Raw genomic sequence first — 41,881 nt, 5'->3', positions numbered from 1 at the left:
CTTGCTGTCTTGCTGTCTTGGTGGGGAGGGCTCATCCGGGTCGTCACAGCCTGGCCAGCATCTCCTGGGTGACCAGCACTATGCCCTGCTCGGAGCGGTAGAAGCGGCGGGCATCCTCATCGGCATTTTCGCCCACCACCAGGCCTTCCGGCAGGGTGCAGCCCTTGTCGATCACCACCCGGCGCAACCGGCAGCCGGCCCCGATCTCGACCCCGGGGAAGATCACCGCCTGATCCAGGGTGCAGAAGGAGTCGATCCGCACGTTGGTGAACAGCACAGAGCTGACGATGAAGGAGCCGCTGACGATGGTGCCACCGGCGAACAGGGAGTTGATGGTCATGCCGTGCTGGCCGTTTTGATCCTGCACGAACTTGGCGGGGGCCGTCATCCTCTGACTGGTCCAGATGGGCCAGTCCTGATCGTAGATGTCGAGCTCGGGCGTCACCGAGGCGAGATCCATGTTCGCCTCCCAGAAGGAGTCCACCGTGCCCACGTCGCGCCAGTAGGGACGCTTCTGCGGGCAGCAGCCGACGCAGGAGAGGCTGAACGGATGGGCATAGGCGGTACCCTCCTTGACCACCCGCGGGATCACGTCCATGCCAAAGTCGTGGTGGGACTGCTCGTTGGCGAGATCCTCTTCCAGCAGTTGGTAGAGGTAGTCGGCGTCGAAGATGTAGACCCCCATGGAGGCCAGCGCGGTGTCGGGCTTGCCCGGCATGGCGGGCGGGTCGGCGGGTTTTTCGACGAAGGCGTTGATCTTGCGGCTCTCATCCACCGCCATCACGCCAAAGGCGCGGGCCTCGCGGCGCGGCACCTCGATGCAGGCCACGGTCACCCGGCTGCCCAGGTTGACGTGATCGAGCAGCATGGCGGCGTAATCCATCTTGTAGATGTGATCGCCCGCCAGCACCACCACGTATTTGGGGCCGTGCTCGCGAATGATGTCCATGTTCTGGTAGACCGCATCGGCGGTGCCGCGATACCAGCTGACTTCGTCAATGCGCTGCTGGGCCGGCAGCAGTTCGATGAATTCGTTCATCTGGTAGCGCAGGAAGGACCAGCCTGATTGCAGGTGACGCAGCAGACTGTGGGATTTGTACTGGGTGACCACGCCGATCCGGCGGATCCCTGAGTTGATGCAGTTGGAGAGGACGAAGTCGATGATGCGGAACTTGCCGCCAAAATGCACGGCCGGTTTTGCCCTGTTGTCCGTCAACTGCTGGAGCCGACTGCCTCGCCCCCCGGCTAACACCAACGCCATGGTCTCGTTCAATAACTGTCTGGACCTTGCTGTGTTGGCTGGTTGTAACAACATTGAATACCCCTTTATTGATATACCTCATCAATGGTGCCTCTTTTGAGGTCCGTTTGAAAGGGTTTTCAACCACATTGATGGCAGGGTTGGGGCTTAAGTTGATTTTTTTGTCATTTATGTGGCGAGCGTCATTGCTTCGGGGGGATGGCTCACCCTGTGGCCGGATGAAGGGCAAAGAGGTGAGTGCAGAGGAGAGGCATCGGCCGCGCGGTCATTGAGCACACAGCCGCGAGGGCGGCTGTGTGCTCAGCGGGGGAGGGGTCGCGCCTGACTAGAAGATATCGTTGTTCTCATCCTTGCTGGGCTCCAGGCTCCAGCCGCTGGCCTCCGCACTGTTGCCTATCTGCCCCTTTTCCTTCCACAGCTTGATCTTGAGGCGCAGGTTGTTCTGGGAATCGGCGTTCTTGACTGCCTCCTCTTCGTCGATCACCCCCTCCACCACCAGATCGAACAGGGTGCTGTCGAAGGTGACCATGCCAAGGGCCCTGGATTTCTCCATGATATCCTTGAGGCCGCCAAACTCGCCGCGCTTGATGAGATCGCGAATGGTGTGAGTGCCGATCATGACCTCCACCGCCGCCCGGCGGCCGCCCTCGGTGGTCTTCACCAGCCGCTGGGAGACGAAGGCCTTGAGGTTGTTGCCAAGATCGTTGAGCAGCTGGGGCCTGCGCTCCTCGGGGAAGAAGTTGATGATGCGGTCCAGCGCCTGGTTGGCGTTGTTGGCGTGCAGGGTGGAGATGGCCAGATGCCCGGTCTCCGAGAAGGCCAGCGCATGCTCCATGGTCTCCCGGTCACGGATCTCACCGATGAGGATGACGTCCGGTGCCTGGCGCAGGGTGTTCTTCAGGGCCGCATGGAAGCTGCGGGTGTCCACCCCCACCTCCCGCTGGTTGATGATGCTCTTGCGGTGGCGATGGACGAACTCCACCGGATCCTCGATGGTGATGATGTGACCACCGCTGTTGCGGTTGCGATGGTCGATGAGGGCCGCCAGCGAGGTGGACTTGCCCGAGCCGGTGCCGCCGACGAAGAGCACCAGGCCGCGCTTCTCCATGATGGTGTCGAGCAGCACCGGGGGGAGTTTGAGATCCTCGAAACGGGGTATCTCGGTCTTGATGTTGCGCGCCACCAGAGAGACTTCATTGCGCTGCTTGAAGATGTTGACCCGAAAACGGCCTATCTGGGGCAGGGAGATGGCGAGGTTCATCTCCAGCTCTTTCTCGAACTGCTGCTTCTGCTCCGAGTCCATGAGATCAGCGGCGATCCTGGCCACTTCGCCCGGCTCGAGCGGCATCTCGTTCAAGGGGCGCAGGGCGCCATTGAACTTGGCGCAGGGGGGGGCCCCGGTGGAGAGATAGAGGTCGGAGCCATCCTGCTTGGCCAGGATCTGTAGCATGTCTCGCAATTCCATGTGTTGCCTCGTCACTCAAAGGGATGGGGGATCAATGTGCTTTAGTGTACAGCCTCAGGCACCGGTCAGTTTCTCGCGAAACACAAAAAACACCGCGCCCAGGATGCACAGGCCCGCCCAGAGGTAGTCCCACTTCAGGTCTTCCTTCAGATAGAAGATGGAGAAGGGGACGAACACGGTGAGGGTGATCACCTCCTGCAGGATCTTGAGCTGACCGACTGTCAGCACGGTGTGGCCGATACGGTTGGCGGGCACCTGCAGCAGGTACTCGAACAGGGCGATACCCCAACTCACCAGGGCGGCGATGATCCAGGGCTTGTGGTTCATGCTCTTGAGATGGGCATACCAGGCGAAGGTCATGAAGACGTTGCTGCAGATCAGCAGACCGATACTGGTCATGATAGGGTTCATTAGGTTCTCCTTTGAAATCAATGCATTTTATCTCGACTTCCCGGGTTTCCATAAGTGGGGCTTGAGGGTATTTTTATGCCACAAGGATGTGGCAACAAAAGGTTGAAACTGGATGGGCAAGACAAGCTGGGGAGTGCTTGGTCTGTTGTTTGCCTGCTGGGTGCAAGGGGCGCCAACCCTGACGGTGGTAACTGATGTCTGGCCCCCGTTTCGCATGCTCGCACAAGACGACGAGTTTCATGGTCTGGATATCGACATTCTGCACCAGCTGCAGGCTCGCAGCGGCATCGCGCTCACCCTCAAGCGGGTGCCCTGGGGACGGGCACTCAAACAGATGCAGACCGGTCAGGCGGACTTGATGATAGGATTGGCCCATACGCGAGAGCGGGCGGCCTTCATCGATTACCTGCAACCACCCTATTACCAGTGCCGGCCGGCGTTCTACGGCAAGGCGGCGGCGGTGGCCCCCCTGAAAACCTACGCTGATCTGCGCGGCCGAGAGATAGGCTATGTGCTCAACTCCGCCTATTTCGCCCCCTTCGATGATGACAGCCAGCTCGACAAGCATGGGGTGCCGACCGAGGATCAGTTGCTGCGCATGGTGGAGCGGGGCCATCTGTCCCTGATGATAGGCACCGACTGCCAGGTGGATTACGCCCTGAGCCAGCGCAACGACGCCAGCCTCATGAAGGCGGACTACCGCCCGCCTCATCCCGTGGTGCTCTATCTGGGCATGAGCAAGCACTCACCCCATCATGCGCTCGGGCCTGTGCTGGCGCAGGCGTTGCAGGCCATGGTGGAGAGCGGCGAGGTCGCGACGCTGGCCAAGCCTTACCAGCCTTGACCTTGGGTGGTAACGCGCTGTTATCATGCAGCTTTCCTGCTGGCCCCGGGTCGGGGCGGCAGCTGTCTCATTTCGGGGATCCCGCGTGTATCTCGCTCTCATCCATCGTCAGCAGCGCTGGCAGCGCCGTTGGCTGATCGCCCTGTCGCTGCTCGTGCTGTCCCTGTTTCTGCTCTCCCTTGCCCTGGGGGAGTTCGTGCTGCTGCCCTGGCAGCCTCTGGGGGAGCTGGAGCTGCGCATCTTGCTGGAGCTGCGCCTGCCGCGCGCCCTGCTGGCCCTGCTGGCGGGGGCGGCGCTCGCCTGTGGTGGCGCCGTGTTGCAGGTGATGCTGCATAACCCTGTGGCCGAGCCCGGCCTGCTCGGCGTCTCGAGCGGGGCGGGTCTCGCCGCCATGGTGGCGATGGCGGTAGCCAAGTCCCTCGGCATCTACCTGCCGGGCTGGGGGTTGTCCCTGGCATCCTTCGGCGGCGCCCTGGTGGTCACCATGTTGCTCATCCACCTGGCACGCCGGGCCCGGCTCGGCCACACCCGGTTGCTGCTGTTCGGGGTGGCCATCGGCATTCTCACCAATGCGGCCATGACCTGGCTGATGTATTTTGCCGACGACGGCTCCCTGCGGGAATTCATGTTCTGGATGATGGGCAGCCTCTCCTATGGCAGCCAGCAGCTCGCCTGGTGGTGGCTGGTGCTGCCGCTGACCCTGGGCTGGCTCTGCTGGCAGGGCCGGGCACTGCAACAGCTGCTGTTGGGGGAGACCCAGGCCCGGCTGATGGGGATGAACGTGGACCGCATGCGGGTGCGGCTGGTGCTGGCGGTCTGCCTGCTCACCGGGGTCGCGGTGTCCCTGTGCGGTGTCATCGGCTTCGTCGGCCTGGTGGTGCCTCACCTGCTACGGCTGTGCGGCGGCAGCGATCAGCGCTTCCTGCTGCCCGCCTCGGCGCTCGGAGGCGGCGCCCTGCTGCTCGGTGCCGATCTGGTGGCGCGTTCGGCCCTTCAGGCCGGTGAGCTGCCCATCGGCGTCATCACCGCCTCGGTGGGAGCGCCGCTCTTTATCTACCTGCTGCTGAGGCAAGATGCCGATGTCTCCCGTTAAGTCCTCCCCCGATCCCCTCTGGCTGCTGGAGGCGCGGGCCCTCGGGATCCCCGCGCGGCTCTCCCCCCTGGATCTTGCCTGGGCGGGGGGCCAGCTGGTGGCGCTGCTCGGCCCCAACGGCAGCGGCAAGTCGACTCTGCTCGGCGCCCTGGCCGGCATTCTGCCCGCCGACGGCGCCGTGCTGCTGGGTGGCGAAGTGCTCACCGATCTGAGCTGGCCCGAGCTTGCCAGGCGCCGCGCCATGCTGCCCCAGCGCCAGCCCCAGCTGTTCCATATTCCGGTGTTCCAGGTGTTGAGTCTGGGACTGGATGAGGAGGGGTTGCCCGAGGCACAGGGGAGGGCGGTGGCCGAGATCTGCGCCGCGCTGGAGCTCGATGCCCTGCTGGCGCGGGACTTCAGCCGCCTCTCCGGCGGTGAGCAGCAGCGGGTGCTGATTGCCCGCACCCTGCTGCAACTTTGGCCAGGTCTCAACACCGATGGGCGGGTGCTGCTGCTGGACGAGCCCCTGGCGGGACTGGATCTGCACCATCAGCTGGCCCTGCTGCGGCTGCTCAAGCGCCTGGCCCGGCAAGGCCTGCTGGTGGTGATCGCCATCCACGACATCAACCTGGCCATCGACTGGGCGGATCGCATCCTCTGCCTGCAACAGGGTCGGGTGGTGAGCGAGGGGGGCGTCGATGTCATCGACGAAGCCTTGCTGGAGCGGGTGTTCCAGATCAAGACGGATCGCGTCGAGGCGGCTGGTCGGGTCTGGTTTATGCCGAGCCTGTGAGGCTGCCCCCTCATCCCCAGCCCTTCTTCCATTCTTTTAAACTAAGTGGGAGAAGGGAGCCGCTCCGTATACTACGGATACAGCATTGATAACCTGCAGAGGCTGAGTGAAGCCAAGGGGGCGGGTGAGTCACTGTGGAAATGAAAAGAGCTAGGCATCCGTGATGCCTAGCTCTTTAAATTGGTAGATAGAGCGTTGAGCGGTTGCTCAGGCTTTCTGCTTGTCCAGCCGCACCTGGGCCGCTTCGGCCAGCATGGCCAGCAGGGTCTCGGTGTCGGCCCACGACAGGCAGGCATCCGTGATGCTCTGGCCAAAGGTGACGGCGCAGCCGTTCTCCACGTCCTGCCGCCCTTCCACCAGGAAGCTCTCGGCCATGATGCCGGCGATGCCGGTGCGGCCGCGGCGCAGCTGATCACAGATATCCTGAGCCACCTGCAGCTGACGACGGTGATCCTTCATGCTGTTGCCGTGGCTGAAGTCCACCACCAGCCGCTCGGGCAGGCCCACGTCGGCCAGGGCCTCACAGGCCTCGTCTATGCTAGCGGTGTCGTAGTTGGGTCTGTGGCCGCCGCGCAGGATCACGTGGCCATAGGGGTTGCCGGCGGTGCGGTAGATGGTCATCTTGCCGTCCTTGTCCGGGGAATAGAAGATGTGGCTGTGGCGGGCGGCGCGCACCGCGTCGATGGCGATGCGGGTGTTGCCGTCGGTGCCGTTCTTGAAGCCCACCGGGCAGGAGAGGGCGGAGGCCATCTCGCGGTGCACCTGGGATTCTGTGGTGCGTGCGCCTATGGCGCCCCAGGTGATGAGGTCGCTGATGTACTGGCCGGTCACCATGTCGAGGAACTCTGTGGCGGTGGGCATGCCCATCTCGTTGATGTCCACCAGCAGCTGGCGGGCCAGCTTCAGCCCCTCGTTCACATCGAAACTGCCGTCGAGGCGCGGATCGTTGATGAGCCCCTTCCAGCCCACTATGGTGCGCGGCTTCTCGAAGTAGGTGCGCATCACTATGCACAGGCTCTCTTTGTATTGCTCGCGCAGGGTGTTCAGGCGCTGGGCGTATTCGCGGGCGGCGGCCGGGTCGTGGATGGAGCAGGGGCCGACGATGACCAGCAGACGCTGATCCTCACCGGCCAGAATGGCTTCTACATCGTGGCGGGCATCCAGCAGGTTCTGGGCGACGGTGTCGTTTAACGGGAAGGCGTGCGCCAGCTCGCTCGGAGTGATCAGGGACTCCAGGCGACGGGTGCGCAATTCATCGGTGTGAATGGACATACGACTCAATTCTCGAGTGAATAAGGGGGCGGGATGCCGAAATGCAAGGGAATAAAATAAAGCAAAACTCTCCCGATGGAAACCTTGGGCGGCTCTGATAGGATGTGAGCCTAAAAGCCATTTCAAATGAGGTAGTTATCGTGGCAAAGCCAGGCGCGACCGGGGTTACCCGCATCATCAACGCAACCGGTTACAGCATGAAGGGTCTCAAGTCGGCCTGGATTAACGAGGCGGCCTTCCGCCAGGAGCTGGTGCTCGTCTTGGCTCTGATGCCGCTGGCAGGCTGGCTCGGCAACTCCCTCAACGAAATCCTGCTGCTCATCTGCATCAGCTGGCTGGTGGTGATCGTCGAGGTGCTCAACTCCGCCATCGAGGCGGTGGTGGATCGCATCGGCTCCGAGCATCACGAGCTGTCGGGGCGCGCCAAGGATCTCGGCTCCGCCGCCGTCTTTATCGCCCTGGCCCTCAATGCCCTGGTGTGGGGCGCCCTGATTGGCCGCAATCTGCTGGGTTGGTGGTAGGTTGCGAGAGCAACCTTTCTCCTGACATAAAAAAGCCCGTCATCGAGACGGGCTTTTTGCTGGCCTGGCGCCTGGCGCCTGGCGCCGGGCTCAGGGCATCAGTGCAGGATCCGGGCACGTATGGTGCCGTTGATCTCCTTGAGACGGGAGAGCGCCTTCTCGCTGTGCTCGGTTTCCACGTCGATCACCACATAGCCGATCTCGCTGCTGGTCTGCAGGTATTGACCGGCGATGTTGATCCCCTCGTCGGCGAAGATCTGGTTGATCTGGTTCATCACGCCGGGCTGGTTGCGGTGGATGTGCAGCAGGCGGCTGGAGCCCTTGTGGCCCGGCAGGGAGACTTCCGGGAAGTTGACGGCGGAGAGGGTGGAGCCGTTGTCTGAATACTTGACCAGCTTGTTGGCCACTTCCAGACCTATGTTCTCCTGGGCTTCCTGGGTGGAACCGCCGATATGGGGGGTCAGGATGACGTTGTCCAGGCCGCGCAGCGGGGTCAGGAACTCCTCGTCGTTGGACTTGGGCTCGCTCGGGAAGACGTCGATGGCGGCGCCGGAGAGGTGACCGCTCTTGATGACGTCGGCCAGGGCATCGATGTCCACTACGGTACCGCGGGAGGCGTTGATGAAGATGGCGCCCGGTTTCATCATGCGCAGCTGCTCGGCGCCGATGAGATCCTTGGTGGAGGCGGTCTCCGGCACGTGCAGGCTGATGACGTCAGACATGTTGAGCAGCTCCACCAGGTTCGGCACCTGGATGGCGTTGCCCAGAGAGAGCTTGTTCTCGATGTCGTAGTAGTAGACCTTCATGCCGATCATCTCAGCGATGATGCCAAGCTGGGTACCGATGTGGCCGTAGCCTATGATGCCGAGCTTCTTGCCGCGAGCTTCGACGCTGCGGTTGGCGAGCTTCTCCCAGACGCCGCGATGGCACTTGGCGTTCTTCTCGGGGATGCCGCGCAGCAGCAGCAGTATCTCCCCGAGCACCAGTTCGGCCACGGAGCGGGTGTTGGAGAAGGGGGCGTTGAAGACGGGAATGCCGCGCACGTGGGCGGCATCCAGGGAGACCTGGTTGGTGCCGATGCAGAAGCAGCCGATGGCCACCAGCTTGCCGGCGGCATCCAGCACCTTCTCGGTGATCTGGGTGCGTGAACGCAGGCCCACGAAATGCACGTCACGAATACGTTCGACCAGCTCCTCTTCCGACAGGGAGGTCTTCAGATACTCAACATTGGTGTAGCCGGCTGCCCGAAAGGTCTCCACCGTGTTGGGATGCACTCCCTCCAGCAGCAGTACCTTGATCTTATCCTTGTCCAGCGAAAACTTGGCTGTCATGACGTTCCCTCTATTGTTTTGAAAAATGCGTTCAGGCTTGCGGTGTGAAGAAAACCGTAAAGTAGCAAAAACGTTTGGGAGAGGGAATATTTGTGACGAAAGTCAAATTCTTTGAAGTTATCAACGTTTTTTGCAGCGATGTTGCTACAAGCCATTGAGGGATAAATAGAAACGGCGCCATCAGGCGCCGTTGTCCATTCGCGGGGGCAATAATGGGGGTCTGGTGACCCCGCGAGCCCTCCCGCGGTCAGCCTTATTGCGTGACCACGCCCTCTGGCGTGCCAATCAATACCACGTCGGCGCCGCGATGGGCGAACAGGCCGTTGGTGACCACGCCCACGATGGCGTTGAGCTGCACTTCCAGCCCTTTGGCATCGGTGATGGCCATGCCCTTGACGTCCAGGATGATGTTGCCGTTGTCGGTCACCACACCCTCACGCCACACCGGGTTGCCACCAAGCTTCCTGATCTCGCGGGCCACGTATTCACGGGCCATGGGGATCACCTCCACCGGCAGCGGGAACTGGCCCAGCACCTCGACTGTCTTGGTGTTGTCGATGATGCAGATGAACTGGTCGGCCACGGCCGCGACTATCTTCTCGCGGGTCAGGGCGGCGCCGCCCCCCTTGATCATGTCGCGGGTTCCGTTGATCTCGTCGGCGCCATCCACGTAGACGGAGAGGGCATCGATGTCGTTGAGATCAAACACCGGGATGCCGAACCCCTTGAGGCGCTCGGTAGAGGCGATGGAGCTCGATACCGCGCCCTTGATCTCGTCCTTCATGGTCGCCAGTGCGTCGATGAAGTGATTGACGGTAGAGCCGGTGCCCACCCCGACTATGGTGCCGGGTACCACGTATTTGAGCGCAGCCCAACCGGCCGCCTTCTTCATTTCATCTTGAGTCATGATGGATCCTTATGGAAAAAGCGGGCGCATTATATCCAAGCATCCTGCCCAGAGCGACCATGGCGGTCACGTTCCGGGGCAAAAAGCCCCAAGATGTAAATCGTTTGCCTGTTTATTGAGCCAAGGGGAGGGGGAAGAGGGGTCAGCCCCCCGGCAGCAGGGCAAAACTTGCTAGGAGAAGCGCCAGCAGCGGGCGGGGGTGATGATCTGGGGAAGCGGCACGTCCCACTGCGCCTGGGGCACTGACTCCACCTGCTGGCAGTCGTGGGCAAGACCCAGCGGCCTTGGACCCAGCCCGTGCTCGTGCCAGCAGGCCAGGGTGCGATCGTAATAGCCGCCTCCCATGCCGAGCCGGTTGCCCTCGGCATCGAAGGCCACCAGCGGGGTGCAGATGAGATCCAGCATGCTGTGGGGTAGCACCTGCTGCACATCGAGCTCGGGCTCGGCGATGCCATAGCGGTTGCGGGTCATGGGGCTGGTGGCGGTGTAGCGCAAGAAGAGCAGGTGACCCGGGGTGAAGGGGTGCAGCACCGGCAGGTAGACCTCCTTGCGCTGGCTCCAGAGCCAGTGAATGGCGGGCAGGGGATCGAGCTCGCCGTCATTGGCCAGGTAGAGGGCGATGCGTCTGGCCCCCTGGATCTCGGGGTGTTCCTGGAAGCGCGTGACCAGTTGCTGGGCCGCCGCCTGCTGCTCGGCCTGACTCAGGCTCTTTCTGCGCTGGCGGATGAGCTGGCGCAGGCTTTGGCGTTCGGGCTGGGTATCGGACATGGGGGCTCCTGTGGTGGAACTAAAGGGCTGGGTTACCTTAACAAGGGGCCATCGGGATGAAAAGCGGGGAAGGGACGGTGCCGGGATCTGGCCGGGGACGACGGGATAGTCCCCGGCCAGCGAGGGCCCTGATTCAGCTCTGGGGAGAGGGCTCGGTCGCCGTGCGCAGTTGGTGCTTGACGAACGCCGCGACTATGGCGGCCAGCCCCAGGTCTGAGTGGTAGAAGGTGATGATCAGGCGACTTGTCGATGATCGGCGCCGCCGCGCACCTGATGCTTGATAAAGACGGCGACGAGGGCGGCCAGGGCCAGCGCCATGGGGTAGAAGCTCATGCTCACGACCGAGAGCGGCGAGAGGGCGAAGATGGAGCCGAGCAGCAGCGCCTGGGCACCCCAGGGGATGAGGCCTTGTACCACGCAGGAGAAGATGTCCAGCATCGAGGCGGCGCGGCGCGGGGTGACCCCGTGCTGCTCTGCCAGGTCCCGGGCCACCTTGCTCGCCACTATGATGGCAACCGTATTGTTGGCGGTACAGAGGTTGGTGAGCCCGACCACACCGGCGATGCCGAGCTCGGCCGCCTTCTCGTTTTGCTCACCGTCGTGGGCACGGGTGAAGCGGGCGATCAGGGCCGCGATGCGTGCGCTGATCCAGGCCAGCCCCCCCTGGCGCTCCATCAGGGCGCCGAGGCCGCCGATCAGCATGGAGAGCAGGAAGATCTCCTGCATGCTGGTGAAGCCCTGATAGATGTCCTTGCTGAACTGGCCGAGGGGATAGCCTCCGACAAGCCCAACGCCACCGGCGGCCAGGATGCCAAGGCCGAGCACCACGAAGACGTTCATGCCACCGAGCGCCAGCACCAGGATCAGCAGGTAGGGCATCACCTTGAGCAGGTCAGCGCTGGCGTTGGCGGCGGGGGCCTCACCGGTGGAGCCCAGCAGCAGGTAGAGCAGGATCACCAGCACGGCGGCGGGGGCGGCAATCTTGACGTTCTCGCGGAACTTGTCCTTCATCTCGCAGCCCTGGCTGCGGGTCGCCGCTATGGTGGTGTCCGAGATGATGGAGAGGTTGTCGCCGAACATGGCGCCGGAGAGAATGGTGCCCGCCATCAGTACGGGGTCTATGCCGGTGGCCTGGGCGACGCCGAGGGCTACGGGTGCCACTGCCCCTATGGTGCCCATGGAGGTGCCCATGGCGGTGGCAATGAAGGCGGAGATGAGGAAGAGCCCCGGCAGCAGGAACCAGCCCGGGATCAGGGAGAGGCCGAGGGCGACGGTGGCATCCACCCCGCCGGTGGCCTTGGCCACGGTGGCGAAGGCGCCCGCCAGCAGATAGATGAGGCACATGGCCATGATGTTGCTGTCACCCACCCCCTTGAAGAAGGTTTCAAGGTTCTTGTTGAAGCCCTCCTTGCCCAGCATCAGCGCCAGCATGACGGCGGGCAGGGCGGCCACGGGGGCGGGCAACTGGTAGAAGGCAAACTCGACCCCCTGCAGGGTCAGCCAGGTGCCGGTACCGATGAAGAGAGCAAGAAAGACCAGAAGGGGCAGCAGGGCTCTGGCACTGGGTTGGGTCTGGATCATGTGTTCCTCGAAACTTGAACAATGACCTCCTGTCGCAGCCTGTGTTGGCCCGGGTATGCTCGGACACAGGGTAGGCATCCTGCCGCTATGGGGGGCTCACAATAGTGAGTCGGGGGCATTCGGTCAAGATAGACGTCCAGATGGATAAGTCTTTTTCTTTTGTGATTCTGATGTGCTGATTAAATCCGTCAATTATTCGGACTTTTACGATATTTATTGTTGATATGGCGGCGCCGAGACGACGGCCACGGAGGGCTTTTCAAAGCCGGCGCGGGCTGGTAAAACGGTCTCTTTCCAAAATAAAGAGATGAGAGGGTGGAGATGGACAATCCGATCCGTGTGGCCGTGATGGGCTGTAATGGTCGTATGGGCAAGGTGCTGCTGGAGGCCATCACCAACGCCGAGGGCGTGGTGGTCGGTGCGGCGCTGGAGCGACCTGGCTCTGCCGTGATAGGCCTGGATGCGGGTGAACTCAATGGCCTGGGTCGGCTTGGGGTCGTCATCAGCGACAGCCTGGACAAGGTGCGCGATGAGTTTGATCTCATCATCGACTTTACCCGTCCCGAGGTGACCCTGGCCAACCTGGCCTTCGCCCTGGCCCACGGCAAGCAGATGGTGATAGGCACCACCGGCTTCGACGACGCAGGCAAGGCCGCGCTGCACGAGGCGGGCAAGCAGATCGGCATCGTGTTCGCGTCCAACTACTCGGTCGGCGTCAACCTGGTGTTCAAGCTGCTGGAACAGGCCGCCAAGGTGATGGGGGAGTACACCGACATCGAGATCATCGAGGGGCACCATAGACACAAGGTGGATGCGCCATCCGGCACCGCGCTCTCCATGGGGGAAGTGGTGGCGAAAACCCTGGGCCGGGATCTCAAAGAGTGCGCCGTCTATGGCCGCGAGGGGATCACCGGCGAGCGGGATCGCAACACCATCGGCTTTGCCACCATCCGCGCCGGAGATCTGGTGGGGGAGCACACCGTCATGTTTGCCGACATCGGCGAGCGGGTGGAGATAAGCCACAAGGCTTCGAGCCGCCTGACGTTTGCCAATGGCGCCGTGCGGGCAGGCAAGTGGCTCGGCCAGCAGGGGGCGGGTCTCTACGACATGCAGGACGTACTCGACCTCAAATAGGGTGTAGCGGGAGCCTGACCAGGGCTCTCCTCTCCTCACTCTGGTTGTCAGACCCCGGCTCGCCGGGGTCTTGTTTATGGTTTTTGTAAAAATGAGCATTAAGCACCGCTTTTGTGGTGAACCAGCCTAAATCTCCCCCTTCCTATTTCTGCGCCACACTCCTGCGACAAAAATGTCATCAGAGGGTAACGGGATTGGGTCTCAATTTTCCCTGCAGCCCGCTTTTTTCACATCCGGTCAAACAGACTAAAAATGCAATCAAAGAAAAACGTTTTCTATTTTTAGTAGTCAGTTTTCTATCGCCAAATGGCACTTTTTGGCTTGAGTTGTTTGTTTTTTAAATTCGTACTTGTCTGTTTATTAACGATAAAATATCGTTTTTTGTCTGCTGGGTGGCATGGGTGTGTGCTTTTGTTTCGGGTTTTGGCTTTTCTTTTTGGGGAGGGGGTTGCAAAGCACCTCAGTGCATAGATAATGGGTAATGTTGCTTGTTTATTGAATTTAGATGCATTTCAAACGAGAAAAGACGTTGAAATGAGATCGTTTTTAAGTAGAATGCGCCCAATTTGCCAGAAATCTGCCGGGTTTGAGCCCTGTTTCAAACAGCGTCCGGACCCGCAACACCCAGGTAAATTGCTGAATTTAAAGCTAAATAACTGGAGGTTGTCTTGAATCACACTGCATTGCTAGTGCTGGAAGATGGAACTGTGTTCAAAGGCGTGTCGATAGGCGCCGAGGGATGTTCCGTTGGTGAAGTGGTTTTCAATACGTCGATGACGGGCTATCAGGAAATCCTCACCGATCCCTCTTATTCCCGTCAGATAGTCACCCTCACTTACCCCCATATAGGCAACACCGGCACCAACAGCGAAGATGAAGAGTCCAGTCAAATCCACGCGCAGGGATTGATCATCCGGGACCTTCCGATACTTGCCTCCAATTTCCGCAATCAGCAATCCCTCTCCGATTACCTCAAGTCTCACAACATCGTTGGCATCGCCGACATCGACACCCGCAAACTGACCCGCATCCTGCGGGAGAAGGGTGCCCAGGCCGGTTGCATCCTGGCCGGCAAGCAGCTCGATGAAGCCCATGCACTGAGCCAGGCCCGCGCCTTCCCCGGTCTGAAGGGGATGGACCTGGCCAAGGAAGTGACCGTCAGCGAATCCTACAGCTGGACTGAAGGCAGCTGGCAGCTCGGCAAGGGGCACGTCACCCCGGCGGCCGATGAGCTCAAGTACCACGTGGTGGCCTACGACTTTGGCGTCAAGCGCAACATCCTGCGCATGCTGGTGGACCGCGGCTGCCGCCTGACAGTAGTGCCGGCCAAGACCCCGGCCGCCGAGGTGCTGGCGATGAACCCGGATGGCATCTTCCTCTCCAACGGCCCCGGTGACCCCGAGCCGTGCGACTACGCCATCGAGGCCATCAAGGCCTTCCTTGGGACCAACACCCCGGTGTTCGGCATCTGCCTGGGTCACCAGCTGCTGGGTCTGGCCTCCGGCGCCAAGACAGTCAAGATGAAGTTCGGTCACCACGGTGCCAACCACCCGGTGAAGAGCCTGGACGACAACACCGTCATGATCACCGCCCAGAACCACGGGTTTGCGGTGGACGAGAACAGCCTGCCGGAGTGCCTGCGTGCCACTCACGTCTCCCTGTTCGACGGCTCCCTGCAGGGCATACATCGCACCGATCGTCCAGCCTTCAGCTTCCAGGGTCACCCCGAAGCGAGCCCGGGCCCCCACGACTGTGCCGGTCTGTTCGACCACTTTATTGAATTGATTAAGCAGTATCGCGCCTAAGAGGATAAAGAGAGCCATGCCAAAACGTAACGACCTACAGAGCATCCTGATCCTCGGCGCCGGCCCCATCGTCATCGGTCAGGCCTGCGAATTCGACTACTCCGGCGCCCAGGCCTGCAAGGCTCTGCGCGAGGAGGGATACCGCGTCATCCTGGTGAACTCCAACCCGGCCACCATCATGACCGACCCCGAGATGGCGGACGCCACCTACATCGAGCCCATCACCTGGGAAGTGGTGCGCGAGATCATCAAGAAAGAGCGTCCGGATGCGGTGCTGCCCACCATGGGTGGCCAGACCGCGCTCAACTGCGCGCTGGATCTGGAGAAGCACGGCGTGCTGGCCGAGTTCGGTGTGGAGATGATAGGTGCCACCGCCGATGCCATCGACAAGGCGGAAGATCGTCGTCGCTTCGACATCGCCATGAAGAGCATCGGCCTGGAGTGCCCGCGCGCCGGCATCGCCCACAACATGGAAGAGGCGTGGAAGGTGCAGCAGATGGTCGGCTTCCCCTGCATCATCCGTCCCTCCTTCACCATGGGTGGCTCCGGTGGCGGCATCGCCTACAACACCGAAGAGTTCGTCGAGATCTGCGAGCGCGGCCTGGATCTCTCCCCGACCAAGGAGCTGCTCATCGATGAGTCCCTGATCGGCTGGAAAGAGTACGAGATGGAAGTGGTGCGGGATCGCAACGACAACTGCATCATCGTCTGCGCCATCGAAAACTTTGACCCCATGGGCATCCACACCGGTGACTCCATCACGGTCGCGCCAGCCCAGACGCTGACCGACAAGGAGTACCAGCTAATGCGCAACGCCTCCATGGCGGTGCTGCGCGAGATCGGCGTCGAGACCGGCGGCTCCAACGTCCAGTTCGGCATCAATCCCAAAGATGGCCGCATGGTCATCATCGAGATGAACCCGCGGGTGTCCCGCTCCTCCGCGCTCGCCTCCAAGGCGACCGGTTTCCCCATCGCCAAGATCGCCGCCAAGCTCGCCATCGGTTACACCCTGGACGAGCTGATGAACGACATCACCGGCGGTCGCACCCCGGCCTCCTTCGAGCCGGCGATTGACTACGTGGTCACCAAGATCCCGCGCTTCAACTTCGAGAAGTTTGCCGGTGCCAACGACCGTCTCACCACCCAGATGAAGTCCGTGGGTGAAGTGATGGCCATTGGCCGCAACTTCCAGGAGTCCCTGCACAAGGCCCTGCGCAGCCTCGAGACCGGCAAGACCGGCTTCGACCCCATGGTGGATCTCAATACCCCCGACTCTCTGACCCGCATCCGCCACGAGCTGCAGGATGCCGGTTGCGACCGGATCTGGTACATCGCCGATGCGTTCCGCGCCGGTCTCTCCATGGACGGCATCTTCAAGCTGACCAAGATTGACCCCTGGTTCCTGGTGCAGATTGAAGAGCTGGTGAAGCTGGAAGAGCAGGTGAAAGAGCGCGGCATGGCCGGCCTGGACGCCGACTTCCTGCGCACCCTGAAGCGCAAGGGCTTCGCCGACGCCCGTCTGGCCAAGATCCTCGGCGTGGCCGAGGGCGAGGTACGCAAGGCCCGTGCCCGCCACAACATCTTCCCGGTCTACAAGCGGGTCGATACCTGCGCCGCCGAGTTCGCCACCAACACCGCCTACATGTACTCCAGCTATGACGAGGAGTGCGAAGCGGCGCCGACCAATCGCGACAAGATCATGATCATCGGCGGCGGCCCGAACCGCATCGGTCAGGGCATCGAGTTCGACTACTGCTGTGTGCACGCGGCCCTGGCCCTGCGCGAAGACGGTTACGAGACCATCATGGTCAACTGCAACCCGGAGACCGTCTCCACCGATTACGACACCTCCGACCGTCTCTACTTCGAGCCGGTGACCCTGGAAGACGTGCTGGAAATCGTGCGCGTCGAAAACCCGAAAGGCGTCATCGTCCAGTACGGCGGTCAGACTCCGCTCAAGCTTGCCCGTGCCCTGGAAGCGAACGGCGTGCCTGTCATCGGCACCAGCCCGGATGCCATCGACCGTGCCGAAGACCGCGAGCGCTTCCAGTCCGCCGTCGAGCGCCTTGGCCTCAAGCAGCCGGAAAATGGCACCGTCACTGCGCTGGAGCAGGCTGTGCAGGTCGCCGCCCGCATCACCTACCCGCTGGTGGTTCGCCCCTCCTACGTGCTGGGTGGCCGCGCCATGGAAATCGTCTATGACGAGCAGGATCTGCGTCGCTACTTCGCGGAGGCCGTGAGTGTCTCCAACGAGTCGCCGGTGCTGCTGGACCGCTTCCTGGACGACGCCACCGAGGTGGACGTGGACGCCATCTGTGACGGCGTTGACGTGGTCATCGGCGGCATCATGGAGCACATCGAGCAGGCCGGTATCCACTCCGGTGACTCCGCCTGCTCCCTGCCGCCCTACACCCTGTCCAAGGCCATCCAGGACGAGATGCGTGAGCAGGTGCGCAAGCTGGCGCTGGAGCTCGGCGTGGTCGGCCTGATGAACGTGCAGTTCGCGGTGAAGGACAACGAGATCTACCTCATCGAGGTGAACCCCCGTGCCGCCCGTACCGTGCCCTTCGTCTCCAAGGCCACCGGTGCGCCGCTGGCGAAGATCGCCGCCCGGGTTATGGCCGGTCAGAGCCTGCAGGAGCAAGGTTTCACCACCGAGATCATCCCGCCCTACTACTCGGTCAAAGAAGTGGTGCTGCCGTTTGCCAAGTTCCCGGGTGTCGACCCGCTGCTGGGGCCGGAAATGCGCTCCACTGGCGAGGTGATGGGGGTGGGCAGCAGCTTTGCCGAGGCTTACGCCAAGGCCCAGCTGGGTGCCGGTCACCAGGTGCCGAGCGAAGGTCGCGCCCTGCTCTCCGTGCGTCACGGCGACAAGGAGCGGGTGGTGAACCTGGCCGCCAAATTGCTGGAGCTGGGCTATGAGCTCGACGCCACCCACGGCACTGCCGTGACCCTGGGGGAAGCGAGCATCAACCCGCGTCTGGTGAACAAGGTGCATGAAGGCCGTCCGCACATTCTGGATCGCATCAAGAATGGCGAGTACACCTACATCGTCAACACCGCCGAGGGCCGTCAGGCGATTCAGGATTCCAAGCAGCTGCGCCGCGGCGCCCTGCAGCACAAGGTGGCCTACACCACCACGCTGCACGCGGCCTTCGCCACCTGCATGGCTATCAGCGTCGATGCCACCGCCAACGTGAACTCGGTGCAGGAGCTGCACCACAGGGTCAAGCACCGCTAAGGTGCGCGCGGCCAGGGTGGCTTACGGCCCTGGATGCAAGCCTGACAACACCCCGCCAGCGATGGCGGGGTGTTTCTTTTGGCGGGGGCGGCGGATCCCGGGCGCATCGGCTCCTCATGCACGGGGTGGCGTAAACAGCGAGAAGCAAGGGTGATAAACCCCCTTAAATTGGCTTAATGCAATCATAAATTGCCTATTTTGTGCCATTGACAACAATCTTCGCAATCACTCACCCCGAACGCCTCCCTATACTGGTTTCTCATCACATGCGTGAGCAAACAAGGTCGTCCGCACCGGCAAGCATTCAGTGCCAGAGGGTTGCGAGAGGATCAGGGCCAGCGTTATCGCGTCAGTCCGCTCCCCCTCCTTGCACCCTCTGTTACCTGCCCGGTCGCCTGGCGCCTCAGCATATCTGCCAAGGGAATCTGAATATGAGCTTCGATCATCGCAAATACCGCCCGGCCCCCGTCATTGCGTTGGCGGACAGGCAATGGCCCAACCGGGTGCTTGAGCGCGCGCCGCTCTGGTGCGCCGTGGATCTGCGGGACGGCAACCAGGCGCTGGTCGAACCCATGACGGTGGCCCAGAAGCTGCAGATGTGGGCGCTGATGACCCATGTCGGCTTCAAGCATATCGAGGTGGGCTTCCCGGCCGCCTCCCAGCCGGACTTTGACTTCGTGCGCGAACTCATCGAGCGCAATCTCATTCCGGACGATGTCACCATCCAGGTGCTGGTGCAGGCCCGGGAAGATCTCATCGCCCGTACCTTCGAGTCCCTCAAGGGGGCGAAGCGGGCCATCGTTCATGTGTACAACTCGGTCAACCCGACCCAGCGCAACTATGTGTTCAACACCGGGCGGGAAGGGGTCAAGGCCATCGCCGTGCAGGGGGCGCGCTGGGTACGGGAATACGCGGCCCGCAACCCAGGCACCGAGTGGAGCTTCCAGTACTCCCCCGAGAGCTTCAGCAGCACAGAGGTGGAGTTCGCGGTGGAGGTGTGCGACGCCGTCATCGACGAGTGGCGATCGGCCTCCCGCCCCATGATCCTCAACCTCCCCGCCACCGTGGAGGTGAGCACCCCCAACATGTTCGCGGATCAGGTGGAGTGGTTCTGCCGCCACCTCAGGGCGCGCCCCGAGGTGAGCATCTCCATTCACACCCACAACGATCGGGGCTGCGGGGTGGCGGCGGCCGAGCTGGCGGTGCTGGCGGGGGCCGATCGCATCGAGGGCACCTTGCTTGGCAACGGCGAGCGTACCGGCAACATGGATATCGTCACCATGGCCATGAACCTCTACAGCCAGGGCATCGATCCCGAGCTGGATCTCTCTGACATGGACGCCATCGTCGCGACCGTGGGGGCCTGCACCCAGATTGCCCTGCACCCGCGCCACCCCTATGCCGGCGAGCTGGTCTACACGGCGTTCTCCGGCAGCCACCAGGACGCCATCCGCAAATCCCTGGCGGCCGAGAAGCCTGATGCCTACTGGGACGTGGCCTATCTGCCGATCGATCCTGCCGATCTTGGTCGCAGCTACGAGGCGGTGATCCGCATCAACAGCCAGTCCGGCAAGGGAGGGGTCACCTATCTGCTGGAGCGCGACCTCGGCCTGCAACTGCCGCGCTGGCTGCAGATCGACTTCAGCCGCCGGGTTCAGGCGCAGGCCGAGGCGAGCTGCAGCGAAATCAGCCCGGAGCAGATCCGCGCGCTGTTCGAGCAGCACTACCTCGAGCCGCTGCACGGTTATCGTATCGGTCGTTTTCAGCTCGGTCACGACAGTCAGGAGACCCTGCGTCTCGAGCTGCAGACCCCGGACGGCAGCTTGCAGCTCTGTGGTGAGGGGGAGGGGGCCATCACGGCCCTGGTCAACGGCTGGGAGCGCCAGACCGGCATGCACATAGATGTGCTCGACTACTCCGAACATGCCCTCAGCGCCGGTACCGAATCCCGCGCCGCCGCCTATGTGCTGCTGAGTGTCGACGGCACCCGCATGTGCGGGGTGGCCATCGGCCGTGACGTGGTCAACGCCTCCCTGCAGGCGGTGATCAACGGCGCCGCCCAGATCCGCGCCCTGCGCCAAAGCGCCTGAGCCATGTCCGCCAACAACAACGCCACCTCAGGGTGGCGTTGTGCTTATGGGCCTTGCTCAATCCACCAGCGGCTTGCGGGGGCGGGGCAGGGCACGCCAGATCTTGCGCACCGTCACCAGGAAGGGGCGCAGGATCAGGGCACTTAACCGGCTGTAGCGTTCGTTGTCTCTCGGGCCCACCCCGAAGGAGAGCGGCTCGGGCTGGCTGCTGGTCACATAGAGGGTGCCGAACCACCAGTCCCAGAGGGAGAGATTGGTGCCGAAGTTGTGGTTGAAGTGGCGGGGATCCCGGCTGTGATGGATCTGGTGCTGGGCCGGGCTGTTGAGCAGGTGTTCGAGCCTGGGGCCGAAGGAGAGCCAGATGTGGGTGTGGCGCAGGTTGGCGGCCAGGGCGTTGAAGATGAGCACCAGGTAGCTGATGCCAAACAGGGTGTAGGGGCGCACTGTGCCGCCACAGAGCCAATGGAAGATGCCGCCGTAGAGGGCGAGGCAGCTCCCCTTGACCAGCATCTCGCACAGCTTCTCCACCAGGTGGATGCGGCTCGCCGTTGGCGGCACCATCACGGTCGCGCTGTGGTGTACCTTGTGAAACTCCCACAGCCAGCGGCTGTGAAAGGCGCGGTGCAGCCAGTAATGGACGAAGTCGCTGATGAGGAAGACCCCCAGGCCATAGAGCATCATCAGCCAGCTCGCCTCGGCGAACCTCGGGCGCTCACCCCAGAGCCGGGTCAGTGCCGATTGCACGTCCCCGGTTTGCAGCAGCCAGGGGTGGAGCAGGGTCAGGACAGGCAGGATCACCGCCACATGCAGCAGGGCGCGCACCAGGTAGTACTGGTAATCGAGCAGGGCCGAGGGGTGCAACCAGACGGCCCGGCCCCCCAGGAAGTGGCGAAAGCTGCGGGTTTCGGGATCTCCCTGGCGACGGCGGTGCAGATAGAGCAGGTAGGCGACGGTGCCCGAGATCAGCAGGAAAACAAAGCCCAGGCGCCCGTTGAGATCGAACAGCCCCGACAGACTCTGCCAGAGCGGGGTGATCAGCAGTCGCTGCAGGGGGTCGAAGAGGGGGTCAGCTTGTCCATGGGCTCCATGCCGCGGGCGTGTCGGTCGGCGGCATTCTAAATAGAAATGACTATCAATAAAAGCCATTGTTCGAGGTTTGGCAGATGGGACCTGTGCACAGGCTCACGCCACCTGTCGTCATGCCGCTGCTCCCTATTCCCCGGGGCTGGCCCAAGCTCGAGTTGGAGGCTTTAGCCGGGCGAGCCAATCCTCTACAATGGGCACCTGTTTGCGTTCGGGGCCTTTCATCCGTGATGAATGAGGGCCCGGCCCCCGCTCTCTATCGGAAGCCTTCATGACATTCTCTCCCTGTTTTGCCTCTCCTTCTCGTGTTGTCTCTTCTGCGCGCGCCCTGATCCCCCTGCCGCTGCTGATGGCCGTGTTGCTGGCGGGTTGTGCCAGTGAACCGACCGCTCCTGTCGAGGAGGCGGCCGTCATCGCCAACCAGCCCAAAGCCATGCAGCCGCGCAAGCCCGCGGACATGAAGAGCCGCATCGTGCGCTTCCTGCCGCGCCAGGTGCAGGACAAGCCGGGTTGGGCCAACGATGTGGTGACGGCGCTCAGCACCCAGGGGCTGACGGTGAGCGATCACAATGTCTGCTCAGTGCTGGCGGTGGCGGAGCAGGAGGCCACCTATCAGGCGGATCCCGTGGTGCCCGGTCTTGGCAAGATAGCCTGGAAGGAGATCAACGCCCGGGCCGCCAAGCTGCTGATCCCCGAATTCGTGGTGCGCACGGCGCTCTCCATCAAGTCTCCCACTGGCAAGAGCTATGCCGCGCGCATCGATGCCCTTCGCACCGAGCGGGAGATGAGCGAGATCTTCGAGGATATGATAGGGGCCGTGCCCATGGGCAAGCAGCTGTTTGGCAACCTCAATCCGGTGCGCACCGGCGGCCCCATGCAGGTCAGCATCGCCTTCGCCGAGGCCAACGCCCGCGGTTATCCTTATCCGGTCAAGGAGTCCATCCGCCACGAGGTGTTCACCCGCCGGGGCGGCATCTGGTTTGGCACCAAACATATCTTCGGTTATCCCGCCGACTACCCGGACACCCTCTACCGTTTCGCCGACTTCAATGCGGGCTGGTATGCGAGCCGCAACGCCGCCTTCCAGGCCGCGGTGAGCCGGGTCAGCGGCAAGCCTCTGGCCCTGGACGGGGATCTGGTCCGCTACGACTCAGATCTGCCCGGCAAGACCGAGCTCGCGGTGCACAGCATCGCCAGCCGCGTCAACATGAGCAAGCAGGCCATCCACCAGAGCCTGCTCAAGGGGGACAGTGCCGATTTTGCCAAGACCGACCTCTATCATCGGGTCTTCACCCTGGCCGACAAGCAGGCGGGCAAGCGGCAACCCCGCGCCGTGCTGCCCGGCATCCAGCTGAAAAGCCCCAAGATCACCCGCAACCTCACCACCGCCTGGTTTGCCAAGCGGGTGGATGACAGGGAGCAGGCCTGCGTCAGGAAAATGGCGACCATTCGCTGACAGTCAGAGACAACAAGGGCGGCCAAGTGGCCGCCCTTGTTTCAGTTCCTGCTGAGGGGTCAGGCTCTGATGTCCCGTGTCGCAGCACCATGGCGAGTCTTCGCAAGGGGTACTATTCCCTTGCATGTTGGATATCCGCTACATCCCCAAAACGAGTTGCCTCTGTTTTCTCCCCGGCTGGCGGTACGCAAGACCATGGCATTGCCACATCTGGGGCAAGGCGGACTCGGATCACCGAGCTGTTGGATGGTGACAGGGGAGAGCGCCGCGCCCTTTTCGTCAGGCACTGCCTTGGTGGAAAACGGCTTGCGTGATGATTCGCCATGACGCGCCTTCAGCTGGGCCACATGCTGCCTGCGGGTCTGCCAGTTTGCCACCAGCCGCCCTTGCTGGATGGTCTCGACCACTTGCGTGACCTCGGCAGGGGCCAATACCTGGGTGGTTTTTCCTTTGATATGGCGGATCAGCCCGCGGTTCATCACGTTGTCCGGCATGGGGGTCTTGAAGGTGCAGTCGCCAATGAAGTAGATGACGGAGTGGAGCTGATGATCCGCCACCCCCAGCAGGGATTTGAGGGTCATCATGTGCAGATGGTTCTGGTGCAGGGGATTCTGGAAGCTGTGCTTGCGGCGATAGATCTGCTGGGTCCAGTTCTTTTGGGCCGGATTGCCGAATATCCAGCCCTTCATGTTCTTGGTCTCAATCACGAATATCCCGAAGCGGGAGACGAGCACATGGTCGATCTGGGTGCTGCCCTGGGGGATGGGCAGGGTCACATCTTTGAGCAGGTGATATTCCCGCTGGTCGAGAAAGAGCCGGATGCTGACGTTGATAAACCACTCCCCGATCATGCCCTTGAACCAGGGGCTTTTGACGAGCGTCGCGATCAACAGCAGTGGCAGCAGATACCAGAGCTGGCCGAGCAACAGCGCAATGACGGGGGTCAAGTCCATCTCATGCCTCCATGATGCCAACTGTTCAAGTGACGGTATCGCTAGAAACTCATCGCCAACCCAAGGGAGTAGCCGCTGGTGTTGTGGCTGAACATATAGCGGGCCACCAGCCGGGTACGGGTGACGAAGACCTTGTATTTGCTGCTGTCGAGCTCGATCCCGAGGCCGAGGGAGTTGAGGCTGTTGAAGCCGATCAGGCCTCTTTGCTCTCCCAGGTACTCGGTTCTGGCACCTTCCAGCACGTAGCGCAGCGGGCGATCCAGCAGGGTCCAGGTGAAGAGAGGTGCCCGGCGACGCAGGTAGAGCCCGAGGTTCTCTGCGTTGGCCTTGCCGGTGACGCTGTCGGCGGTGCCGGAGAAGCTTTGCAACTGTTGGTAGGAGTAGCGCAGCTCGGCGTCGATATCCTGGGACTTGGAGAACAGCTCATAGTCCAGCATGAGGGAGCCCCCCAGGCCATAGACGTTGAGGGTGCCGCCGTCGAGGAAGTCGAGATTCTTGCCCGTCCTGTTCTCGATCAGGGCGGCGCCGATGCGCAGGTCGCTCGCCACGGTTCCCAGGGTGAAGTTGGCGATGGGGCGCAGCACCAGGTTGCCGCCAAAGCGGTCGCGGTGCAGGCTGAAATCCCACCCTATGCCGCCGGTGGCGCTCAGGCTGTTCCACTTGACGGGGATGGTGCGGGTCTCGTTGCCGTCGGTGAACACGAACTGGGGATCGTAGCGGCTGTACCCCAGGGTGCCCTCGAGATAGATGGGAAAGCCCTCGCTCATGGTGGCGCCGCCACCGAGCTGGGTGATGGTCAGCGCCGACTGCTCGTTGGTGCCGCTGCCGATGTCCAGGTTGCTGGCGGTGATGTCCGGTACCACGGTGAAGCTCATCAACGAGACCACCGCGTTGGCCCGCTGTTGAATGAGGGTCTCATCATTGGCGTGAGCGGCCTGGTTGCAGAGTGAAAGCCCGGCCAGCAGCAGTATGCCTGCATGAAAATGAGAAGAGGGGGGATGCACCATACCTAGCTCCGTGTACCTCCTCGTCCACTGAGGAGTCCTTACACTGTAACGGTTTTTCCATCGTCATGGCAGCCCACCTCGGCGCCAACTGACTATATTCTTTGCCGTTTTGTGGCGCAGGACGGGACGCCTGTGGCGAGAGCACCTTGCCGTCAGCGCACCGGGTTGCTGGTGCCGGATGACGGTGTATCCACATAAATGGCAGACATTAATTTATTGTTCAGTTCCCCGGGTGTATAACGGGCCTCCCGCAGGAACATATGGGGGTGGTACCAGGGAGGGGTAGCCAGACCGGGCCTACGGGCCGTCATGACGGATGCGCATTACGTTGATGGGAGTCATACCAGATGCAGGACATGCTGCTTGCCATATGGCATCAGGACTTTGAGCAATTAATACAACTGCAGGCAGTCGGTCTGCTCGTCACCTGTCTGGTGGTGATCCTCTTTCTCGAATCGAGCTTCGTGTTTCTGCCCCTGCCGGGGGACAGCCTGGTGCTATTGGCCGGTGGTCTGGTGGGCATGGGAGTGCTCGGGCCCGAGGTGGTGTTCCTCTATCTGCCCCTGGCCGCCGGGGTCGGCAGCGTGATGGCGTATTGGCAGGGACATGCACTTCATGGCACCCGCTTCATGGGCCAGGTGGAGCGGGTTATCCCGGAGGGCAGCCTGCCCCGCGCCTCCCGGCTGCTCGATCGCTATGGCTTCTGGGCCATGTTCGTCTCCCGTTTCATCCCCTTCGTCAGGGTGCTGACGCCCATGCTGATGGGGATCTCCCGCCTGAATCTGCTGCGGGTGGCGATGACCAGCTTTGCCAGCGCCTTCCTCTGGGCCCTGGCCCTCAGCATGGTCGGCAAGTTCATGATGGCGACGCCGCTGCTGGCTGACCACCATGAACTGTTGACCAAGTGTCTGCTGGTGACCTCCTTCGCTCTCTTCGTCATCGCCGTGGCCGCCATCGGCATGCGGCTGTTCAAGCGCTCGGCCAAGAGAGCGCGCTGAGTTGCTCAAGGGACGGGCCTGCCGCTCGTCCCTTGTCCCCGACCGCCCTGGTCAGGCGCTCGCCCCGGTGGCGTAAAAATACAGGCCATTTGAGGCGGAAATCCTGATGCCTATCTGTTACACTTCGCGCCCGCCATTTTCCGGCTCATCTTCTGATGTCATGTCAGACCCAGCCGTCCTTGGCCCCAAGCCTCGCCGAGGCCGTGCCACACGCCGGCCCAGGTCACTTAAGCCAACTACAGCTCAGCTGGAACACAGGAACCCATTATGAGATTTGAATCGTTCGATTTTGCCCCCGAGATTTTGCGTGCCGTCTCAGAGTGCGGTTATCAGGAGATGACCCCTGTGCAGCAGCAGGCGATCCCGACCATCCGCCGTGGCAGCGACGTGCTGGCCAGCGCCCAGACCGGGACCGGCAAGACGGCGGCCTTTGCGCTGCCCATACTGCAACGTCTGGTAGATAACCCGGCCCCGGCCCAGCCTTCCAACGCACGGGTGCTGATCCTGACCCCGACCCGCGAGCTGGCCGCCCAGGTGGCGAGCAACATCAACGACTTCGCCAAGTATCTGGACATCAGCGTGCTGACCCTGGTCGGCGGTGGCAAACAGGATGTGCAGGCCCGCAAACTCAAGGCGGGTGCGCACATCATAGTGGCGACCCCGGGCCGACTGCTCGAGCACCTGACCGCCTGCAACCTCAGCCTCTCCGGTGTCGAGACCCTGGTGCTGGACGAAGCGGATCGCATCCTCGACATGGGCTTCAGTGCCGATGTGCAGCAGATCCTGCAGGCGGTGAGCAAGACTCGTCAGAACCTGCTGTTCTCCGCCACTTTCTCCGACGCCGTGAAGAAACTGGCCAACCTGATGCTGGACAGACCGCAGATCATCAGCGTCAACAAGCAGAACTCCACCGCCGACACCGTCAGCCACACCGTCTATCCGGTGGAGCAAAAGCGCAAGCGCGAGCTGCTCTCCGAGCTCATCGGCAAGCAGAACTGGCAACAGGTGCTGGTGTTCGCCAGTACCCGCGAGAGCTGTGACGTGCTGGTGGAAGAGCTGAACCTCGACGGCATCAAGTCCGCCGTGGTTCATGGCGAGAAGGCCCAGGGCAGCCGTCGCCGCGCCTTGCGCGAGTTCATGGAAGGCAAGGTGCGGGTGCTGGTGGCCACCGAGGTGGCCGCCCGTGGTCTGGACATCCCGGATCTGCAGTACGTGGTCAACTACGATCTGCCCTTCCTGGCGGAAGATTATGTCCACCGCATCGGCCGTACCGGCCGCGCCGGCAAGAGCGGCATGGCCGTCTCCTTCGTCAGCCGCGAAGAGGAGCGCACCCTGCTGGAGATCGAGGCCCTGATTGGCCAGAAGATCCGCCGCATCATGGTGCCGGGCTACGAGGTGAGCAGCCGTGACGAGCTGATCAAGCAGTTGCAGGAGCGCCGCCGTTTCGGCAAGCGCCCGCAGCGGGAAGACAACGCCGCCGCCCAGGTGATGGCCGAGGCCAAGCTGCAGGGGCAACGCCTCAAGCGTCTGGCGGCCGCCAAGAAACCCCGTCAGGGCAAGTAAGGGCTTCGACACCCTCTCTATTGAACCGCAAAGGCGCCATGGGCGCCTTTGCCATCTCTGTTTTCAACCCGAGGATCGCCCATGACCCTTAGCACCTACAATGAGGCCCTGCTCGACATGGCCACCCAGAGCCTGGCCGAGCTGGCCCGCACCGCAGAGCAGAAGGCGTGCAAGCGCACCCCGGCGCAAGAGAGCCACTTCCTCTGCACCTGGATGGCGGACTCCCTCAAGGAGAAACGCTTCTCCCGCCTGGTGATGGAGGATTTGAAAGCCTGGGTGCAACTGGGTCGCACCCTGGGGGCCGGGGCCGATCTCAAGGGGCTGCTGTCGCGCATCGTCTGTCAGTACGGCAGGGCCATGGCCGAGCCCGGACAGTTGGGGGCCAGGCTCGCCACCCTGGTCGCCGAGCTGCAGAGTGCGGGTTGGCTGGTGTTTACCGACAGCGAGCTGAACGCCAAGCAGCGGCTGCTGAGCCAGGGCCAGTCCAGCCTGGTCATCTCCGCCAGCGAGTATCTGGGCCATATCGAGGGGGGAGAGCTGGTGAAGCCTCTTACCCTCTATGTGCGCGGGGATGAAAAGCAGCTGGCCGAGGCGGTCTTCAAGCTGGGGCTGCTGCTGAGCCAGGGTGACAAGAAGAGCACCCTGGTCAAGCACCACAAGGCCTACCGGCTGGTGCCGGGCAATGCTCAGCCCGCCCTGGCGCTCCTGGCAGAGGCCTGAGCCTTATTACGGGCGGACGCCCATGCCCGCCTCATCACCCCGGCCCCGTGCCGGGGTTTTTTATGGCTGACCGTCAGCGGGGCAGGCCATGACGGCAGGGTGAGCGACGGGAAGGGGGCCCGTACCTGAGTGCTGCCCTGGTGCGGCAGTCGGCGATTTTTGTCGCATTTGAATGGTTTGTCCGCCCGTCCCCCTCTGATGGGGGATGTCACCCATATGGTGAGATGGTGACGCAGACGTTCTGCTCTAGGGTGGTTTGGCCCCAAAGAGGGCCATATGGAAGCAAACCGCCTGATGGCGCTACTCAATGAATGAGGAAACATGATGAAAGCAACCCCCCTTGCCCTGCTGCTGGCCAGCGTGCTGGCCTCTCCGCTCTGCGCCGCCGGGCTCGACGCCAGGCTCACTCTGGTGGAGGGCAGCACCGACGATGTGCGTGTCAACCTGACCCTGACCAACACGGGTGACAAGCCCATCCGCTTGCTCAAGTGGCAGCTGCCGGGCAGCGAAGATGCCCCACTGTTTTTGGTGGAGCGCGACGGCGAGAAGGTCGGCTACGAGGGGGCCCTGATCAAGCGGGCGGCGCCAACCGACAAGGACTTCCAGCTGCTCAAGGCAGGCCAGAGCCTGACGCTGCAGGCCGAGGTTTCCGGTCTCTACGACATGAGCGCCCAGGGCCAGTACAGCATCCGTTACCGGCTGCCGACGCTGCCACAGGAGGCGAAGGCCGCCAAGGCCAAGCAGGCCCAGGGGAGCGAATCCAATGTCGTGACCCTGTGGGTGGAAGGGGTGGCTGACGATCGGGTGCTCGCCAAGGCGGCGGTGGCCGAGCCCCAGGCGGTGACCGCCTCGGTCAGCTTCAGCGGCCGCTGCAGCAACACCCAGAAGAGCGACATCCTCACCGCGCTCGATGCCGCCAGCGGCATTACCAACAACTCCAGCAGTTACCTGGCGGTGGACAAGCCCGATGGCCAGCGTTACCGCAGCTGGTTTGGCGCCTATGACGCCTCTCGCTGGAACCAGGCCGAGACCCACTTCAGCAAGATCAAGGATGCCATCGACAACAAGCCGCTCACCTTCGACTGCGGCTGCAAGCAGAGCTACTTTGCCTACGTCTATCCGGATCAGCCCTACAAGGTCTACCTGTGCAAGAGCTTCTGGACGGCGCCCATCACCGGGACAGATTCCCGCGCAGGCACCATAGTCCACGAGCTGAGCCACTTCAACGTGGTGGCGGGCACCGACGATCTGGGATACGGTCAGACCAATGCCCGCAATCTGGCGAGCACGGATCCGGTCAAGGCGCTGAACAACGCCGACAACCACGAATACTTCGCCGAGAATACCCCGAGCGAAAATTAATCTGCGAAGGGGCCGGATGGCCCCTTTTTTGACGGAGGCACCATGATGACACTCCTGCTCACCACCCTGGCACTGGCCCCCTTGCAGTGCGAACTGTCGGTCAGCGCCGAGAGCGGGGTGAACGAGCCACTGCCCCTGGTGATGACCTTGACCAACAAGGGGGGGGGGCCACTCGAGGTATTGACCTGGTTCACCCCCTTCGAGGGGTGGTTTGCCGATGCCATCGACCTCACCCGAGATGGCAAGCCGTTGCCTTACCGGGGACCGCTTGCCAAGCGTGGCGCGCCCGGTGATGGCGACTTCCTCCTGCTGGGACCGGGGGAGCAGAGCCATGCCGATGCGGATCTGTCGCAGGCCTACGATCTGTCGCAGCCGGGCAGCTACCGGCTCAGCTACCGTGTCCAGCCGCTGGCGCTGACCCGGGGGCTGGTGCCAAGCTGTCCCGCCATCGATTTTACCCGAGTGGTGGTGCCCTGAGCCGGTATACCGATCTCCTGAAGGATGGGAGGTCCCGAATAGTGGCGGTGCTGGTCAACCCCTTGCGTTCGTGATTCCCGGTCATGGCCATGAGGGGAGTGTGGATCTTGCTCTTTGGGCATCCCCGGGAGCCCTGCGCTGTTGCCCCTGACGCAGCTTCTGTCTCAATCCCTCTCTTGCCCGGCGACTGCCCGCCCGGAAATGAACCATACGGCCACGTCAATAGCCGGTTGGCTCATTGCCACCTCGCTCGGCGTTATCCACTATTTCGCTAAATATCCTCGTATTTCATGGTTGGGGGATGAAACGTCCCGCGATATGTTTTGTCCATGCCGAGAGTCAGCCGGATTGGTCTTCGATATGGCAGTGAAGAATATTAATCAGCACGCTACGGATTCAGGTTTTGAATATAAATGTTGCATGGTGCCAATCAATATTGTTTGGCAAGCGTTCCGGGTATTTATAAATATAACGAGGCGTGAATTCAGATAATAAGTGCAATGCCCATGGTGCATAGGAGAGAGGCGGTCAACTACCAGTTAGGGTACGCTTCTTCTCGCCAAAGAAACAAAGCGATACACCATGAAATACCAGCAGTTGACCGAGGGGCTACGATACCAGATTGCCTGCCTCCGTGACCATGGCCTGTCACAGGCCCGCATTGCCAAACAGCTCGGGGTTCATCCATCGACTATCAGTCGTGAGCTTCGTCGTAATTGTGCTGGGCAGGCCTATCAGCCGCAGCAGGCTCACCAACTTGCCACGGCACGACGGCTGACGAGTCAGAAGCGTACTGTCCCGTCTGATACCATCGACTTTGTTTGCATGGCGCTGGTCGCGGACTGGAGTCCCGAGCAAATCAGTGGCGTTGGAGACATGATTAACTGCCCGGTTAGCCACGAGTGGATATACCGCTATGTGGCACGCGACAAGGCCAACGGTGGCACGCTATACCGGCATCTGCGTCAGGGTCACAAACGCTATCGCAAGGGTAAGAACAGCAAACGCAGTGTCATTCCCAATCCAGTATCGATTGATGAACGCCCTGCGATAGTCAATGAGCGGAGCCGTGTGGGAGATTGGGAAGTCGATACCGTGTTGGGTAAGCAAGGCAGCGGTGCAATAGTGAGTCTGTTGGAGCGTAAGAGCCGGCTCTACCTGGTTCAATACGTTCCCAGCAAAACAGCCAGCGCGGTGGCGGACACCATTATCAGCATGCTGAAACCCTACCAGGCACATGTCCATACCATCACAGCTGACAATGGTAGCGAGTTTGTCGAACATGAACGTGTTGCAGCAGAGCTGGAAGCGCAGGTGTACTTTGCGCATCCATACAGTGCATGGGAACGGGGACAGAATGAGAATAGCAATGGTCTGCTGCGGCAATATGTGCCCAAAGGCAGTGATTTGAGTGTGGTGACAGCAGAGGCACTGTCAGCCGTCGAAAAGCGGCTGAACTTCAGGCCGCGCAAATGCTTGGGATTTAAACAGCCACAGGTGGTTTTTGACGAACTTCTGAAAGCAGCCTGATTTTTAATCGGGAATTGCACTTCGAAGTTGAATTCGCGGGTGGATCATGAATAAAGTACGCTCCCTGTTGTTGCTGGCGGCGCTGCCCCTGGCCCTGATGACTTCGGCCGAGGCCCAATCCAGCCTCGCCGCCATTCAGAGTGCCGGGGTGATCAAGATAGGGACCGAAGGGGCCTACCCTCCCTTCACCTACCACGACAAGAGCGGCAAGCTGGTGGGTTTTGATGTTGAGATAGGCGAGCTGATTGCAAGCGGTCTCGGCGTGAAGCCGGAATTCGTCGAGGGCAAGTGGGACGGCCTCATCGCCGGGGTGGACGCCAAGCGCTACGATCTGGTGCTCAACGAGGTGGCCATCACCCCGGAGCGACTGAAAAAGTATGACTTTTCAGATCCCTACATCACCTCCAAGGCGGTGATAGTGGTGCACAGCGACAATGACAGCATCAAGAGTTTCGCGGATCTGAAGGGCAAGAAATCCTCCCAGTCCCTGACCAGCAACTTCGCCCAGCTGGCGAAAGAGTCGGGGGCCGAGGTGGTGGCCACCGAGGGCTTCAACCAGTCCCTGGCGCTGGTGCTGAGCGGGCGGGTGGATGCCACCATCAACGACAGCCTCTCCTTCCTGGACTTCAAGAAGCAGAAACCGGACGCCAAATTGAAGGTGGCGGCCACCGAGCCGAAGGGGGATCAATCGGCCGCCCTGCTGGCCAAGGGGCAGCCGGAATTGCTGGCCGCCATCAATCAGGCGCTGCGCACCGCCAAGCAGGATGGCAGCTATCAGAAAATATCGCTGAAATATTTTGGCACTGACGTCTCGAATTAATAATTGGGCAGAACAATAACAATAAAGGAGAATTAACGTGCCAGCCTGGTTGCAGTTAATGATCGACTCTTTTTGGCCCCTGCTCAGTGCGGGGCTTATTTTTACCGTGCCGCTGACCCTGATCACCTTCGTATTGGGAATATTGCTCGGTTTCCTGGTAGCCCTGGCCAGGTTATATGGTCCCACTCCGCTGGTGGCCCTGGTCCGTTGCTATGTCTGGCTTGTTCGGGGCACGCCCCTGCTGGTGCAGCTCTTTCTCATCTTCTACGGCTTGCCGAGCGCCGGCATAGTGCTGGATGCCTTCACCGCCGCCGTCATCGGCTTCACCCTCAACATCGGTGCCTACAGCTCGGAGATCATCCGTGCCACCCTGGCGGCCATCCCCAAGGGGCAGTGGGAGGCGGCGCATTCCATCGGCATGAGCTGGCCCCAGGCCATGCGGCGGGTGATATTGCCGCAGGCGGCGCGCATCGCGGTGCCACCGCTCTCCAACACCTTCATCTCTCTGGTCAAGGACACCTCCCTGGCGGCGGTGACAGTGCCCGAGCTGTTTCAGGCGGCCCAGCGGCTCGCCTCCGTCACCTATGAGCCGCTCATCCTCTATGTCGAGACGGCCCTCATCTATCTGCTGTTCAGCTCTGTGCTCTCCACCCTGCAAGACCGGCTGGAGCGCAGATTGACCCACAAAGAGACCCGGGAGGTCGCCCTATGATCCGGTTGAGCGGTATCGAGAAACAGTTTGGTGGCAAGCCTGTGCTCAAGGGGATAGGGCTTGCGATGGCGGCGGGCAGCGTCACCGCCTTGATAGGTCCCTCCGGCAGCGGCAAGAGCACCTTGCTGCGCTGCGTGAATCTGCTGGAGCGGCCCGATGCAGGCCAGCTGGTGCTGGGAGGGAGCGAGCTCGACTTCTCCCATCATCTGTCACGGCAAAGCTTGCTGGCCCTGCGCCAGCAGACCGGCATGGTGTTCCAGAACTTCCAGCTGTTCCCCCACATGACGGTGCTGGAAAACGTGATGGAGGGGCTGGTGACCGTGTTGAAGTGGCCCAGGGAGAAGGCGCAGGCGCGTGGCCTGCAACTGCTCGACAAGGTGGGGCTCAGGCACAAGGCCGAGGCGGTGCCCGCCACCCTCTCAGGGGGCCAGCAGCAGCGGGTCGCCATAGCCCGTGCCCTGGCCCCCGCGCCCAAGGTGCTGCTCTGTGACGAGCCCACCTCGGCGCTGGATCCCGAGCTCGCCCAGGAGGTGGTGGCCGTGCTGCGCCAGCTGGCCCGGGAGGGCACCACCATGCTGATCGCTACCCACGACTTGCGCCTCGCAGCCCAGATAGCCCAGCAGGTGATCTTTCTGGAAGGGGGGGAGGTGGTGGAGGCGGGCAGTGCGCGCCAGATGTTCACCACTCCCAAGCGGGCGCGCACCTTCGAATACATCTCCACCCTCACCGAGCGGCTGCCGGAGAGCTGGAGCATCTAACGGTTTTGCCCGGATGAGCTCCACATAAAAAAACAGCCCCGCATTGGCGGGGCTGTTTGCTTGAGACCTTAACCGGCAGTTTACACGGCCAGGTAGTCCATGATCCCTTCGGCGGCCTTGCGACCCTCGTAGATGGCGGTCACCACCAGATCCGAGCCGCGCACTGCGTCGCCACCGGCGAACACCTTGGGGTTGCTGGTCTGGAAGGCATGCTCGGCCTGCTCGGGAGCCTTGATGCGATCCCGGTTGTCGAGCTCGATGCCGTGTTCCGCCATCCAGGGCTGGGGGTTGGGCTGGAAGCCAAACGCCATCACCACCGCATCGGCGGCCAGCACCTGCTCGGAACCCTCGATCACCACCGGATTGCGACGGCCGTTGGCATCGGGGGCGCCAAGCTCGGTGCTCACCACCTTGATGCCGCAGGTACGGCCCTGAGCGTCCAGCTCGACGCCCACCGGTTGAAGGTTGAACATAAATTCCACCCCTTCCTCCTGGGCGTTCTTCACCTCTCGCTTGGAGCCTGGCATGTTCTCGGCATCGCGGCGGTAGGCGCAGATCACCCGGTCGGCCCCCTGACGGATGGCGGTACGGACGCAGTCCATGGCGGTATCGCCACCGCCGAGTACCACCACCTGCTTGCCAGCGAAGTCGATGTAATCGGCCTGGGCCTTCTCGAAACCCAGCAGCCGGTTGGCGTTGGAGATGAGGTAGGGCAGGGCGTCGTACACGCCGGGGGCCGTTTCGTTCTCGAAGCCGCCCTTCATGTACTTGTAGGTGCCGACCCCGAGGAAGACCGCATCGAACTCGCCGAGCAGGTCGGCGAAGGTGACGTCACGGCCCACTTCGGTCTCGAGACGGAACTCCACTCCCATGCCCTCGAAGATCTCGCGACGGCGCTGCATCACCTCTTTTTCCAGCTTGAAGGAGGGGATGCCGAAGGTCAGCAGACCGCCGATCTCCGGGTACTTGTCAAACACCACAGGGGTCACGCCGCCCCGCGCCAGCACGTCGGCACAGGCGAGGCCCGCCGGGCCCGCACCTATGACGGCGACCCGCTTGTCGGTCTTCACCACCTTGGAGAGATCCGGGCGCCAGCCCATCTCGAACGCCTTGTCGGTGATGTATTTTTCGATGTTGCCTATGGTCACGGCGCCGAATCTGTCGTTCAGGGTGCAGGCACCCTCGCACAGACGGTCTTGCGGGCAGACGCGGCCACACACCTCCGGCAGGCTGTTGGTCTGGTGGGAGAGTTCCACCGCCTCCAGGATGCGCCCCTCGTTGGCCAGTTTCAGCCAGTTGGGGATGTAGTTGTGCACCGGGCACTTCCACTCGCAATAGGGGTTGCCGCAGTCGAGGCAGCGATCCGCCTGCATGCCGACCTGGGCCTGGTTGAAGGGCTCGTAGATCTCCACGAACTGGATCTTGCGGATCTTGAGCGGCTTCTTGGGCGGGTCGACCCGCTGGACGTCGATAAACTGGAATACGTTCTGGCTCATAGGGTTCCCTCCTTATTGCGCCTGGATTCTGAGTTCTGCACTAGAGCGGCTGGTGTGACCAAGCAGGGACTTGACGTCGCTGGACTTGGGTTTGATCAGCCTGAACTTGGGCACATAGGAGTCGAAGTTGGCCAGGATCTCCTCGGCGCGCGAGCTGCCGGTCTCATTGAGGTGCGCCGTGATGATGCCGCGCAGGTGCTCCTGATGGATGGCGAGATCCGCCACGTCCAGCAGTTCCACCAGCTCGGGGTTGGTGCGCTTGGCAAAGTTGCCGCACTCGTCCAGCACGTAGGCAAAACCGCCGGTCATGCCCGCCGCGAAGTTGACACCGGTGGTACCAAGGATGGTCACAATACCGCCGGTCATGTATTCACAGCCGTTGTCGCCAATCCCCTCGACCACCGCCAGGGCCCCCGAGTTGCGCACCGCGAAGCGCTCGCCCGCGGTACCGGCCGCATAGAGCTTGCCGCCGGTGGCGCCATAGAGGCAGGTGTTGCCGATGATAGCGGCCTCGTGGGACTTGAAGGCCACGCCGACGTGGGGTTTGACCACCAGCTTGCCGCCGGTCATCCCCTTGCCCACGTAGTCGTTGGCGTCACCGGTGAGGATCATCTCGAGGCCACCCGCGTTCCAGACGCCGAAGCTCTGGCCGGCGGTGCCGTTGAAGTGGACCCGCACCGGATCGGCCGCCATCCCCTGGTTGCCGTGACGCTTGACGATCTCGCCGGAGAGACGGGCACCCACCGAGCGATCGGTGTTGCGGATGTCGTAGCGGAACTCGCCACCGCTCATGTTCTCTACCGCGCCCAGCAGATCCTCTACCATCTTGAGGTTCAGCGGCCCCTTGTCGAAGGTGGGGTTGTGCTGCTGGCTGAACAGGCTGGAGCCTGCCGGTGCCACCGGGCTTGCCAGAATGCCGGACAAGTCCAGCTTGGCCTGGCGGGCGGTGAGGCCGGGCAGGGCCTGAAGCAAGTCGGTACGACCGATGAGGTCGGTCAGCTGGGTGACGCCAAGCTCGGCCATCAGCTCGCGGGTCTCCTCGGCGATGAACTTGAAGTAGTTCATCACCATCTCCGGCAGACCGGTGAAGTGCTCGCGGCGCAGCTTCTCATCCTGGGTGGCGACGCCGGTGGCGCAGTTGTTCAGGTGGCAGATGCGCAGGTATTTGCAGCCGAGCGCCACCATGGGGCCGGTGCCAAAACCAAAGCTCTCGGCGCCGAGGATGGCCGCCTTGATGATGTCCAGACCGGTCTTGAGACCGCCATCCACCTGCAGGCGCACCTTGTGGCGCAGGCCGTTGGCCACCAGGGCCTGCTGGGTTTCGGCCAACCCCAGCTCCCAGGGGGAGCCGGCATACTTGACCGAGCTCAGCGGGCTGGCGCCGGTACCGCCGTCATAGCCGGAGACGGTGATGAAGTCCGCATAGGCCTTGGCCACGCCGCAGGCGATGGTGCCGACGCCGGGTTCGGAGACCAGTTTTACCGACACCAGGCAGTTCGGGTTGATCTGCTTGATGTCGAAGATGAGCTGGGCCAGATCCTCGATGGAGTAGATATCGTGGTGGGGCGGCGGCGAGATCAGAGTCACGCCGGGCACCGAGTAACGAAGCTTGGCGATCTGGGCCGTCACCTTGTCACCGGGCAGCTGGCCCCCTTCGCCGGGCTTGGCGCCCTGGGCCACCTTGATCTGCACCACGTCGGCGTTCATCAGGTAGTGGGGGGTGACGCCAAAGCGCCCCGAGGCCACCTGCTTGATGCGGGAGTTCTTCTCGGTGCCAAAGCGCTTGGGATCCTCGCCGCCTTCGCCGGAGTTGCTCTGACCGCCGAGGCGGTTCATGGCCACCGCCAGCGCCTCGTGCGCCTCGGGGCCGAGGGCGCCGATGGACATGGCGGCGGAGTCGAAGCGGGGGAACAGCTTGGCCGCAGGCTCCACCTGCTCCAGCGCAACCGGGGTGGTGCCCTGCTTGAGGACGAGCAGATCCCGCAGGGTGGCGACGGGGCGCTCGTTCACCAGGCGGGCGTACTCCTTGTAATCGGCGTAGTTGCCGGAGCGCACCGCCACCTGCAGGGTCTGCACCACATCCGGGTTGTAGGTGTGGTACTCACCGCCGTGGACGAATTTCAAGAGACCACCCTGGGTCAAGGGCTTGCGGCCGAGCCAGGCCTGGCGCGCCAGATTGACCTGATCCTGCTGGATGTCGGTGAAGTCGGCTCCCTGAATGCGGCTGGAGACGCCGCGGAAGCAGAGTTCGACCACGGAGCTGGACAGCCCTACGGCTTCGAACAGCTGGGAGCAGCGGTAGCTCGCCACTGTGCTGATGCCCATCTTGGACATCACCTTGTAGAGGCCCTTGTTGATGCCGTTGCGGTAGTTGAGCATGGCCTGGCGCAGGCTCATCTTCAGCACCCCTTCCTCGACCTGTTTGGCCAGGGTCTCGTAGGCGAGATAGGGGTAGATGGCGGTGGCGCCAAAGCCCAGCAGCACGGCGAAGTGGTGCGGGTCGCGCACGCTCGCGGTTTCCACCAGGATGTTGGCGTCACAACGCAGGTTGTTGTCCACCAGGGTGCGCTGCACCGCCCCCACCGCCATGGCGGCCGGAATGGGCAGGGTGTCGGCACTGATGTCCCGGTCCGACAGCACCAGCAGCACTGTGCCATTGCGCGCCTTGTCGGCCGCCTCGTTGCAGAGGCGCTCGAGGGCCGCCTGCAGCCCCTCTTCGGGCAGGTAGTTGAGGCTCAGCACCGCATGGCGGTAGTGCTCCCCTTCCAGTGCCAGCAGCTGATGGAAGTCGGAGTAGAGCAGGATAGGCGACTGGAACAGCACCCGGTGGGCGTGGCCGAAGGTCTCGTTGAATACGTTCTGCTCGCGGCCGATACAGGTGGCCAGCGACATGACGTGGTTTTCCCGCAGCGGATCTATGGGCGGGTTGGTCACCTGGGCGAACATCTGGCGGAAGTAGTCGTACAGGGTACGCTGGCTGGAGGAGAGCACCGCCATCGGGGTGTCATCCCCCATGGAGCCCACCGCCTCCTGGCCATTCTCGCCGAGCACGCGGATGATTTGATCCAGCTCCTCATAGGAGTAGCCGAACAGCTTCTGATAGGTCTTTAGCTGATCGTCCGGGAATTCGCGTGCACCTGTGCTGGCGTCATCCATCTGCTCGAACGGCACCAGTCGCTTGCAGTGCTTGTCCATCCACTGCTTGTAGGTGTGGCGGCTCTTGAGATCGTCATCGATCTCGAAGCTGGTCCAGATCTTGCCGTTGCTGGTATCCACCACGAACAGCTCGCCCGGGCCGACCCGGCCCTTCTCCAGCACTTCGTCCGGGGTGTAGTCCCAGGTACCCACTTCGGAGGCCAGCGTGATGAACTTGTCCTTGGTGATGACGTAACGGGCCGGGCGCAGGCCGTTGCGGTCCAGGGCGCAGGTGGCATAGCGGCCGTCGGTCATGACGATGCCGGCCGGGCCGTCCCAGGGCTCCATGTGCATGGAGTTGAAGTCATAGAAGGCGCGCAGGTCGTCATCCATGTTCGGGTGTTTTTGCCATGCAGGCGGGATCAGCAAGCGCATGGCGCGGAACAGGTCCATACCACCTGCCAGGAAGAGATCCAGCATGTTGTCGAGGCTGGAGGAATCCGACCCTGTGGTGTTGACGAAGGGGGCGGCCTCTTGCAGATCCGGGATCAGCGGAGTGGCGAACTTGTAGCTGCGCGCCTTGGCCCACTGGCGGTTGCCAGCGATGGTGTTGATCTCGCCGTTGTGGGCGAGGTAGCGGAATGGCTGCGCCAGCGGCCAGCGCGGGCTGGTGTTGGTGGAGAAACGCTGGTGGAACACGCAGATGGCTGCCTGCATGCGGATGTCGGCGAGATCCAGATAGAAACGCGGCAAATCCACCGGCATGCACAGTCCTTTATAGACGGTGACCAGGTTGGAGAGGCTGACCACATAGAAGTAGTCATCGCTGATGCGTTTCTCGATACGGCGGCGCACGATGTAGAGGCGGCGCTCGAGATCCTTGTCGACCCAGCCTGGCGGCGCGTTGACAAAGACCTGTTCGATGCTGGGCAGGGAGGCCTTGGCGATGGGACCGAGCACATTGGTATCGATGGGCACCTTGCGCCATCCGACCAGACTCAGGGTCTCTCTTTCCAGCTCCTCGTCGATGATGTCGCGGGTCTGCTGGGCCAATACGGGATCCGGGTTGAGGAACAGCATGCCCACCGCATAGTTGCGGCCCAGGTGCCATCCCTTCTCTTCGGCGACAGCGCGATAGAAGCTGTCGGGTTTTTGCAGCAACAGGCCGCAGCCGTCGCCGGTCTTGCCGTCGGCGGAGATGCCGCCGCGGTGCTGCATGCGAGCCAAGGCTGACATCGCGAGACGGACAAGCTTGTGGCTGGCTTCCCCTTCCATGTGGGCCAACAGGCCGAAGCCACAGTTATCCCTCTCCAGCTTTGGATCATATAGTGACATTGCATTTCTCCCTTGCTCGGCCTTCCATCGCACTGTCATCAACAGATTGCATAAATTGCGATTGGCTCTTGTGGTTCCGTCCGCCTGAGGTGGCGAATCTCCAAACTAATGGGATTTTCGAGCAAGGTCAATTGGACATCCCGCTTGTTTGCAATGTTACACTGCCATAACAAAATGCGGGTTTCAGAGATACAATTCGATTTTATCTATATAAAAATCTATTTATTTTATTTTTTAAAGTTTATTAGTCTGGTAATGGAGGGTTTGGTGGTTGACTGCTTCGCGTCACTGAACTGTAGTAATTTTACCAATCCATTCCGTCAGGGGTGGGCGGGGATCACATTTCAGGATCCTGCATCTTGCATTTATTTGTATGCGGGCTATGGGATATTTTTTCAGTACTAACAGCCGGTTAGAGGGGATGAATTGCTTCCGTTTTCCCTCTTTGTATGAGGCCTGTGGTTTCCAAAAGTAACCTTAAAATCCTGTCTGTGGGTATTTATCGCACGCAATGTGAATATTTATATGGTTTTTGGCGGCGGGACAGCTTGATCCAGCTCAGTCTGGCGTGGGGCCCGTGCCAGTACAATGACAGCTCATATTGGAGGTGTCATGCAGTTACACGAACTCATCAATACATTCGGCCAGGATCTCAAGCAGCGCCACGGTCAGAAGATCCACAAACTCTCCATCCACGGCGCCTTCACCTGTCCTAACCGGGATGGCACCCTGGGTCGCGGTGGCTGCACCTTCTGCAATGTTTCCTCTTTTGCCGACGAGTCGGCCCAGCAGCTCTCGGTGGTGCAGCAATTGCTGGCCCGCCGGGACGAAGTGACCCGCGCCAAGCGTTATCTCGCCTACTTTCAGGCCTATACCAGCACCTATGCCGAGGTGGAGTACCTGCAACGCATGTATGAGGAGGCGCTGTCGGTCAGCGACATGGTGGGGCTCTGCGTGGGCACCAGGCCAGACTGTGTGCCGGATGCGGTGCTGGATCTGCTGGCGGGCTATCAGGCCCGTGGCTACGAGGTATGGCTTGAGTTGGGGCTGCAGAGCGCCAATGACAAGACATTGCAACGGATCAACCGGGGTCACGGCTACGCCGCCTATGAAGACGCGGTTAGCCGGGCCCACGCAAGGGGCATCAAGGTCTGTGCCCATCTGATTGTCGGCTTGCCCGGTGAGGTGCCGATGGACAGTCTCGATACTCTGCATCGCATCGTTGCGACCGGGGTCGAGGGGATCAAGCTGCATCCGCTCCATGTGGTGGAGGGGAGCATCCTTGGCAAGGCGTGGCAGGCGGGGCGGCTCGACGTCTTGAGCCTGGAGCAATATGTCGAAGCGGCGGTTGCCATGATCCAGCAGACTCCGCCCGAAGTGGTTTATCACAGGATCTCGGCGTCGGCCCGCCGTCCGACCCTGCTGGCGCCTGCCTGGTGCGAGAATCGCTGGACCGCCATGGCTGAGATTGCCACTGAGCTGGCTCGAACAGGCCCACAGGGGAGTGCGTTGGGCCGACCCTTCTCACTCGCTTGTGCTCATCAGTGACGACTCTAATTTCATTAAAAAAACAGAGGGTTATTAGATGAAATTCAGTCTTTGCAGTATAGTTTCGTTCAAGTCGCCTTGATAAGATGGTCGGCTTGAAAAAGACATTGTTATCAATAACTCTTTAGTAATTAATGTACCCGGCAGGATATCTCGCCCCCCTTGCCGTTATTAAATGACGTGCTTGGCTCCTTTCGTTCCGGCTTGACGATGTGCGAGTCTGGCGATGATATTCGATGTCACTGCTCAGTGCGCTAATTGGGTTGTCGGTTCGCGATGATGGAAGCTGCTCTGCGTTCACAGGTCGCCACCGGGTTCCGGGTGATGTATTCCCTGCGACAACCGTCTGAATCATGTTTTGACAGGATGCTATGCAAGCAGAAACCAGCCATATAGATGAGCTACTGGAGTGCCCAGGGTGAGAGCGTGAAC

Annotated in this window: 32 protein-coding genes; 19 read left to right on the top strand and 13 right to left on the bottom strand. The window is 61.8% G+C overall.

The features are described from left to right. Positions 1-43: 43 nt before the first annotated feature. The 3 genes from glgC to BN1127_RS06810 form a co-directional block, all read right to left on the bottom strand. Positions 44-1,315 (bottom strand): glucose-1-phosphate adenylyltransferase, encoded by a 1,272-nt coding sequence (glgC, locus tag BN1127_RS06820; RefSeq protein WP_041205992.1) that lies wholly within the window; start codon positions 1,313-1,315, stop codon positions 44-46. Positions 1,316-1,586: 271 nt separating this feature from the next. Beyond that, positions 1,587-2,726, bottom strand: coding sequence for a type IVa pilus ATPase TapW (gene tapW, locus BN1127_RS06815; protein ID WP_041205991.1), 1,140 nt, complete (start codon positions 2,724-2,726; stop codon positions 1,587-1,589). Between the two features lie 54 nt (positions 2,727-2,780). Then, positions 2,781-3,137, bottom strand: a complete 357-nt coding sequence (locus tag BN1127_RS06810; protein ID WP_005328056.1) for a DMT family protein — start codon at positions 3,135-3,137, stop codon at positions 2,781-2,783. A 112-nt stretch (positions 3,138-3,249) separates the two neighbouring features. Here BN1127_RS06810 and BN1127_RS06805 point away from each other — a divergent pair, with 112 nt between their 5' ends. The 3 genes from BN1127_RS06805 to BN1127_RS06795 all read left to right on the top strand — a co-directional run bounded on the left by BN1127_RS06805 (position 3,250) and on the right by BN1127_RS06795 (position 5,846). Next, entirely contained in the window at positions 3,250-3,981 is a 732-nt protein-coding gene (locus tag BN1127_RS06805; protein WP_041205990.1) for a substrate-binding periplasmic protein, read from the top strand. Between the two features lie 85 nt (positions 3,982-4,066). Next, a complete protein-coding gene (gene btuC / locus BN1127_RS06800; RefSeq protein WP_005328058.1) occupies positions 4,067-5,074 on the top strand; it encodes a vitamin B12 ABC transporter permease BtuC in 1,008 nt (335 codons plus the stop codon). Then, a complete protein-coding gene (locus BN1127_RS06795; RefSeq protein WP_005328061.1) occupies positions 5,061-5,846 on the top strand; it encodes an ATP-binding cassette domain-containing protein in 786 nt (261 codons plus the stop codon). Before btuC ends, BN1127_RS06795 begins: the two co-directional genes overlap by 14 nt. Before the next feature lie 207 nt (positions 5,847-6,053). On the opposite strand, the gene BN1127_RS06790 is transcribed toward BN1127_RS06795, so the two are convergent. After that, positions 6,054-7,118: a 3-deoxy-7-phosphoheptulonate synthase gene (locus BN1127_RS06790; protein ID WP_005328062.1), complete on the bottom strand. Its 1,065-nt coding sequence runs from the start codon at positions 7,116-7,118 to the stop codon at positions 6,054-6,056. 140 nt (positions 7,119-7,258) lie between these two features. Here BN1127_RS06790 and BN1127_RS06785 point away from each other — a divergent pair, with 140 nt between their 5' ends. Further along, positions 7,259-7,639 (top strand): diacylglycerol kinase, encoded by a 381-nt coding sequence (locus BN1127_RS06785; RefSeq protein ID WP_005328065.1) that lies wholly within the window; start codon positions 7,259-7,261, stop codon positions 7,637-7,639. A gap of 98 nt (positions 7,640-7,737) precedes the next feature. Here the strand turns inward: BN1127_RS06785 and serA are convergent, their stop codons facing one another. The 4 genes from serA to BN1127_RS06765 all read right to left on the bottom strand — a co-directional run bounded on the left by serA (position 7,738) and on the right by BN1127_RS06765 (position 12,226). Beyond that, the gene (serA, locus tag BN1127_RS06780) at positions 7,738-8,970 is read right to left on the bottom strand and encodes a phosphoglycerate dehydrogenase (protein WP_042648947.1); all 1,233 of its coding nucleotides are present in this window, start codon (positions 8,968-8,970) and stop codon (positions 7,738-7,740) included. Positions 8,971-9,223: 253 nt separating this feature from the next. Beyond that, complete coding sequence (gene rpiA / locus BN1127_RS06775; protein WP_005328069.1) at positions 9,224-9,877, bottom strand: ribose-5-phosphate isomerase RpiA; 654 nt, start codon at positions 9,875-9,877, stop codon at positions 9,224-9,226. A gap of 171 nt (positions 9,878-10,048) precedes the next feature. After that, positions 10,049-10,645: a 5-formyltetrahydrofolate cyclo-ligase gene (locus BN1127_RS06770; protein WP_005328071.1), complete on the bottom strand. Its 597-nt coding sequence runs from the start codon at positions 10,643-10,645 to the stop codon at positions 10,049-10,051. Between the two features lie 234 nt (positions 10,646-10,879). Further along, positions 10,880-12,226, bottom strand: a complete 1,347-nt coding sequence (locus BN1127_RS06765; RefSeq protein ID WP_005328073.1) for a Na+/H+ antiporter NhaC family protein — start codon at positions 12,224-12,226, stop codon at positions 10,880-10,882. 321 nt (positions 12,227-12,547) lie between these two features. Here BN1127_RS06765 and dapB point away from each other — a divergent pair, with 321 nt between their 5' ends. From dapB to leuA, 4 genes are all read left to right on the top strand, one after another. After that, positions 12,548-13,360: a 4-hydroxy-tetrahydrodipicolinate reductase gene (gene dapB / locus BN1127_RS06760; RefSeq protein WP_041206990.1), complete on the top strand. Its 813-nt coding sequence runs from the start codon at positions 12,548-12,550 to the stop codon at positions 13,358-13,360. 668 nt (positions 13,361-14,028) lie between these two features. Next, complete coding sequence (gene carA / locus BN1127_RS06755; RefSeq protein ID WP_041205988.1) at positions 14,029-15,165, top strand: glutamine-hydrolyzing carbamoyl-phosphate synthase small subunit; 1,137 nt, start codon at positions 14,029-14,031, stop codon at positions 15,163-15,165. A 16-nt stretch (positions 15,166-15,181) separates the two neighbouring features. Beyond that, entirely contained in the window at positions 15,182-18,406 is a 3,225-nt protein-coding gene (gene carB, locus BN1127_RS06750; protein ID WP_005328082.1) for a carbamoyl-phosphate synthase large subunit, read from the top strand. 431 nt (positions 18,407-18,837) lie between these two features. Further along, positions 18,838-20,496 carry a 2-isopropylmalate synthase gene (leuA, locus tag BN1127_RS06745; RefSeq protein ID WP_041205987.1) on the top strand — a complete coding sequence of 553 codons (1,659 nt, stop codon included), beginning with the start codon at positions 18,838-18,840 and terminating at the stop codon, positions 20,494-20,496. A gap of 57 nt (positions 20,497-20,553) precedes the next feature. Here leuA and BN1127_RS06740 read toward each other — a convergent pair whose 3' ends face one another. Next, entirely contained in the window at positions 20,554-21,642 is a 1,089-nt protein-coding gene (locus tag BN1127_RS06740; protein ID WP_005328087.1) for a sterol desaturase family protein, read from the bottom strand. 286 nt (positions 21,643-21,928) lie between these two features. Here BN1127_RS06740 and BN1127_RS06735 point away from each other — a divergent pair, with 286 nt between their 5' ends. Next, entirely contained in the window at positions 21,929-23,035 is a 1,107-nt protein-coding gene (locus BN1127_RS06735) for a DUF1615 domain-containing protein (RefSeq protein ID WP_042648951.1), read from the top strand. A 59-nt stretch (positions 23,036-23,094) separates the two neighbouring features. Here BN1127_RS06735 and BN1127_RS06730 read toward each other — a convergent pair whose 3' ends face one another. Next, positions 23,095-23,988: a nuclease-related domain-containing protein gene (locus BN1127_RS06730; protein ID WP_042648946.1), complete on the bottom strand. Its 894-nt coding sequence runs from the start codon at positions 23,986-23,988 to the stop codon at positions 23,095-23,097. Positions 23,989-24,029: 41 nt separating this feature from the next. Next, positions 24,030-24,995, bottom strand: coding sequence for a hypothetical protein (locus tag BN1127_RS06725; RefSeq protein WP_042648945.1), 966 nt, complete (start codon positions 24,993-24,995; stop codon positions 24,030-24,032). Positions 24,996-25,342: 347 nt separating this feature from the next. Between BN1127_RS06725 and BN1127_RS06720 the strand changes: the two genes are divergently transcribed. The 9 genes from BN1127_RS06720 (at position 25,343) to BN1127_RS06680 (ending at position 33,935) form a co-directional block, all read left to right on the top strand. Continuing rightward, the gene (locus BN1127_RS06720) at positions 25,343-25,993 is read left to right on the top strand and encodes a DedA family protein (RefSeq protein WP_042648944.1); all 651 of its coding nucleotides are present in this window, start codon (positions 25,343-25,345) and stop codon (positions 25,991-25,993) included. A gap of 267 nt (positions 25,994-26,260) precedes the next feature. Continuing rightward, positions 26,261-27,556, top strand: coding sequence for a DEAD/DEAH box helicase (locus BN1127_RS06715; protein WP_005328097.1), 1,296 nt, complete (start codon positions 26,261-26,263; stop codon positions 27,554-27,556). An 81-nt stretch (positions 27,557-27,637) separates the two neighbouring features. Next, entirely contained in the window at positions 27,638-28,276 is a 639-nt protein-coding gene (locus BN1127_RS06710) for a DUF2913 family protein (protein ID WP_042648943.1), read from the top strand. A gap of 321 nt (positions 28,277-28,597) precedes the next feature. Next, positions 28,598-29,638 carry a M35 family metalloendopeptidase gene (locus BN1127_RS06705; RefSeq protein WP_042648942.1) on the top strand — a complete coding sequence of 347 codons (1,041 nt, stop codon included), beginning with the start codon at positions 28,598-28,600 and terminating at the stop codon, positions 29,636-29,638. Between the two features lie 42 nt (positions 29,639-29,680). Then, positions 29,681-30,115 (top strand): hypothetical protein, encoded by a 435-nt coding sequence (locus BN1127_RS06700; RefSeq protein ID WP_042648941.1) that lies wholly within the window; start codon positions 29,681-29,683, stop codon positions 30,113-30,115. A 582-nt stretch (positions 30,116-30,697) separates the two neighbouring features. Next, a complete protein-coding gene (locus BN1127_RS06695; protein ID WP_012564931.1) occupies positions 30,698-31,645 on the top strand; it encodes an IS30-like element ISAeca1 family transposase in 948 nt (315 codons plus the stop codon). 46 nt (positions 31,646-31,691) lie between these two features. Continuing rightward, positions 31,692-32,465 carry an amino acid ABC transporter substrate-binding protein gene (locus tag BN1127_RS06690; RefSeq protein ID WP_042648940.1) on the top strand — a complete coding sequence of 258 codons (774 nt, stop codon included), beginning with the start codon at positions 31,692-31,694 and terminating at the stop codon, positions 32,463-32,465. A gap of 37 nt (positions 32,466-32,502) precedes the next feature. Further along, the gene (locus BN1127_RS06685; protein ID WP_042648939.1) at positions 32,503-33,177 is read left to right on the top strand and encodes an amino acid ABC transporter permease; all 675 of its coding nucleotides are present in this window, start codon (positions 32,503-32,505) and stop codon (positions 33,175-33,177) included. After that, on the top strand, positions 33,174-33,935 hold the full coding sequence (locus BN1127_RS06680; RefSeq protein WP_042648938.1) for an amino acid ABC transporter ATP-binding protein: 762 nt from the start codon (positions 33,174-33,176) through the stop codon (positions 33,933-33,935). Before BN1127_RS06685 ends, BN1127_RS06680 begins: the two co-directional genes overlap by 4 nt. A gap of 80 nt (positions 33,936-34,015) precedes the next feature. Here the strand turns inward: BN1127_RS06680 and BN1127_RS06675 are convergent, their stop codons facing one another. Beyond that, positions 34,016-35,431: an FAD-dependent oxidoreductase gene (locus tag BN1127_RS06675; protein WP_042648937.1), complete on the bottom strand. Its 1,416-nt coding sequence runs from the start codon at positions 35,429-35,431 to the stop codon at positions 34,016-34,018. A gap of 12 nt (positions 35,432-35,443) precedes the next feature. Continuing rightward, positions 35,444-39,901 (bottom strand): glutamate synthase large subunit, encoded by a 4,458-nt coding sequence (gltB, locus tag BN1127_RS06670; protein WP_042648936.1) that lies wholly within the window; start codon positions 39,899-39,901, stop codon positions 35,444-35,446. A gap of 612 nt (positions 39,902-40,513) precedes the next feature. On the opposite strand from gltB, the gene mnmL reads away from it, so the two are divergent. Then, complete coding sequence (mnmL, locus tag BN1127_RS06660) at positions 40,514-41,449, top strand: tRNA modification radical SAM protein MnmL/YtqA (RefSeq protein WP_042648934.1); 936 nt, start codon at positions 40,514-40,516, stop codon at positions 41,447-41,449. The last annotated feature ends 432 nt before the right edge of the window (positions 41,450-41,881 follow it).

The sequence above is a fragment of the Aeromonas media genome, from assembly GCF_000819985.1.
GTDB lineage: Bacteria > Pseudomonadota > Gammaproteobacteria > Enterobacterales > Aeromonadaceae > Aeromonas > Aeromonas media.
Note: the sequence above shows the minus strand (reverse complement) of the source record. Positions and strands in the feature narration are given on the sequence as shown.

What these genes read in the sequence shown, in the direction of transcription:
- BN1127_RS06805 (WP_041205990.1), top strand. Translation starts at nt 3,250, where the DNA reads ATGGGCAAGACAAGCTGGGGAGTGCTTGGTCTGTTGTTTGCCTGCTGG.
- BN1127_RS06810 (WP_005328056.1), bottom strand. Translation starts at nt 3,137, where the DNA reads ATGAACCCTATCATGACCAGTATCGGTCTGCTGATCTGCAGCAACGTC.
- BN1127_RS06675 (WP_042648937.1), bottom strand. Translation starts at nt 35,431, where the DNA reads ATGAGCCAGAACGTATTCCAGTTTATCGACGTCCAGCGGGTCGACCCG.
- BN1127_RS06735 (WP_042648951.1), top strand. Translation starts at nt 21,929, where the DNA reads ATGGCCGTGTTGCTGGCGGGTTGTGCCAGTGAACCGACCGCTCCTGTC.
- BN1127_RS06680 (WP_042648938.1), top strand. Translation starts at nt 33,174, where the DNA reads ATGATCCGGTTGAGCGGTATCGAGAAACAGTTTGGTGGCAAGCCTGTG.
- leuA (WP_041205987.1), top strand. Translation starts at nt 18,838, where the DNA reads ATGAGCTTCGATCATCGCAAATACCGCCCGGCCCCCGTCATTGCGTTG.
- BN1127_RS06795 (WP_005328061.1), top strand. Translation starts at nt 5,061, where the DNA reads ATGTCTCCCGTTAAGTCCTCCCCCGATCCCCTCTGGCTGCTGGAGGCG.
- rpiA (WP_005328069.1), bottom strand. Translation starts at nt 9,877, where the DNA reads ATGACTCAAGATGAAATGAAGAAGGCGGCCGGTTGGGCTGCGCTCAAA.
- BN1127_RS06695 (WP_012564931.1), top strand. Translation starts at nt 30,698, where the DNA reads ATGAAATACCAGCAGTTGACCGAGGGGCTACGATACCAGATTGCCTGC.
- BN1127_RS06765 (WP_005328073.1), bottom strand. Translation starts at nt 12,226, where the DNA reads ATGATCCAGACCCAACCCAGTGCCAGAGCCCTGCTGCCCCTTCTGGTC.
- mnmL (WP_042648934.1), top strand. Translation starts at nt 40,514, where the DNA reads ATGCAGTTACACGAACTCATCAATACATTCGGCCAGGATCTCAAGCAG.
- tapW (WP_041205991.1), bottom strand. Translation starts at nt 2,726, where the DNA reads ATGGAATTGCGAGACATGCTACAGATCCTGGCCAAGCAGGATGGCTCC.
- BN1127_RS06700 (WP_042648941.1), top strand. Translation starts at nt 29,681, where the DNA reads ATGATGACACTCCTGCTCACCACCCTGGCACTGGCCCCCTTGCAGTGC.
- BN1127_RS06740 (WP_005328087.1), bottom strand. Translation starts at nt 21,642, where the DNA reads ATGGCTTTTATTGATAGTCATTTCTATTTAGAATGCCGCCGACCGACA.
- BN1127_RS06705 (WP_042648942.1), top strand. Translation starts at nt 28,598, where the DNA reads ATGATGAAAGCAACCCCCCTTGCCCTGCTGCTGGCCAGCGTGCTGGCC.
- BN1127_RS06730 (WP_042648946.1), bottom strand. Translation starts at nt 23,988, where the DNA reads ATGGACTTGACCCCCGTCATTGCGCTGTTGCTCGGCCAGCTCTGGTAT.
- dapB (WP_041206990.1), top strand. Translation starts at nt 12,548, where the DNA reads ATGGACAATCCGATCCGTGTGGCCGTGATGGGCTGTAATGGTCGTATG.
- carB (WP_005328082.1), top strand. Translation starts at nt 15,182, where the DNA reads ATGCCAAAACGTAACGACCTACAGAGCATCCTGATCCTCGGCGCCGGC.
- serA (WP_042648947.1), bottom strand. Translation starts at nt 8,970, where the DNA reads ATGACAGCCAAGTTTTCGCTGGACAAGGATAAGATCAAGGTACTGCTG.
- BN1127_RS06725 (WP_042648945.1), bottom strand. Translation starts at nt 24,995, where the DNA reads ATGGTGCATCCCCCCTCTTCTCATTTTCATGCAGGCATACTGCTGCTG.
- BN1127_RS06710 (WP_042648943.1), top strand. Translation starts at nt 27,638, where the DNA reads ATGACCCTTAGCACCTACAATGAGGCCCTGCTCGACATGGCCACCCAG.
- BN1127_RS06690 (WP_042648940.1), top strand. Translation starts at nt 31,692, where the DNA reads ATGAATAAAGTACGCTCCCTGTTGTTGCTGGCGGCGCTGCCCCTGGCC.
- BN1127_RS06770 (WP_005328071.1), bottom strand. Translation starts at nt 10,645, where the DNA reads ATGTCCGATACCCAGCCCGAACGCCAAAGCCTGCGCCAGCTCATCCGC.
- BN1127_RS06790 (WP_005328062.1), bottom strand. Translation starts at nt 7,118, where the DNA reads ATGTCCATTCACACCGATGAATTGCGCACCCGTCGCCTGGAGTCCCTG.
- BN1127_RS06715 (WP_005328097.1), top strand. Translation starts at nt 26,261, where the DNA reads ATGAGATTTGAATCGTTCGATTTTGCCCCCGAGATTTTGCGTGCCGTC.
- glgC (WP_041205992.1), bottom strand. Translation starts at nt 1,315, where the DNA reads ATGTTGTTACAACCAGCCAACACAGCAAGGTCCAGACAGTTATTGAAC.
- BN1127_RS06720 (WP_042648944.1), top strand. Translation starts at nt 25,343, where the DNA reads ATGCAGGACATGCTGCTTGCCATATGGCATCAGGACTTTGAGCAATTA.
- gltB (WP_042648936.1), bottom strand. Translation starts at nt 39,901, where the DNA reads ATGTCACTATATGATCCAAAGCTGGAGAGGGATAACTGTGGCTTCGGC.